Consider the following 57,671-nt stretch of genomic DNA (forward strand, 5'->3'; position numbering starts at 1 on the left):
GCCCGAGGCCCACGAGGCCCTGGCCACCGCGATGAACCGCCTCGGTGGACGCTCCAACTCCGGCGAGGGCGGCGAGGCCGTCTCCCGCTACGGTACCGAGCGCATGTCCAAGATCAAGCAGGTGGCCTCCGGCCGCTTCGGCGTGACCCCGCACTATCTGGTCAACGCCGAAGTCCTGCAGATCAAGGTCGCCCAGGGCGCCAAGCCCGGCGAGGGTGGCCAGCTGCCGGGGCACAAGGTCAACAAGATGATCGCGGAGCTGCGCTTCTCGAATGCCGGCGTGGCCCTGATCTCGCCGCCGCCGCACCACGACATCTACTCCATCGAGGACCTGGCGCAGCTGATCTTCGACCTCAAGCAGGTCAACCCGGATGCGCTGGTCTCGGTGAAGCTGGTCTCCGAGGCCGGGGTCGGTACCATCGCCGCCGGCGTGGCCAAGGCCTACGCCGACTTGATCACCATCTCCGGTTACGACGGCGGCACTGGCGCCAGCCCGCTGACCTCGGTGAAGTACGCCGGCACCCCGTGGGAGCTGGGCCTGTCCGAGACCCACGCGACCCTGCGCGGCAACGACCTGCGCGACAAGGTGCGCCTGCAGACCGACGGCGGGCTGAAGACCGGCCTGGACGTAATCAAGGCCGCGATCCTGGGCGCCGAGAGTTTCGGCTTCGGCACCGGACCGATGGTGGCGCTGGGCTGCAAGTACCTGCGCATCTGCCATCTGAACAACTGCGCAACGGGTGTGGCCACGCAGGACAAGGTGCTGCGCATGAACCACTTCATCGGGCTGCCCGAGATGGTCATGCACTACTTCCAGTTCGTCGCCCGCGAGACCCGCGAATGGATGGCGAAGCTGGGTGTGCGCAGCCTGACCGACCTGATCGGCCGCACCGACCTGCTGGAGATCCTGCCGGGCGAGACGCCCAAGCAGCAGCACCTGGACCTGAACGGCCTGCTGGCCAGCGGCGACCTGGCCGACAAGCCGCGTTTCTGCAAGGCGCCGAAGAACGAACCGTTCGACAAGGGTGAGCTCGCCGAGAAGATGGTCGCGGAGATGCTCGAGGCCATCGAGAGCAAGGCCGGTGGCGAATACCACTTCGACGTGGCCAACACCGATCGCTCGATCGGCGCGCGGCTGTCCGGAGAGATTGCCAAGCGTCACGGCAATCAGGGCATGGCGGACGCCGCGATCACCGTGCGCATGAAGGGCACGGCCGGGCAGAGCTTCGGCGTGTGGAATGCCGGCGGTCTGCACCTGTACCTGGAAGGCGATGCCAATGACTACGTCGGCAAGGGCATGACCGGCGGCAAGCTGGTGATCCGGCCGCCGGAGGGCTCCAGCTTCGCCAGCCAGGACACCACCATCATGGGCAACACCTGCCTGTATGGGGCGACCGGCGGCAAGCTGTTCGCGGCCGGCCAGTGTGGTGAGCGCTTCGGCGTGCGCAACTCCGGCGCGATCGCCGTGGTGGAAGGCATCGGCGACCACGGCTGCGAGTACATGACCGGCGGCGTGATGGTGGTACTGGGCAATACCGGCATCAACTTCGGCGCGGGCATGACCGGCGGCTTCGCGTTCGTGCTGGACCGGGAGAACGACTTCCCGGACCGCATCAACAACGAGCTGATCGACCTGCACCGCCTCGACACCGAGGAGATGGAGGCGCACCGGAACTACCTGGAGGAACTCGTCACGGAATTCGTGCACGAGACCGACAGCGCCTGGGGCCGCGAAATCCTGGAGCGCTTCGACGACTACCAGGGCTCGTTCTGGCTGGTGAAGCCCAAGGCCTCGGAACTCCGGGGCCTGCTGGCCAACCTGCGCCAGGCCGCCTGACCCGCCATCCGGCAGCACTACGATTCGGGCCCCTCACGGGGCCCGTTTTGTTTGGGCGATCGCAAAGGCGGGATGAGGGGGCTCGCACTGACGTGAACGGATCGATGCCCTGACGACCACCGGGCCCTCCGGGCTATCATGCGAACCCAACCACCGGCACGACTCCGAGGAACACGCAGCGACCCCATGGCAGGCCTCATCCCCCAGGCGTTCATCGACGATCTGCTAGAACGCAGTGACATCGTCGAGATCATTCAGCGCCGCGTCAGCCTGAAGAAGGCCGGGCGCGAGTTCGCGGCCTGCTGCCCGTTCCACGGCGAGAAGACGCCGTCGTTCTACGTCTCCCCGCAAAAGCAGTTCTATCACTGCTTCGGCTGCGGGGCGCATGGCACGGCCATCAGCTTCCTGATGGAGTACGAGAACCTTAGCTTTCCCGAGGCGATCGAGCAGCTGGCCGAACAGGCCGGGCTCGAGGTTCCGCGCGAGGCCGGGGATGACGACCGCCGCGAGGCCCATGCCCCGCTGTATGACGCGCTGGACGCGGCCGCCGAATGGTACGTACAGCAACTGCGCCAGACCCCTAGGGCAGTCGAGTACCTGAAAAACCGTGGCATCGACGGCGCCACCGCACGCAACTACCAGATCGGCTGGGCCCCGCCCGCGGGGCTGATCGAGGCGCTCAAGCCACGTTTCACTCCGCAGCAACTGGTCGATGCCGGCCTGGCCGCGCGCCGCGACGACGGCGGCATCCGCGAGCGCTTCCGCGCGCGCATCATGTTCCCGATCCGCGACCGGCGCGGGCGCATCACCGGCTTCGGCGGGCGCCTGATCGAGGACGGCGAACCGAAATACCTGAACAGTCCGGAGAGCGAGGTTTTCCACAAGGGCCAGGTGATCTATGGCCTGTTCGAGGCGCGCAAGGCCGGCACCCGGCTGGACGACATCGTGGTGGTCGAGGGCTACATGGACGTGGTCGGCCTGGCCCGCGCCGGGTTCCACCGCGCAGTGGCCTGCATGGGTACCGCGCTCACCCGTGCCCACCTGGACAGCCTGTTCCGTCAGGTCTCGCGCATCACCCTGTGCTTCGATGGCGATGCCGCCGGCCGCCGCGCCGCCTGGCGCTCGCTGGGCGAGGCGCTGCCCGCGATCCAGGGCCTGCGCGAGGTGCGCGTGCTGTTCCTGCCGGAGGGCGACGACCCGGACAGCCTGGTCCTGCGCGACGGCCTGGCCGGCTGGGAGGAGCGCCTCGCCGGCGCCCTGCCCTTGTCCGAGACCCTGATGCGCCTGCAGCGCGAGGAGCACCCCACCGACACCGCCGAAGGCCGCACCCGCTTCGCCCACGCGGCGATGAAGCTGGTCGCCACCGCCCGCGATCCGCTGTTTCGTGACCAGCTGGTCGAACGCATCGGACAGGAGACGGGGCTCAGCCAGGAGCGACTGGAACAGGTCCTGTCGGAACAGCCACCCCAGCCTGCCCGCAACCCTGAACCGGGCCCGGGTCACGAGCTCCCCGCCACCCCCGGCGGCCGTGCGCCCGCGCGCGGCGAGAGCGCCCCGGCCTTGTGGGGTGCCCTGCTCGCCCGCGTCCTGCAACACCCGGAACTGGACTGGTCACAGCCCGAGTTCCGCCAGGTCGTCGAGCTGCCCGGAGCGGCCGCCGAGACCCTGCGTAATGTCCTCGCGGCCCTGGACGAGAGCCCTGGACGCCACACGGCCGGCCTGCTGGAGCGCTTTCGCGACCAGCGCCACTTTCAGCGACTCATGGCCCTGGCCCACCAGGAGCTCAACGACGGCGAGCCAGCAGTCACCCGCCAGACGGCGCTGGACTGCGCCCGCCAGCTCCTGCGTCAGCACTATCGATTGCGAATTCGTGAACTGACTCGCCCCGGTTCCGAACTCGGAACGGAACAACGCGCCGAGCTCGCCCGTCTTACCCAGCAGTTGCAGCGGTTCGACCTGCCCAAATAGCGCGCCGGGGCTTGAAGCGCCCGGATTCGCCCTCAACATAGCGGTCAAGGAGGTCGCCCCAGAGCCGGGTCGCGACCCAGCCTTGACCCGAGAATCCATCAGGCCACCGGCAATATAAGAATCTTCTGCTACAATGTAGGATTGATTTTTCTGCGTCCCACTTTCCTTGAGCCGTCTTGCCACGGCTCAAACAAGCACCTCGGAGTACGACCGCAATGAATCGTGAAGAGCAGCAATCCCAGCTCAAGGAACTGATTGCCAAGGGCAAGGAGCAGGGATACCTCACGTATACCGAGGTAAACGACCACCTGCCCGACTCGATCATCGACTCCGACCAGGTCGAGGACATCATTGCGATGATCAACGACATGGGCATCGCGGTGCATGAGCAGGCCCCGGACGCCGACAGCCTTCTGCTGTCCGACGGTTCGGTCTCTGCCGACGACGACGCCGAGGACGCCGTGGCGGCGCTCGCCTCCGCCGACAGCGACTTCGGCCGCACCACCGACCCCGTGCGCATGTACATGCGCGAGATGGGCACGGTCGAGCTGTTGACCCGCGAAGGCGAGATCCGCATCGCCAAGCGCATCGAAGAGGGCCTGATGCAGGTCCTGTTCGCGCTCGCCCACCATCCGGGCGCGATCGAACGGCTGATCCGCGAATACGACCGGATCGTCGAGAACAATGGCCGCCTGACCGACCTGGTGGTTTCCTTCATCGACCCGAATGATCACGCCAACGGTGAGGCCGTGGCCCGTGGCCTGGTGACACCGGAGCAGGCCCAGAAGGCCCAGGACGAGCAGAAGGCGGCTGCGGCGGCCGCCGCCGAGCAGCAGGCCAGCGCCGAACTGGATGCCATCGTCGACGAGGTGGAAGACGCCGAAGAAGACGAAGAAGCCGCCGAGCCGGTGGACACCGGCCCGGATCCGGAAGAGGCGCGCGAGCGCTTCGAAAAGCTGCGCAAGCTGCACGCCAAGGCGCACAAGGCCTTCGAGAAGGGCAACCGCGAGGCCTACGCTGTAGCACGCGAGGCCACCGCCAAGTACTTCATGGAGTTCAAGCTGATCCCGCGCATGGTCGACCAGCTGACCACCCAGCTGCATGGCAGCATCGACCACGTCCGCCGCCACGAGCGCCGCATCATGGCGCTGGCCGTCGAGCAGGCCCAGATGCCGCGCAAGGCCTTCATCGACAGCTTCCCCAAGAACGAGACCAATCTCGACTGGATCAAGGAAGCCTGCAAGGCCAAGGGCAAGTACACCAACGCCCTGGCCCAGCACGAAGAAGAGATCGTGCGCCTGCAGAAGAAGCTGGCCGAGATCGAGCGCGAGGCCAGCCTGAACATCGCCGAGATCAAGGAGATCAACCGCCGCATGTCCATCGGCGAGGCCAAGGCCCGCCGCGCGAAGAAAGAGATGGTCGAGGCCAACCTGCGCCTGGTGATCTCCATCGCCAAGAAGTACACCAACCGCGGCCTGCAGTTCCTCGACCTCATCCAGGAAGGCAACATCGGCCTGATGAAGGCCGTGGACAAGTTCGAATACCGCCGCGGCTACAAGTTCTCGACCTACGCCACCTGGTGGATTCGCCAGGCGATCACCCGCTCCATCGCGGACCAGGCGCGCACCATTCGCATCCCGGTGCATATGATCGAGACGATCAACAAGCTCAACCGCGTCTCCCGCCAGATGCTGCAGGAGATGGGCCGCGAGGCCACCCCGGAAGAGCTGGCCGAGCGCATGGAGATGCCCGAGGACAAGATCCGCAAGGTGCTGAAGATTTCCAAGGAGCCGATCTCCATGGAGACCCCGATCGGCGACGACGAAGACTCGCATCTGGGCGACTTCATCGAGGACGAGAAGGTCGCCTCGCCGTCCGACTCCGCCGCACAGGAGAGCCTCACCGAGGCCACCCGCGAGATCCTGTCCACGCTGACCCCGCGCGAGGCCAAGGTCCTGCGCATGCGCTTCGGTATCGACATGAACACCGACCACACCCTCGAGGAGGTCGGCAAGCAGTTCGACGTCACCCGCGAGCGCATCCGCCAGATCGAGGCCAAGGCCCTGCGCAAGCTGCGCCACCCGACCCGCGCCGAACTGCTGCGCACCTACACCGACGCCGAGTAACCGGCGTCCCGGCCCGGCGGCCGGAACCCGACCTAGCGATGCGGCGCCATCTTCCCCTTGCGGGTAGAATGGCGCCGCAGTCGTTTGTACGCCCCCCGAATACGGGCCTGTAGCTCAGTTGGTTAGAGCAGGGGACTCATAATCCCTTGGTCGTCGGTTCGAGTCCGACCGGGCCCACCATTCGCTTGCGCTCGCGCTGGGCGGGTCGGACTATCCCGGCGCACGCCGTTCCGGCCTCGCGAAGCCAGGCTTCGCGCCGCTACGCAGCCGGCCTCCACCCAACCGGGCCCACGACTCCCATCCGAGATTTACGGCACAAGCCCGTCCCTGTAACGAGCCGGCATGCAGCCATACCCATCTGCACGGGCAATACGCCCCCTGCGGCAGCGGCCCCGCGCGGGACCTTGCGCTCAGGGCGCCTCGGCGGTGATGAGGCCGCGCTGGAGGTCGACGGTGATCCGCTGTCCCTCGATGACCGTGGCGCTGGCCAGCAGGAAGATCTCCACGAACTCGTTTCGCTCCTCCTCCGGCATCTCCGAGGAGGCACTGGAGGCATTAAAGGTGCCGAACATGGTGTCGTGGGCGCCGGCCGAGTACAGGATCAGTCGCTGCATGGCGGTCTGGTCGTCCGGCGATGGTGCAGCAGTATCCAGGACCGGTTCGCCCAGCTTCTGCTTGATGGTGGAATAGAGATGAAACAGGTATTCCGCCGCGCTTTCGCGCCCGCGCCGATCCTGCAGGGTGAAATTGGCGGAGACCGCCTGGCCACTGCGGGCACGTAGCACGATGTGCTTCGACTCGGGCTGCTCGTCGGCGTACGGGTTCAGGATGTTGGCCACGATGTCTCCAGAGCGGAATGGACGAGCCGGGGAGACTACGAGACCCCCTTTGAGATTTCCACGGCGGCCCTGTCGGCCGAGGGGTTATCCATGCTGGTGGATACGCGATGAGGGCCACCGGCACCGACGAGTCAGGGGCCGGTGGCCTCGGTTTGTTCGGGCGGACCACGGGGAGGCTGCGCGCCCTTTCCTGTCGCCGAAGGAACTAGCACTTGGAATAGCCGCAGTCGCGGCAGGTGGGGCAGCCGTCGATGATCTCGAGGTGGCCGCCGCACTGGGGGCAGGGGGCTGCGCCGATGGTTGTTTGAGCCGGTGCCTCCAGGGTCACGGCTGCGGCGGAATCAGGGGTTAGGTCCTGGTCGCGAAAGGTGGCAGCAAGCTCGCGCAGCGGGCGCGGCTGGCCGTCCGGATCGAGGAAGCCGCGGCGCTGGAGGATTTGTTGCAGGGCGTGGGCAATGGCCGCGACCTCGGAGGGATGGTAGAGGGGCTTGCCGTATTCGTTGGTGCCGCAGCGGACCGGGCCGCGATCCCAGGTGACCTTGCGCAGGTCGCGCAGGGCGTGGGTGGCGTAGCCCCCGCGGGCCGCCAGCGACAGGCTGCGCATGGTGGCGGAGATCCACTGGTAGGACTCGGAGTGCTGCCCGGTGGGCAGGAAGAATTCGATCGGGCGCTCGATGGTCACACGCTCGCCGCCCACCGTGCCGGAAACGGCCACGAAGCTGACCACGAGGTAGACCGTCTGCGGCCCCTCCTGGGTCCAGTAGCGGACCTTTTCGGTGACCGACTCAAGCTCGCCCTCGGGGCGCGACGGGATACGCTTGCCCAGCGGGTTATCGTCGCCCGGCGGTGGACTCTCTCCTGCCGCAACATCCGAGCGGCGAACGGCGATGATGGGCTGGTCGATCCGGTGCATCGTGTCCTCCCCGATGACGTCAGACATCGTCGTAGTAGCCCTCGTCCAGCGCCGCGAAGAGATTGGCGGCGGTGTGCACCTGGCCCTCGTACTCCACATCTTCGTCGCCGCGCAGGGTCACCTCCTGGCCATCCGCCAGGGTAAAGGTGTACCAGGTGCTGCGCAGGCGCTCCGGGTCCATCAGCACGCCCATCTGCGCCTGCGGGTTCGGCCGGTAGGTGGTGCAACCCTTGAGCCCCGCGCGCCAGGCCTGCAGGTAGACCTGCTGAAAGTCTTCGAACGGGAACTCGCTCGGGACATTGAGCGTCTTGGAGATGGCCGAGTCCACCCACGGCTGGGCGGCGGCCTGCATGCGGATGTGGGCGTCCACGCTGACCTGGTCCGCGGTGATCGCGTTGGCGGGCAGATCCCCCGGCCCCGCCTCGGCATCGACCAGAGCGCGGTAGGCCAGCAGTTCGAAGGAATAGCAGTCCACCGCCTCGCGGGTACGCCGCCCGGGCTGGCGGATGTTGCGCGTGGTGTGGTGGAGAAAGGTCGGCTCGATGCCGTTGCTGGCGTTGTTGGCGACCGAGAAGCTGATGGTGCCGGTGGGCGCGATGGAGGTGGCGTGGGTAAAGCGCGCGCCCTCCTCCGCCAGCGCCGCGACCAGGGCCGGGTCCTCCCCGGCGATGCGCTGCATGTAGGCGCTGAAGCGCGCGTGCAGCTCGCGCCCCTTCAGCACGTTGCCGACCCGATAGCCGGCCTCGGCCAGCGCCGGCTGACGACGCAGCATGTCCGCGGTCAGCGTGAAGTCCTCGTCCATGATCGGCGCCGGGCCCTTCTCCCGCGCGAGATCCAGCCCGACCCGCCAGCTCTCCAGCGCGAGACGTCGACAAACCTCCCCGGTGAAGGCTGCGGCCGACTCGGATCCGTAGACCTCCCCCAGCATCGCCAGCGCCGAACCGAGCCCGAGGATACCCATGCCGTGGCGGCGCTTGCGCAGCATCTCGGCGCGCTGCTCCGGCAGCGGCAGCCCCGAGATATCCGCGACGTTGTCCAGCATGCGCGTGAATACGCGCACCACGCGCTCGAAACGGGCCCAGTCGAATGTCGCGTCTTCGGTGAACGGATCGGAGACGAAGCCCGTCAGGTTCACCGACCCCAGCAGGCAGGCCCCGTCCGGCGGCAGCGGCTCTTCGCCGCAGGGGTTGGTCGTTCGGATCACCTCGTCGAACCAGGCGTTGTTCTGGCGATTGACCTGATCGATCAGGATAACGCCGGGTTCCCCGACGTCATAGGTGCTGCGCATCAGGGCCTCCCACAGCTCGCGGGCACGGACGCGGCGGTAGATGCGGCAGGCGACGCGGCCCTGTTCATCGACGCGGTAGTCGTCCTCGATCACCGGCCAGTCGCGGTAGACGATGTCGGATGCGGCCACCTGGTCCCGCTCTACAGGCAACAGCGGGAAGGCCAGCGCCCACTCCGCGTCGCGCTCCACCGCCTCCAGGAAGGCGTCGCGCACCAGCACCGAGAGATTGAACTGGGTCAGCCGCCCCTTGCGGCGCTTGGCGAGGATGAAGCGCTGGATGTCGGGGTGGCCGACATCCAGCGTCGCCATCTGCGCCCCGCGGCGCCCGCCAGCCGCGCCGATGGTCCGGCAGGTCTGGTCGAAGATCTGCATGAACGCGACCGGACCGTTGGTCGGGGCCCCGGCGCCCGCGACCAGCGCACCTTTCGGGCGCAGCGTGCTGAAGTCATAGCCGATGCCGGCCCCGGCCTTCAGCGTCAGGCCGGCAGCGGTATTGGCATCGAGGATGGCCTGCAGGGAATCGCGGATCGTCCGCGAGACGGTGCAGTTGATCAGCGTGGTGTGCGGCTTGTACGCCTCGGCCGCGGCATTGGCCAGGATGCGCCCGGCCGGGATGGCGCCATTGTCCAGCGCCCAGCGGAAGTCCCGCTCGACCTGCGCGCGCTTGCCCGGCACCTCGACCGCAGCGAGCGCCCGCGCCACACGGTCGAACATCGACTCCACCGAACTGTCCACGGGCTCGCCCTGCGCATCGCGAAGCTGATAGCGCTCGGCCCAGATCGCATAGGACGAGGGCTGCAACGGCACGTCGAGCGACGTGTCCCGAGGGGGTAGCGCGTTGTCATGCGATTGCCAGCTGTCGCCCATGATGGCCCGCCGCTCCGCGTTCGATCCGGGGCTTCAGGAAGCCCGTTCTCCGATCATGGGCGCCGGCGGCGGACGCTGCAAGGCAGCGCGGCCGGCATCCATCAGAAGCGGTCGAGGCTGGCGAGCGGGTTCGGCAGGTCGCGGATGCGCATCCAGGAGGCGATGCTGGCGCGCCAGCGGCGAGTGGACAACACGGCATGAGGAACAGCACCAGCGTCCCCGCCCGCGGCCGGATGCGGCGGATCTCGCACCCTTCGCGCTCGTAGATCGCGAACTGCCCACCGTCGCGTTCGCGTCAGTGGCGGTTCAGGTAGGACATCAGCGACAGGCGGCGGCAGTTACCGGCCTGGAAGGCGCCCACGTCCCAGGCGTAGTGGGTGCCCGGGCGGATACAGGGCGAAGTGCGATTCCGTCTCGAACAGGCCCGGGATCAGCGACCGCCTCACCTGCAGCCGGATCTCGTCCAGGCGCGCCATGAACGCCTGCCGGGCGGGGCTCGAACCATCCAGCCAGTGAATCCAGTCGCCACGTGTAGACCGGTCGCGATGGCGCTCCCCCGCACGCCCGATCCGCGCCTGCTCCAGCCGCGCCGCATCCCGCAGCGCATACACCTCGTCGCGCAGGGCGTCGACCGTCGACGCGGGCAGGAAATCAGGCCAGACGAACAACTGATCGCTCGCTAGGGCATCTAGCCAGTCATCCGGCTCGCGGGTTCCGGGGAATGCAACATCAGACGGCCTCGGCAGGCAGGCCGGAACGATCTCGGTGGGGGATGGCCACTCGGGCCGCGGGAGAGGCAGATTCACGCGCAGGGGTCGTCCATTCGGGCCGCCGTGGTGGCACACAGGCAAGTGCTTGCCGAAGCAGTATACCGGGCAAATATCCGCTTAATCGGGGTAGCACCCCGCTTCACGGGACCCCGGCGCGATAACGAGGGGGTAACGGCGTGCCTTCCTCGGCGTTCATTCATCATTATTCTTAGGCAGAAGGGAGCCCTCCGGACGACAGGGGTTCTGGCGCGGCCGGGTCGCCTATGTTCGGCACCGCACGGACCCAGTTCTCGTTCTTCCACTAGATTTTCTCCGTAATCAGGTTCCCGGCGGACAACCCGACGCGCCGCCTGACCGTTCCCGGCACCCGCAACCCTTGCAGGGCACCGATCCGGTCACCCCGCCCATCGATGGAGAAACAAAGCCATGACGCTTGAATATGGAAAGTCCCGACTCCTGGTACCAGCCCTGCTGGCAGCGTCCCTTGGCCTGAGTGGCTGCGGTGGCGGGGGCGGCGGTGATGGCGGCGGTGGCAACACGGCTTCCGGGATCACGGTGGTGCCGAAGAGTTTCGATTTCGGGATTATTACGGAAGGCAACGAGGATCACGTGCTCCCTCGGCAGTTCATCATCCGCAACGAGGGAACAACAACCCACAACATCTCGAGCATGAGTCTGTTTGGGGATCACCCAAACCAGTTTGAGCTGGACGAGTCGGGTGGCAACGCCCCCTGCGGAGCGCCCCCGTTTGACCTCCCGGCCGGCGGCAGCTGTACCGTTGTGGCTGAATTCAAGCCTGTGCGTCTCGGCGAGTTCAATGCCCTGTTGGTTGCGCAAAGCGATGACCCCAACACCCCCACGTTCGGGGGCGTTCTGAGGGGCACTTACGAACCAATCAAGTCGATCCACGTCAACGTCAACCAGGTCAACGCGTGCGCCTTTCCCCCCAAGGCATTTGTGTCCGTCACCGACCAGGCCGACTTCCCCATTCCGAACTTGGTCGCTGGCGATTTCACTCTTGCAGGGTTCGCCCCCGGTAGTTATGGCGTGCAACCGATCAGCCGAAACTACACCGACCTCTCTCTCAGCATCACGATGGACTATAGCGGCAGTATCACCGACTTCCCCGACGCTGTAGACAACATGGAGGCGGGCGCGACATCGCTGGTAGACGCGATGCAGGACAACGATGAGGCGGACATCATCAAGTACGCCGACGATGTCAAGCCCATGACCGAGTATTTCAAATCCGACAAGGACATACTGAAGGCCGCGATCAACAATCCGCCCGACCTCGGCAGAGACACCGCGTTCTACGGCGCAACCGAGGAAGCCATCGCACGGTTCGATAATCCCGGCAGCAACAACGACAGGAAGGCCGTCATCGCTTTGACCGACGGCGAAGATACTGTTGTTGAGGACACGGAGGCCGCGCTGCACGACACTATCGGTGAGGCGGTAGGAGCGGATATCCCTGTTTTCACCATCGGGTTCGGCGAATTCCTTCAGGAAGCTCAGAAAGATGAACTACAAAGGCTCGCGGACGGCACGGGCGGCTTGTTCTACCAGCCAGCAAGTGACGCCAACCTCCAACAGGCCTTTCTGCAAGTGGCCCTGCTACTCTTTGAGTATCAATATGTGATCGAGTTCGACGACCTCTCAGATAAAGAAGGAACCTCACTTGAGGTCACCGTAGCGTACGAGGGTGTCAAGGACGCGACAGGGACCAAGACCATCCAGGCTTGTTCGGGACCGTAATTCCGGCATTCGCCCGAAAGCCATTTTCGGTGCGGGGACGGCGCTCGTTGCGGAAGCCGACGATATCGGCGGTGATGTCCGTCAACCAGGCCGCGTTCGGACACGATGGATGGAGCCGCCGGTCCAGGTGGCTCCATCCACCGGCCGGCGCGGCCTCATCCCATGGTCGTCACGACGAACGCCCGCTTCCAGACCGGGCGCAGCCCCTGTTCCCGAATCCGATGGCAGCCCCGGCAGCGGCCGGCATCCAAACGTGGACTTCACCAGGAGAAATCGACTTGGGAGCCGCAAGACACGACACCTTCGCGCCTCCGGGGCGTTCGCCTCCGCGCACGGGCGCGAGGCGTCTCCGGAAAACCGGAAGCCGCATGGGCCGGGACTCGACCCCACTTGGCGAAAGCGGCATGCTGAACAATGCAGGATCGGGGAATCAGGGGCATCCACGCGAACGGGTACATTAAATCGTGTTCCCCCAGGCCCTATTTCAAGACGCGATCCGACTCGACCTAGCGAGAACCGCCGGGGCCAGCCAACCGAATAAACCGCGAACGCCGTTGACGATGCCACCTTCGCCCCGACTTGTGCCCTTACTCCCGCTCTGGATCCTCAGTGCCGGGCTGCTGGCGGTCACGGCATGGCTGATCGCGGGTCTCGTCTGGTCGATCGCCGTTCCGGGGTACACCTACCCGTCGGGCACCACGGTCCACGCGGAACGGGCAACCGCCAGTCGCCCCGCCCCGTCTCCTGGAGCCGATGCCCCTACTCGGTCCGGGTTTTCCCGAAGCGCCGAATTCACTCCCTTCGGCAGCCCCCGGCAAGCGGGCCAACAGGCCATCGAGAACGCGCCGGAGACCCGCCTGAGTCTTGAGCTCCTCGGGGTCCTGGCGACCGGACAGGGCAACGGTAGCGCGATCATTTCCGCAGGGCGGGCCAATGTCGAGCTCTACCACGTGGGCGACACCATCGGGAACCAGCTGGCGACACTGCATCAGGTACACGCGGACCGGGTCATCCTGGAGCGCGAAGGCCGACTGGAGACACTGCGGCTCCCGCGGGGCGACGAACTGCGAGTCGATGGCGGCCGCTCCGATACCGATCAGCGCTCGCCACAAACCACCGGTTCCCCAGCGCCGATCACGGCCAACATCAGCCGATCCCGCTGGCTCGAGGACCCGCAGCGCGCCATGAATTCGCTGCGTGCCCAGCCCGTAATGCGGGATGGCGCGCTGCTGGGCATTCGGGTCACCCCGACGCGCAACCAGCGCGAATTCGAACGCGCCGGTCTTCAGGAAGGCGACATCATCACATCGATCCAGGGGCAGCAGGTCCGCGACATCGAAGACCCCGAACAGATCCTCGCTGGACTCGGCAACACCGACCGGGTGAACATCACCATAGAACGTGACGGGCAGACCCTGCCGCTGACCATCGAGTTAACCGAATGAGCCTTCGACTCCGCCTTGGCGCCCTTGCACTGTCCCTGATCTGCGCAACGGGGTCCGTCGCAGCGGACGAGCTGACGCTTAATCTTCGCGACACCAACATCAGCAACCTGATCGATCTTGTGTCCGAGGAAACCGGGACCAATTTCATCGTGGACCCACGGGTGCGCGGCAACATCACGGTCGTTTCCAGCCGCCCCGTGCCTCGGGACGAACTGATGGATCTGTTCCACGACATCCTCAAGATCCACGGATTCGCAGCCATTCCGGGCGAATCGTCCACCCGCATCGTGCCCGACGCGCAGGCCAAGCAGGATACGCCCACAATCCTCGATATCGAGGCAGAACCGGACGCCGACGTACGGGGCGGGAGCATTGTCACCCACGTGATCGCATTGCGGCATGTCGCCGCCGCCCAGCTCGTTCCGGTCCTTCGCCCGCTGATCCCGCAAGGGGGGCATCTTGCGGCGGCCACCGAGCCCAACACGCTGCTGATTTCGGATACGCGCAGCAACGTGCATCGCATCCGTGCCCTCGTCGAACGCATGGACCTGCCATTCGCTGACGATTTCGAGGTCATTGAACTCCGGCACGCCCGCGCCGGGGAACTCGCCGAGCAGCTGCAGGTTCTGGCCCGGGAGGGCACGGGAGAGCTCGCCACACCCCAGGTCCTCGCGGATCGTCGCAGCAACGCCATCATCCTCTCCGGGCGCGAGGAGTCTCGCCTGCGCCTGCGCGGGCTCATTGCCCAGCTTGACCGCGAGATGGAAGAAGGGAACGCACGCGTGCACTACCTGAAGTATGCGCGGGCCGAGGAGGTTGCCGAACTGCTGCGCAACATCGCCGAAAAGAGCCCGGATATCGGCCCCGACGAACAGGGCGGAAACAGGATCCACATCGAGGCACACGAGTCCACAAACGCCGTGGTGACCTACGGCCCCTCCGACTTCATCCGCGACTTCGACATCATCGTGGAGCAGCTCGATATCCGCCGGGCGCAAGTCCTGGTCGAAGCCGTCATCGCGGAGGTCTCGTCGGATCGCGTGCAGGACCTCGGCGTGCAGTGGGGCGCCATCGGAAACAGCGGTGCCGGGGTCCTCAACTTTTCCGGCCCCGGGTCACGCGGGATCCTCGAACTCGCCGCGGGCGTGGAGGGGTTCCTTGACGGGAGCGTGTCCTCCCCCCCGGATATCGGGGACGGCCTGACCGCCGGGGGCGTGGGGTCGACCGGAAGCACGCGGATCGCGGCCCTAGTCAACATGCTGCAACGCGACACCTCCAGCAACATCCTGTCCACCCCCAGCCTTCTGACACTGGACAACGAGGAAGCCGAGATCGTGGTCGGCCAGAACGTGCCGTTCATCGTCGGACGCTCGATCGAGGATTCGGGCCAGGCCTTCGACACGATTCGTCGCGAGGATGTCGGGGTGAAGCTTCGTGTGCGGCCTCAGATCAACCAGGGCAATGCCGTGCGCCTGGAGATCGAACAGGAGGTCTCGCAGTTGGCGCCGGGTACTTCCGGCGCGGCCGATCTCATTACCAATACCCGGACACTGAAGACCCACGTCCTGATCGATGACGGCGACATGCTGGTGCTCGGCGGGCTGATTGAAGAACAGCAAACGGACAGCGAGGCGCGCGTCCCCGGGCTGGGCAGCATCCCCGGGCTTGGGCGACTCTTCCGGGCGGACCGCAACCAGACCGAGAAACGAAACCTGATGGTGTTCCTGCACCCGCGCATCGTCCGGGACAGCGCCCGTGGCGCCGAGCTGACCAGCGAGAAGTACAGCTTTATCCGCGGCGAGCAACTGCGCGAGCAGGCGCGCACCCAGCAGCGCAGAAGCCCGGTCCTGCCGGAATGGGAGCGCCTGACCCAGCTCCCGCCCAGCTTCGAAGATGTCCATGGCCATCGCGACTGAATGGCCGAGGGTACCCCGGCCATGAGCGCGGGGGCGACCCGGGAACTCGTGCCGGACGCCCCGAACGCGCCCGGGACGCCGGTGACCGGTACGTTCGCCGTGAGCTACACCTTCGCGCGCCGGGTCGGCGCCGTGCCCGGCGATCTGGTCGCGGGCAAGCGCCAGATCTTCCTGCGCCACGACGCCGATCCGCAGGGGCTCCTGGAACTGCGCCGACGCAGCCCCGAGCCGCTGAACCTGCAAACCGTCGACGACAAGACCTTCGAGCAGCGGCTGCGCGAGCGCTACGAATCCTCCAGCTCGCGGGCCATGCAATCGATGGAGGAGCTGGATGGCAACCTCGACCTGTCGAGCGTGGCGGAATCCCTCGCCGAGCCGCAGGATCTCCTGGAGGCCGAAGACGATGCCCCGATTATCCGGCTCATTAATGCGCTGCTGACGGAGGCGGTACGGGAAAACGCGTCGGACATCCACATCGAGCCCTTCGAGAGCCGCCTGGCCGTCCGGCTGCGCGTGGATGGCGTCCTGCGCGAAATTCTGACCCCGCCCGCGGGGCTTGCATCGCTTATCGTCTCGCGCATCAAGGTGATGGCACGGCTGGACATCGCGGAGAAGCGTCTGCCGCAGGACGGACGCATCTCCCTCAGGGTCGCCGGTCGCGCGGTGGACGTGCGCGTCTCCACCCTGCCCTCGGGCCACGGAGAACGCGTGGTGATGCGACTGCTGGACAAGCAGGCCGGTCGCCTTGACCTTACCCACCTGGGCATGGATCCGGATACCCGTGACACCCTCGAACGGATTGTCACGCGGCCGCACGGGATCGTGCTGGTCACCGGCCCGACCGGGTCGGGCAAGACGACCACGCTGTACGCGGCGCTGACCCGGCTCAATGACCGCAGCCGCAATATCCTGACCGTCGAGGACCCGATCGAGTACTACCTCGACGGGATCGGACAGACCCAGATCAACAGCCGTATCGACATGACCTTCGCCCGCGGCCTGCGAGCCATCCTGCGCCAGGACCCGGATGTCGTGATGGTCGGCGAGATCCGCGATGTCGATACCGTCCAGATCGCGGTGCAGGCGAGCCTGACCGGTCACCTGGTCTTTTCGACCCTGCATACCAACTCCGCGATCGGGGCCATCACGCGCCTGCGCGACATGGGCGTGGAACCGTTCCTGCTCTCCTCGACCCTGAACGGGATTCTCGCCCAGCGGCTGGTACGGGTCCTTTGCAAGGACTGCCGCGAACCGCACCCGGCATCGCCACGGGAATGCGAACTGCTGGGCGTAGCCTCCACGGAACCTCCCACGCTCTACCGTGCGCACGGCTGCCCGAGCTGCAACGAACTCGGCTATCGCGGCCGGACCGGCATCTATGAGCTGGTGGAAGTGAACGAACGCCTGCGCACACTCATTCATGACAATGCGAGTGAACAGGCCATGGTCCAGGCCGCGCGCGAGAACAGCGTGAGCCTCCGCGCCGATGCCTGCCGGCGGGTTCTCGACGGCACGACCAGCCTCGAGGAAATGCTGCGCGTCACCGAGGCGGGCTAGGGCCATGCCCGCCTTCGAATACCAGGCGCTGGACGCAGCCGGCCGAACGCACAAGGGCGTGACCGAGGGGGATACCGCCCGCAGCGTCCGGTCCCAGTTGCGCAGCGAAGGCCTGACCCCACTGGATCTGCTCGAAATCGGCGAATCCTCGGCCGCCACGCGGGGTACCCGGACCCACTCGGGACGCGGCGGGGCCGGCGGCATCGGCGCCCTCGACCTCGCGCTTGCGACACGCCAGATGGCCACGCTTGCGCGCGCCGGCCTGCCGGTGGAGGAATGGCTGGCGACCGTCGCACGCCAGTCCGAAAAGCAGAAGGTACGCAACATCCTCAGTGCCGTGCGCACCCGGGTCATGGAGGGGCATTCGCTGGCCCAGGCGCTGGGCGCATTTCCGCGCGCGTTTCCCGAGATCTACCGCAGCACCGTCTCGGCCGGCGAGGCCTCGGGGCACTTGCACCTGGTACTGGAGCGTCTGGCCGAATACCTCGAGAATCGCCACGCGTTGCGGCAAAAGGTCATGCTCGCCCTGATCTATCCGGTCATCCTGACCCTGGTGGCCCTTGGCGTGACCGTGGGCCTGGTTGTCTATGTCGTACCCGAAGTGGTCCAGGTCTTCGAGGGCCTGGACCAGCAGCTGCCCACACTGACCCGCATGCTGATCAGCACCAGTGATCTGTTGCGAACCTATGGCCTGTACGCACTGATCGCCCTGGGCGTGCTCGTGGCATTGCTGGCCCACTGGCTGCGCAAACCCGGGCCGCGCATGCGCTTCGACCGGCTGGTATTGCGCCTCCCGCTCGTGGGGCGCTTGGTCCGGGGGCTCAACACGGCCCGGTTTGCACGCACCCTCAGCATCCTGTCCGCCAGCGGGGTGTCACTCCTGGATGCGCTGCGAACCGGCGCCGAGGTCATCGACAGCCGCCCCATGCGCGCCGCGGTGGAGGATGCCTCGCTGCGAATCCGCGAGGGCCGCAGCATCGGTCAGGCCCTGGAAGAGACGGGATACTTCCCGCCGATCACCGTACACTTGATCCGTAGCGGCGAGTCCAGCGGGCGGCTCACCGAGATGCTGGAACGGGCCGCCGAGACCCAGGAGCAGGAGGTCGAATCCCGCATCAGTATCAGCATGGGCCTGTTCGAACCCTTGCTGATCCTGACCATGGGCGGCATCGTCCTGGTCATCGTCCTCGCCATCCTGCTCCCGATCTTCGAACTCAACCAGCTGGTGAATTGAACATGCAAGAACCCCGCTCTGCCTGCCTTGCGCGTACCGGATTCCGCGGTGCCCGAGGTTTCACCCTGATCGAGATCATGGTGGTGGTGGTCATCCTCGGCATCCTTGCGGCCATCGTGGTCCCTCGCGTGATGGATCGCCCGGACGACGCCCGGATCACCAAGGTCAAGCAGGATATCCGCACCATTGAAACTGCTCTGAATCTCTACCGTCTGGATACTGCCCGATATCCCACCACCGACCAGGGACTGGATGCCCTGGTGGAACGCCCGCGCAGCGGGCCGGAAGCCCCCCAGTACCGCCAGGGCGGCTACATGGACCGCCTGCCGAGCGACCCCTGGGGCAACCCATACCAGTACCTGAACCCCGGGCGACATGGCGACTTTGACGTCTTCAGCTATGGCGCCAACGGACGCCGCGGTGGCGAGGGCATCGAGGGCGAAATCGGCAACTGGAACATGGACGAATTCTGAGCACGCCCATGGCGACCCGCCGCGCATGCCCCTCCGGCTTCACCCTGATCGAACTGCTGGTCGTGATGTTCGTGATCGGCGTGGTGGCCAGCATCGGCGTGCTGTCCATGAGCCAGCTGGGCAGCCGGAGCCTCGAACAGACCGCTCGCCAGCTGGCGGGCCAGATCGAACTCGCCCGGGAACACACCCTGTTGACCGGCCAGGCGCTGTCCATCGGAATTGGCACGCAGGGGCTGGTCATTCTGGAGCGCCAGTGGCTCGACGACGCCCGGGTCACCTGGACACCGATCGAGCGGGGGCCGCTGGGTCCGCGGGACTTTCGGCAACACGGGCTGCAACCACGGCTTTATGTAGACGGGCGGCGCAGCAGCCTCCGCGAAGGGCCGGAGCATAATCGCATCGCCATCAGCAGTAGCGGCGACATCGAACCCTTTGAATTGGTGCTGGAAAACCCCGACGGGCAAAGCGGTTTCGTGCTCCGGGTCGAACGGGGTCAACCCATCCAGGCCTTCGAGCACCCGCCACCGGTAGGCGGCGAGCCCCGCCACCTGTTGATGGCCCGTCCGGCACAGCCCAACTAGCCATGGCGGCACGCGGCACACGGCGCGGATTCACGCTACTCGAGGTCCTGATTGCCCTGGTGGTGCTCGGCGTCGCCCTCGGGGCCCTCATCAAGGCGGGCAGCGAACACGCGCGCAATACCGCCTATCTGCAGGAACGTACACTGGCCGGATGGGTGGCCAGCAACCTGCTCGCCGACTACGAGGCCGGGTTGCGGCGCGTCGATGTCGGTACCGAGCGCATTCAGTCCACCCTCGCGGACCGCGAATGGGAGGCCAGCATCGAGATCACCGATACGGTCATCGACGCCCCGCTGGAGCTGCCGGCGGTGCGCCGTATCGAGGTCCGGGTGTGGCCGCTCGATGGCGACCCCGACCATCCTCTCGTGCAGACGACCGGCTATGCATTGCCCTGAAATGCCGGCACATCGGCCATGTTCATTGGGCGCCTCGCGCGGCTTTACCCTGCTGGAGCTGCTCGTGGCCGTGGCCGTGTTCGCCACCGTTGGCGTGCTGGCCATCGGCGGACTGCGTGCAGTGCTGATGGCGGACCATGCCACGCAAGCCCAGAGCCAGCGCCTGGCGGAGCTACAGGTCACGCTGGCGGTGCTGGAACGCGATCTGCGCCACAGCATCGAGCTGCAGCCCCGCGACGGCTACGGCGACCGCCTCCCGGCCCTGCGTTACAGCCCGGTCACGGACCCGCGACAACTGGAGCTGGTACGGGCGGGAAGCGGGGAACACGGCCGTCTGGCGCGGGTCGCCTGGAGAGTCAGTGAACGCGGGCTGGAACGGGTTACCTGGCCGGTGCTGGACGGTGCCCTGCCGGAATCCGAGCAGGTGCGCCTGTTTCTCGGTCGGGACGCACATGCCGGGGAAAGCGCCACGGCGGATCGCGAAATGACGTGGGACACGGGCGATGAACTGGAGATCCGCTTCGACTTTGTCGATGGCGACACCCAGGAGGTCACGGACAGCTGGCCACCGCTGGATAGCGGCGACCGCCGACCGACGCAGGTGATCGTCCGCCTGGTCGTTCCGGGACTCGGACCCGTCGAGCGCCGCATTGCCCTGCCGGGGGCCCAGTGAAGAACAGACATTCGGGTGCCGCGCTGATCACGGCCCTGCTGGTGGTCGCGATCGCCAGCGTGACGGCGGTCACCATGACCATGCGCGACAATCAGCAAGTGTTCCGCGCGGCCACCATCCAGGACCAGGATCGGGCGCGGCACCTGACCCAGGGGGCCGAAACCGTCGCCCTGCACATGCTGGAAAGGCTGCCAGATTACGACGACCTGCCGTGGGAGGGCTGCGCGTCTCCCACATTGCCACTGGAGGTCGAGGGTGTCGGCGTGCGCGCCCGCCTGGAGAATCTTCACTGCCGCTTCAACCTCAACAGTCTCGGACGCGCCGATGACCCGCCCCTTGAGGCCTTCGCCGGCCTGATCGAACAGGCCCTCGCGGCAACCGAGGGTCAGTCGGGTAACGCCCAACGCCTGGCGGTCGCCGTACATGACTGGATGAACCCGGAAACGGACGACCCGGTATATCGCGGCCTGGAGCCGCCCCGGCTCAGCGGCAACCGCCCGATGCGCCTCGCGTCGGAATTGCTTCAGGTACACGGGTTCGACCCGGACCTCTGGCAGGCGCTGGCACCCTGGGTCGTGGCCCGGCCGGGCACCGACAACGCCATCGACATGGAACGCGCCCCGGACTCCGTCACCACCGCGGCGCTGGGTCAGGCGACCGAACAGAGCCGCGACGTTCGCTATTTCCGTCTGCAACTGGTTGTCCGCATCGCCGGACGGGATTATTTTCACTGCGCGATCCTCGATGGCCCCAACGGGCGTACCATTATTCGCGAACACGCTCCCTGCGAACCCTGAACAAGAAGACTGGATGCCTGCAGACGCCTTTCACTCACTGGACTCGGCATGAACTGGTTCCTCTTCCAGCTGCCAGAACCCGAGATGCTGGGCGCGGATACGCCGCTTCGGCTGCGCTGGCTGCGGCTGCGCAGGAACGGCGCGCTGGCGGATCAGGGCAAGGCGGCACCGGACGAGCTGCGCGCCCTGATCGCCGCGGACGACCATGCGGTTGCACTGCTCCCCGGGGAACGCGCCCCTCTCCATCGGGTGTTCGTGCCCGGGAAGTCGGGCCGCGTGCGTCGCCGCGCGCTTCCGTTCGCCCTGGAAGACCGCCTCAGCGAGGATCTGGAACAGCTCCGGATCGTTGCCGGCCCTCGCCACGGTACCGAGACCCTGGCCGGCGTGGTCGCGCATCGGGACCTGGACTGCTGGCAAGACTGGCTTCGCGAGCTCGGCATCCGCGTGTCGCACATGATCCCGGATCTTGCGCTACTGCGAACCCTGGACCCGGGCGATCAGGTCTTCCTGCTCTCGGGAACGCAACGCAGCATCGTGCTTTCGCCCGAGGCCGAACCCCTCGCGATGCCCCGGGAAGTCGCCAGCTGGTGGTTGCAACAACGCTCCGCCGCCACCACGGCCTCCGATGACACCAGCGCCAACGAAACGCGGCCTCCCCAGACCGCCGTTCATGTGGTGGGTCCGGCCGCCGAACCCGACCCGCACACCCCCCTCCAGCCGCCGTCCGAATGGTCCGGCGACGTCCTCGAGCTCCTGCTGGCCGGGGTGCAATCGGGAGGCCTCCCGCCGCCCGAACTACAGCGCGCCGTACGGGCTGCCCTTGCCTTCGACTTCGCATCGCCCGCCGAAAGCCGGACCTCGCTCGGCGCCCTTCCCGCACCATGGCGCGCACCGGCGGCACTGGCGCTCGTGCTGGCCGCCGTCTGGCTTGGGTCCGTGTGGCTGGAGGCCTGGCAACTCGAGCGGGAATACCGGGCGACCGAACGGGACATCGCGGCCCTGTTCGAGGAAACCCTGCCGCAGGCCCGCATGGTCGCCCCCGTGGCCCAGTTCGAGGGCCTGCTGGGACAGGCCGAATCGGACACGACGACTGCGACCATACACAGCCCGCTCGGCGAAGCCCTTGCCAGCATCATGGAGGGCCTCGCCCCGCGCGACCTGACCCTGCAGCGTCTGCGGGGCGACCCGGATCGCCTCGAACTCGAGCTGGAGGGCAGCGGAATCGCGGAACTGGAACAGTTGCGCGAGGCCCTGCGCGAAGCCATGTCCGCGCGTGTGCGGATCGTCTCGGCCGAAACCGGCGAGCAAGGCGTCCGGGCACGCATGACCATCGAGCAAGAACCATGAAGGCCTACTGGGACGCCCTGCAGACACGCGAGCAACGGATCCTGCTGGCAGGTGGCTTGGTCCTGCTCATCGCAGTGGGGTTCCTGGGCGTCGTCGAGCCTCTGCTGGAAAGCCGCGAACAGTCCCGCGACCGACTCACCGAGGCGCGCGCGGAACTGGCCTGGATGCAGGCCACCGCCCCCGAGGTCGCGGCCGCCCGCAGCCGCGAACCGACACAGGACAATCAGCGCCCGCACCTTGAAGGCCGCTCGCTGATCGCCCACGTGGATGCCTCCGCGCGAGCCTTCGGTCTCGGCGAATACCTGGCACGCGCGCGCCCTGGCGATACCGGCGTGACCCTGCACCTCGAGGGGGCGCCCTACAGCGACCTGATGCGCTGGCTCGGCGAACTGGAACAAGAAGACGGCGTCGTGCCCGGACGCATCTTGCTGGAACGCGTCGTCGAACCGGGGCGCATCAATGCCGAACTCTTTCTGACCCGCGAGTCGTAGTGTGACCGTCGCCGCCAACAACCGCGTCGATGAACGCCACCGGGATCGCCCCGCATGGTTCTCGCTGGGGGCGCTTTTTGTTCTCGTCCTGCTGCTTGCGCTGGTCGTACGCGCGCCCGCTTCCGTCGCGCTGGCGGGTGCCGAGCGGTGGGCCGGTTTGCCGGAGACGATCACCTGGGAACAGGTGCACGGGTCGCTCTGGCAGGGTAGCGTCGAGGGGGTTCAATCACCGGCGGGGCCGCTGGGCCAGCTGCACTGGGATGTGCGACCCGGCGAGCTTCTGCGCGGGGGGCTGGGCGCCGACATCCACTGGGCCCCGCCCGGCGGCGGCGAACTCCGGGGAGCGCTCCGGCTCGGCCTCGACAGCGTGCAGCTCTCCGGGCTCGAAGGGACCCTGCCAGCGGCCGCCCTGCATCAGTGGGACACGGGCATCCCCCTGGTTCTGGACGGCCGGTTGCAGACCAGCGGACTGCACCTCCGGGTCCATCGGGACGGAACGGTGGAACACGCCTCGGGGCGGGTCAACTGGCAGGAAGCGGCCGCGGGCCTCCCCCGCCCCTTGCCCCTGGGCGAGCAACGCGCGACCCTGCGCGAAGAGGACCAGCGCTTGGAGATCGACCTGGATGCCTCGCCAGATGCCGAACTGGGCATCACCGGCACGATTCGCCTGGACCTGCGTACGGATCCCCCGGGCATGGATGCGCGGGTTTTGCTGGACCCGCGCGCCCACGCCGATGCCGCCATTCAGCGTTTGCTCGAAAACAATCTTCGCCGTGACGACCAGGGACGGTATCTATGGACCGCAGGATCAGCCCCGTGACACCCGAACGAAACCCGATAACGCCCCGCCGGTTCCGGCCTGCCTCCCCGACTGCCGCGCTGACCGCCAGCGCACTGTTCGGCCTGATGCTGGCGGGTTGTGCCACCACCCCGCCAAACGGGTCCCAGCCCCCGCCAGAGGATATCCGCTATGCCCTGGAACGCGGGGACTGCCGTGCGGCTTACAGTGCGCTGGATACGGCCGACGCACCCGCCTCGGTCGACGTCCGCCTGTCGGTCGCCCGGGTATGCCTGCAGCGCGGGGAATTCGCGCGCACCCGCAACCTCACCGATACCATCCGCCAGGAGAACCCGGATCATCCGGATATCGACTACGCCGCGTATCTCGGTGCCCTGGCGCATCTGGGAACGTGGAACCGGGCCTCGTCCGCGCCACCCAAACAACGCAGCGAACAGGGCCGCCAGGTCTTCCTCCAGCTGGCCGCCTTCCTCAACGACTACCCCATGTCGGAGTACGCGGAGTCCATTGCCCCGCGCCTGGCCCGCCTGCGCGAGAACCTGGCCGACATCGAACTGGAGATCGCCGACCGATCCGCCGCGGCAGGACACGCAGACGAGGCCCGCGCCCGAATCGAGTACGTGCGCGACTATTACCCGGGTACCACGGCCGCCCAAACCGCCGCCGAAAGACTGAAAGCACGTGAAGTCGACGAAGACGATTCCAGGAACTGACCGACCAAGCGACACACCCCGACAGCCGGCAGGGCCGCCTGTCGCATTCCCGCCCCTCACTAAGCAGGGCAAGTCGCCCCCCCTCGGGAAGTCGACAGGTCCACCAGGACGAAAGAGAAGTCCGTACGGGATGTAGCCGTGACCGATAGCTGGTCTCTGGCGCACCCCTTTCCATCCGAGGCAACAAAAAGGGCCCGGATCCATCTGGATTCGGGCCCTTGTGGAAAGGCTGCCAAAGCGGTTCATCTGAACACGCAAGCCAACCCCCAGGGTTGACCAATATCAGAGCACTGGCTGCAAGGGCCGGAAGACAATGGCATTCGGGTTGGAGACTACGATCTGCAGAATTTCGCCCATGCCCGGCTCGTTCAGCAAGGCCGCAAAGCCAGTGTAGTCTCCGTTCAGATTGTCACATCCCTCAACCGTCATATCGACCGAGTAGAGATTCTTGTCCGGATTCAGGGACCGCGCCCCTCCGGAATAGAAACACCCCTCACTGTCCTGGGCAAAGAAGTCGCCCGCAGCATCGATAGGGACTACAACATGGTATCCAGGTTCATAGTAGCCCCAACTACCTTCGATCATGTCCGTATCCGAAGGCTGGTCGTACTGGGTGTCGTATTCAAGGGAAACCGTACCCTCGGTGTCCAGTGAGGTTTCGAATACCAGACTCATGGATTCTGACGTCGTCACCGTGCCTTCCAGCACAGCATCCGCGAAGTACCAGCCGTTGATTCCGTAAGCACGGACATCGGCATTCACCCGCTCACCCGTTACCGAGTATTCGCCAGCGTAAATGACCCCCTCGTCCTCGCTGATCGCAAACACCCGGCCGTCGTAGAAAAGTCCTTGGGCATCGAACGTCCCAACGCCTTCTTCGGTGAAGGTGCCACGCCAGATGCCTTCTGCAGACGCTTGTTCCTGTTCATCGCCTTCATCGCTCCCGCTTGAAGAACCGCCACCACCGGACGACCCTCCGCAGCCTGCCACCAGGGCGATTGTCACGGCCGCAAGGCCGAGCTTCCATGCAGATCCCTCTGCCGATTTCAGATTCCACATACTTCCCTTCTCCCTTTTATTTTTTCCATAAAGCCTGTGAGGGCTTGGCCGAGTCTAAAGAACCGGGGATTCAATCACCAGCCGCGCAAACAGCCAGAACCCATATGGAAAGCCACTCCTGACCGATACTAAAAGACCGAACTGGGCAGGGTTTGACAGTCCCAGCCGCCCGGACCTGCGATTCTTGTTCGACCGCGGCGAGTTCCTTCTCGCGTCGGCGGCCGAGCGAGCTTGAAGGACAGCGCGCTGGGCGCACCCGTCGAAATCGCCGATGCCCCAGACATGCTGGTGACCCGGAGGAGCTTTGGAGTGAAGCAGTCATTCGGCCCATCAAATGGCGACGTGCATCGCCATGAACCAGCGCGATCGATGCGGCAGGTCTTCGCATGGATTTCACTGGCGTTGTCTTCGGCGCTTCTGGCGGTCGGGTGCGGGGGTGGGGGCGGCGGATCATCCAGTGGGGGTTTCGTCGTGTCCGGGAGCATCGAGGTGCAGGCCTTGCATCATGTCGATTCCGATACGAACGACCCGGAAAGCCGGATCTCCAGCAACAACGACCTGGCCAATGCGCAAGCGGTGCGCATGCCCGCCATCATCGGCGGATTTGTGGCCAGCCCCCTGACCGACAGCCGCTTCGGCTCGGCCGGAGACCCGGATGACATATTCGTGGCCGAGTTCGAGGCCGGCGACCAGGCCTTGCTGGAGTTCCCGGATCCCGCACGGGCCGATCTCGACCTGAACCTGATTGATGAAGACGGGATGCTGGTGGATGCCTCCATCGGGATCGACGGTTTCGAACGCGTCGTCGCACCCGAGGCCGGGCTTTACTATGTCCGGGTATCGGCCTATTCGGGCCAGTCCGCGTACCATTTGCGACTCGACTCGTCGCAGCTGCTGGACCCCGCGCATGCGGCAAGCCTGCGTGTGGCGGATGACTTTGTGCCGGGCGAGATCATCGTGCGCAGCGCGGACGAGATCCGCCCATTTGCACAAGGGAAAACCCCGGCCGACATGCTCCTGCAGAGGATTTCCGGGGCGCCGGGACGCGAGCAGCTCTGGCGCATCCCCGAGGGTCATGCGGAGGCAGTCATCAGTACGCTGGGCCTGCATACGCCCTCGATCTCGCCCGCAGTGGCCTGGCGCACCCCGGAACACGCCGCTCGCCATGACACCCTGCGCGTCATCAAGGCGCTGCGGGGACAACCGGATATCGTCTCGGCATCGCCCAACTACCGAATGACTCCCCTGCGGACGACGCCCAACGACCCACACTGGGGAGATCAATGGTTCCACGAAGCCATCAACCTGCCGCAAGCCTGGGACATCACCACCGGCCAGGAAGCAGACGAAGAGGTTGTCGTGGCCGTCATCGATACCGGCGTCTACCGCGAGCACGAAGACCTGGACGAGAACCGACTCTTCCCGACAAAGCGGTTTGTCTGCGATCCGGCAGACAGCACCTGTGATGAAGAGCGTTCCTGGCATGGTACGCACGTCACCGGAATTATCGGGGCGGCCACCGACAACAGTCTGGGCGTCGCCGGCATCTCCTGGGGGGTGGACATCCTCCCCGTCTGGACGCTGAACGGGACCGGGACCCTGAACGACACGCTACAGGGGATTCGCTATGCCGCGGGTCTGCCGAACGACTCCGGCACCGTACCCGACAAGCCGGCCGACATCATCAACCTCAGTCTCGGGGGCGGTGGCTACAGCGCAGAGGCCGATGCACTCTTGCAGGAGGTACGCGAGCTCGGAATCCTGGTGGTCGCGTCCTCGGGCAACGACGGAGTCGGCACGGTCGGCTATCCCGCGGCCTACGAATCGGTACTGGCAGCGGGCGCCACGGACCGCAACGCCGAACGCGCCTGGTACAGCAACTACGGCCCCCGCCTGGACCTGGTGGCGCCCGGGGGCGTCATGATTCACCCCGAAGACGGCATCCTGAGCACCTGGGTCAATGACACGGGCGAAACCCTTGCATCGGACTACGCATTCCTTCAGGGCACTTCAATGTCCACAGCGGTCGTTTCCGGCGTCCTTGCGCTGGGCCACGCGGTGAATCCGGAGCTCTCCCCGGGATTGCTGCTGGAGCTGCTCGAATCGGGCCAGCTCACCCAGGACCTGGGACCCACGGGTTGGGACCCGGAAACCGGGTGGGGCGAGATCGACGCGCATCAGGCGGTCCAGGAGATCGCGGCCCGGGCCGGCTCGGGAGAGCTGGCACCCCGGATCTCGGCATCCCCACAAAGCCTGAACTTCGGCTTCACCGGAACGGGCCTGGATCTGCGCCTGCGCAACGGGGGCGATGGCACCCTGCTGATTGAAGACATCGCCTCGCCCGCGACCTGGCTCACCGTGGAACAACACGCGGTCACCGACGACGGTCTGGGGCTTTATCACGCCTACGGGCAGCGCGATGCCCTGAGCCCGGGCGACTACGAGTCTCGCTTGCGCATCACCGCCGACAACGGCGACCCGCGCGACATTCCGGTCGGCATCCGGGTCGCCGAGCGCGACCCGCAAAGCGATACCGTGGGACGGGTCTACGTACTCCTGCTCGACCGCGACGATCGCGTCGTGGCGCAAACGGCCCTGGAACCCGAGTTCGGGACCTACCGCTATCGCTTCGAAGGGGTGCCCGCCGGGGATTATCGCGTGGTCGCCGGCACCAACATCGCGGGCGATGACCAGATTTGTGCCGGCGCCGAGGCCTGCGGAGCCTGGCCTCAATATGGAGCCCGCGAGACCTTCCGGGTGGATCGCGACCGTACCGGACTCGACTTCGGAATCGCCTGGCGGCCGTTCACAGACGGTGGTTTTGCCCTGTAGCCCCGCTGCCCAGCGCTTGGGGTGAACTGGATCACCGGGCCTCGCACCGGGACGCGGGAAACGATTTACACCTAGAAACAGAAAGGGGTGCCGGGTCAGAACCCGGCACCCCTATGGCTTTCCCCTACTGCAGGGCAGCGGCCCATAAGCCGTAACCCACTCGGACGATCGATACTAGCTATCCGGGAAATTCACTTCCGTCGTCTCACCCGCCTCGACTTCGGCGTTGGCCTGATCGACGAACTCGATGGCAGTGGCCTCCTCCGGATCGTCCTCGCCCGCCTCGAAGGTCAGGGCCACCGTGTAATCGCCCGCCTCCAGGAATCCTGCGGTGTAGCGGTACTCCCAGTCACCGGTCGCCTCGACATGGCGGTAGTGCACGTTGGCCGTGGTCACCGCATCGTCATCGTCGTCGCGGAGATCACGCGGCTCACGGTCAGGGCCCTCGAAGACATAAACCGCCGCGCCCGGGCAGGCGTACAGCCCCGGTTCGCGCTCTTCGCAGGTGAAATCCGCGGGGAGCAGCCCGGGATCCACTGTCCCCGTAATGGCGCCCGCTTCACGGTTATCCACCAAACGCAGCGAACGCCGCATGCGATGGTAGCCCTCAAAGCGAGTGTCTTCGCGGATCGCTTTGCGCAGATCAAAGTCCACGGTGAACGAGGCCTCTTCGTCCTCCGCAATGCTGAAGCCGCTGGATAGCTGCAAGCCCGCCTGCAACCCACCCGGGATGATCAGGTTCTCGCTGTAGCCATCCACGAACTCGATGAACGAGCTGGTCGCGAAATTGGAGAGCGGCGGCGCACTGACACCCTCTTCGCGCTCCAGATGAAAACGGATCCAGTCGTAATCGCCTGCCGGGACTTCTGCGTCCTCGAACAGGAATTCAGAGTCTTCGCCTTGCAACGCGAGCAAATCGATCTCGCGAACGGATTCGTCCTCACCCAGATCGATGCGAATGCGTTCGCCGTCGGAAGGCTGTAGCTCGATATGGGTAAAGCGGACCACGACCCGGCTGGCCGAATCGACAGGGGCATCCGTCACGGCAAGGCTCATCTGTCCGGTCCCGCCACCGCTGCTCCCGCCGCCGCCACAGGCGACGAGCCCCGCCGTCGCGATCCCCAACCCCACCAAACGAGTCAAATTGCCAATCTTGTGCATCACGGTCTCCCTCTAGCCAGAAACGTCCTTTGCAAGCCTAGGCAGTTTGCCAGGCCCGATGACGCACAAAGCCGCATGGACCGCGGAAAGGCTGGAAAACCAGAAGCGCATCACACGAAACGAACCGCACGGAGCCGCTGTCGGGGCGAGTCCCGCGTCGCGAATGGGCGGGGTCGACTTGCGATTTCGGCGAGAACTCGGCAGGCGTCGGCCCGCCGCAGCGTTGGTCGACACCGCCGAGGCAACCAGAAGCGTCAGAAGCGGTCGAGGCTGGCGAGGCTGGCGAGGGGGCCCGAGAGATCGCGGATGCGCATCCAGGAGGCGATGCTGGCGCGCCAGCGGCGGGTAGGCAGGACGGCATGGGGTACGGTCTGACTGAGAAACATCACCAGCGTCCCCGCGCGTGGCTGGATGCGGCGGATCTCGCGCCCTTCGCTGTCGTAGATTGCGAGCTGGCCGCCGTCGCGTTCACGCCAGTGACGGTTCAGGTAGAACACCAGGGACAGGCGGCGGCAGTTGCCGGCCTGAAAGGCGTCCACGTGCCGGGCGTAGTGCGTGCCAGGCGGATACAGGGCGAAGTGGGATTCGGTCTCGAACAGGCCCGGAATCAACGCCCGGCTCGCCTGCAAACGAATCTCGTCGAGGCGCGCCATGAACGCCTGCTGCGCGGGACTCGCGCCATCCAGCCAGTGAATCCAATCGCCGCGGGTCGCCCGGTCCCGATGGCGTTCGCCGGCACGGCCGATCCGCGCCTGCGCCAGTTGCGCCGCATCACGCAGCGCATAGACCTCCTCTCGCAGGGCGTCGACGATCTCCTGCGGCAGGAAATCGGGCCAGACGAGCCGATGCTCGTGCGCCAGCGCATCCAGCCAGCCGTCGGGCTCGCAGAATTCAGAGGAGGAGTCGGCCACGACCGGCGCAAGGGTTGGCGCGGTCTCGGCGGCTTCCAGCCATTCGGGGCCAAGGGCAGGCAGGTTCACGTACTCGGGTCTTCCATTCGGGCCGCGATCGCGGCGCGCAGGCGGGCGCCTGTCAGGCAGACGCCCAGATCAGCGTCTTCCCCACAGGATATATACCGGGAACGCCAGGGTGCGCAAGGGCTTTATAGCACCGTTGCCCTGCCAAGAGGCTGCAGACTAGTACGCCAGAAAACCGCCGGCGATCAGGTGCTGGCGCAAGGCGGCCTGGGCCTCGGTGACGCGGGCGCGGGCGCCACGCAGGCCCAGCTCGACCTGCGGCGCCTGGCGGTCCATGCGCGGGAGACAGGAGATGCGCAGGTCGGGGAACGCGGCCTCCATGGCCTCGAGCACCGGGACCAGGCGGCTCTCGGTGACATTCTCCAGGCGCAGGACCTCTTCCACGGCACCCGCTGCCGCATCGCGGTCGGGGAAGCGCTGCTCCAGGACCCGGCGGGCCATGGGCTCGGCCATGGCCGGGAAACCGGGTACGCAGTGATGCTGCGCACAGCTAAAGCCGGGGATGCCGTTGACCGGGTTCGGGATCAGGCTGGCCCCCTCGGGGAGCTCGGCCATGCGTACGCGGTGGGGCCAGGCGTCGGCACCGAAGCGCTCCTCGAGGATGGCCATGAATTCGGGATGAGGCGCCAGCGGCCGGCCCAGTGCCTCGGCCAGGCAGGCGCGGGTGCGATCATCCGGGGTCGCGCCGATGCCGCCGAAGCTGAACACCTCGGCGCCGCTGGCCAGGGTCTCGCGGAAGGTCTGCGTCAGCAGGCGGGCGTTATCACCGACGATACGGATCCACGCAAGTTCCAGCCCCCTTTCCGCCAGCGCCGCGGTCAGGTGCGCCTGATGCCGATCGCGGCGCTTCCCGCTCAGGAGCTCGTCGCCGATGATCACGGCGCCGATCTCGATCGTGTGCGATCCCCGGCCGTCCATCGTGGGTCGATCCATCGCCGATCTACTGCTTGGCACCCATGGCCAGCGCGCGCTCGCGCGCAGCCGCACGCGCCTCGGGGGCGTTGTCCGGATCGTCGAGCCACGGCGCCAGGTGCTGCTGCAGCAGCCCGGCCAGGAAGTCGAGATGATCGGCGCGGTCGTTCAGCGCCGGGATGTAGTGGAAGCGCTCGCCGCCGGCCTCGGTGAAGATCTCGCGGTTTTCGTCGCCGATCTCCTCGATGGTCTCCAGGCAATCCGCCGAGAAACCGGGGCAGATCACGTCCACCGAGCGCACGCCCTGTCCCGGCAAGGCCTCCAGGGTCTTGTCGGTGTAGGGCTGCAGCCATTCCTCGCGACCGAAGCGCGACTGGAAGGTGACCTGCCACTGGTCGTCGTTCAGCCCCAGCGCCTGCGCCAGCTTGTGCCCGGTGGCGTGGCACAGGCAGTGGTAGGGGTCGCCCTGCAGCAGGTAGCGTTTGGGGATGCCGTGGAAGGACATCATCAGGCGATCGGCCTGACCATGCGCCTGCCAGTGCTCGCGCACGCTGTTGGCCAGGGCCTCGATGTAGCCGGGCTGGGCGTCATAGGCGGCGATGAACTGCAGATCGGGCACCCAGCGCCAGCCCTTGAGCACGTCGGCCACGGCATCGAAGGTGGAGCCATTGGTGCTGGCCGAGTACTGCGGGTACAGCGGCAACACGACCACACGACGCACGCCCTGGCGGCGCAATTCGTCCAGGCCGGATTCAATGGACGGGTTGCCATAGCGCATGCCCAGGGCGACCGGGACATCCTCGCCGACCTGCGCGGCCAGGCGCTCGCGCACACCGGCGGCCTGGCGTTTCGAGATCGCCAGCAGCGGCGAGCCCTCGTCGGTCCAGACGGTTGCGTATTTCGCCGCCGAGCGCTTCGGCCGGATATTCAGGATCACGCCGTTCAGGATCAGCCACCAGATGGGTCGCGGGACCTCGACCACGCGCGGGTCCCAGAGGAACTCCTTCAGGTAGCGCCGCAAGGCGGGCGCGGTGGGTTCGTCCGGCGTCCCCAGGTTGGTCAGCAAAACGCCGACGCCGCGCGCCTGGCCATGGCGATAATCCGCTTCTCCGAAATACTTCATGGGGCTCCTTGCAGGCATGGGGGACGGTGACTCCCTGTCGGAGTCACGGAGCGTCGCTTTGGTTCACACGCCAAGGATACCCGCGGGCACGAGTGGGCGCGCGCCCGGGACGGATCAGACGCTACGACCCCGCAACGGGCTGGTACGCGGGAAGTGCGCCTGCAGGAACTCCATCTGGTCGGCCAGCACGCGCTTGCCCTTGAGGAAGATGTATTCCGCGTGGGTGGGCGTAAACGGGATGGCGAGCAACTGCATCCCGGCCTCTTCCGGCGTGAACCCGGCCTTGTGGTTATTGCAGCGCTTGCAGGCGGTGACCACGTTGGTCCAGGTGTCTTCGCCGTCCTGGCTGATCGGGGTCACGTGGTCGCGGGACAGATCGTGTTCGGGGAACGCGTGACCGCAGTAGAGGCAAAGGTGGGCATCGCGGCGGAACAGGGTGGTGTTATTGAGCGGGGGGATGTAGTCGTTGAAGCGGGACTTGCGGGTGCCGTGAGTGGCGATGATCGAGTTGACCTCGACCCGTGACTGCAACCCGGTGCGCGCGTTGATGCCGCCGCGCATGCGATATAGCGGGCTGCCACAGGTGTAGGCCACCTGCTCGGTGTAATAGAGGCGCACGGCCTGCTCCAGGCCGATCCACTCCAGCGGCATGCCCGCGGCATCCGTGCGCAGGACCTGATGCTCATTCGGCAACATGACCCCGTCCCGTCTCAAGGAAACACGGATTTGCTCACGCGGCGTACGGGTGAACAAATCCATGCCGCCTTCGATACCCGAAAAACAATAAACAGCCTTCAGGAACAAAGCAATTACAACGCCATGACCCGCGGTATCGTAAGCTCGCCCAACCTGACGGGCCCTGCAACGAGAGTGGACACGGTTTAAGCACGAGGCCGGATCCGCTACACTCGCGGGTCGTTTTTTGTGCGGCACGCCCGAATCACGCGTGCCGCATCCGATTTCACCACCCGCGAGCGCGGCTGAACGTCCCATAGGGAATACGGGAACGCTTGGCCCGGGGAGAGAGCGCATGGCAATCAAATTATCCGTTCCCAAGGAGTCCGCCAGCGGCGAGCGCCGCGTGGCCCTGGATCCGTCGGTAGCGGCCAAGTTCAGCGATATGGGCATCACGGTGCAGCTGGAAAAGGGTGCCGGTTCCGAGGCCCATTTTCCGGATGCGGCCTACGATAAGGCCTCCGTGGTCGACACCGAGACCGCCTACGGCCAGTCGGACCTGATGGTCCGCGTGGCACCGCCGACAGTCGAGGAGATCAACCAGCTGCCGGAAGGCTCGACCGTGGTCAGCCTGTTCCACGCCCACCGCAACCCGGATGTGGTCAAGGCGATGCAGGAGCGCAAGATCCTGAGCTTCGCGATGGAGCTGATCCCGCGCATCTCGCGCGCCCAGAGCATGGACGTGCTGTCCTCGCAGGCGGCCGTGGTCGGCTACAAGGGCGCGATCATGGGCTCCGACCTGTCCTGCCGCTTCTTCCCGATGCTGACCACCGCGGCCGGCACCATCCGTCCGGCCAAGGTCATCGTGATCGGCGCCGGCGTGGCCGGACTGCAGGCGATTGCCACGGCCAAGCGCCTGGGCGCGATGGTCGAGGCCTATGACGTGCGCTCCGCCACCAAGGAGCAGGTCGAGTCGCTCGGCGCGAAGTTCCTCGATCTCGGCGTCTCCGCCGAGGGCGAGGGCGGCTACGCCCGCGAACTGACCGCGGAAGAGAAAAAGCAGCAGCAGGATGCCCTGGGCGAGTACATCGCCAAGGCCGACGTGCTGATCACCACCGCCGCGATCCCGGGACGCGATGCACCCAAGCTGATCCCCAAGATCATGGTCGAGGGCATGAAGCCGGGTGCGGTCATCATCGACCTGGCGGCCGAAGGTGGCGGCAACTGCGAGCTGAGCAAGCCCGGCGAGACCCACGACCACAAGGGCGTGATCATCCATGCCCCGTTGAACGTGCCCTCGCAGGTCCCGCTGCATGCCTCCGAGATGTATGCCAAGAACCTGCTGAATTTCCTCACGCCGATGATCGCCGAAGGCGGCGAATTCCAGCCCGACTGGGATGACGAGGTCATCGCCAAGAGCGTGCTGACCCGCGATGGCGAGATCGTGCACGAGGCCACCCGCGAGGCCCTGAAGGGAGCTCAATCATGATCATCGAAGGCTTTATCGCGCTGTACATCTTCATGCTCGCGGCCTTCACCGGCTACGAGATCATCTCCAAGGTCCCGGTCATCCTGCATACCCCGCTGATGTCCGGTTCCAACTTCGTCCACGGCATCGTGCTGGTCGGGACCATGGTCGCGCTCGGCCACGCCACGACCCCGCTGGAACAGGCCATCGGCTTTGTCGCCGTGATCCTGGCCGCGGGCAACGCCGTGGGTGGCTATGTCGTCACCGAACGCATGCTGGAGATGTTCAAGACCAGCAAGAAGGACGACAAGAAGGGAGATAACGCATGAGTCTGATTATCAACCTCGCCTATTTTGCGGCGGCGGTCCTGTTCATCGTCGGCCTCAAGCAAATGTCTTCGCCGACCACCGCGCGGCCGGGCATCATGTGGGCCGGCGTGGGGATGGTGCTCGCCACGCTCGTGACCTTCGTGCATCCGGAGGTCTCCGGGGGCGTGAACTACACCCTGATCGTCCTGGGTATCGTCATCGGTGGCGGTCTCGCCTGGTGGAGCGGCAAGAAGGTCGCCATGACCGACATGCCGCAGATGATCGCGCTGTACAACGGCATGGGCGGCGGCGCCGCGGCCGGCATCGGCGCGATCTACCTGCTGCAGGCCACCCCGGAAAGCGTCAGCAACACCGGCCTGGCGATCGCCACCACCGGCTCGCTGATCGGTTCGGTCGCCTTCTCCGGTTCGCTGGTGGCCTACGCCAAGCTGCAGGGCCTGATGAAGAAGACCTTCCACTTCCCGGGCCAGCAGGTGGTGAACATCGCCATCTTTGCTATCACCGTGATCCTCGGCTTCATGCTGGCGACCGGCGGCGGCGAGATCGGCTCGGCCACACTGCTGCTGTTCTTCGTCCTATCGCTCGCCTTCGGCATCCTGATGACCCTGCCGATCGGCGGCGCCGACATGCCGGTGGTCATCTCGCTGTACAACGCCCTCACCGGCCTCGCGGTCGGCCTCAAGGGCATCGTGCTCGACAACCCGGCCCTGATGATCGCCGGTATCGTCGTTGGCGCGGCCGGCACGCTGTTGACCCAGCTGATGGCCAAGGCAATGAACCGCCCGATCAAGAACATCCTGTTCAGCCAGTTCGGTGGCAGCAGCGGGGGTGCCGAGGAAGCGATCGAGGGCACCATGAAGGAGATCCAGGCCAACGACGCCGGGATCATGATGGCCTTTGCCGAGAAGGTGATCATCGTGCCGGGCTACGGCATGGCCGTGGCGCAGGCACAGCACAAGATCTGGGAATTCACCCAGCTGCTGCAGAAGCGCGGCGTGGACGTGAAGTTCGCGATCCACCCGGTCGCGGGCCGCATGCCCGGGCACATGAACGTGCTGCTGGCCGAGGCCGGCGTGCCCTACGACATCATCTTCGACCTCGACGAGATCAACGAGGAGTTCAAGACCGCGGATGTCGCCATGGTCATCGGCGCGAACGACGTCGTGAACCCGGTGGCCCGGACCAATCCGGACTCGCCGATCTACGGCATGCCGATCCTCAACGCGGACCAGGCGCACAACGTCATCTGCGTGAAGCGCGGCAAGGGCTCCGGTTTCTCGGGCATCGAGAACCACCTGTTCTATGCCGACAACAACCAGATGTTGTACGGCGACGGCCAGAAGGTGGCCGCCGAACTGGTGGCATCGGTCAAGGCCCTCGGCTAGTCGGCCCGCCCCACTCGCGGGGCCCGGACACCGGGCCCCGCAACCGAAACCCGGCCACCGTTTTGCGGTGCCGGGTTTTTTTGTTGCTCACCCACCGGGCCAGGATTGAAACCCGAAATCTGTACGATTCCTGTACAAACTACCCACAAGGGCCGGGGTCAAACCCCGGTTAGCACACACAGCGCGCACTCGGTTTCACATAACGATCATAACTCGCTGTTTTCCCTATATTAAATGGATCTGGTCGATTTTTGCCCAATCCAAGTAGCCCTTAGCAGTAACAAGCATTTAGGGATGTTCATACCGATTCACCCACAGAGTTATCCACAGCTTTTGTGGATAACCCCCTCCCGCAGTGCGGCGGCCACTCCCCCTCCCCGGCGTCCGACACAGTAGACTGTGCGCATGCCTGCCGCGCCCCGAATCGCCTGCATCGCGCTGGATCGCCCTCTGGACCGGCTGTTCGACTACCGCATCCCCGAGGACCTGACGCTTGCACCCGGCCAGCGGGTGCGCGTGCCCTTCGGGCGCGGGTCGACCATCGGGGTCGTGGTCGAGCTGGCATCCACCAGCGAGGTTGCACCCGGCCGCCTGCGTGCGATCCAGGAAGCACCCGAGGCAAAACCGATCCTGGGGCCCCGCCTGCTGGAGTTGCTGCAGTTCGGGGCGCGCTACTACCACCACCCCCTGGGCGAAGCCCTGCTGGGGGCACTTCCCCCGGCCCTGCGCCATGGCGACCCGCTCCCCGCCCTGACCCCGGAGACCCTGTGGCGGATGACACCCGCGGGCCGCCAGGCGCTGGCCGACGGTGACGCCCGCGGGCGACGCCAGCAGGCCGTCCTCCGCGCGCTGGCCCACCCGGATTCCACACCACATGCCTCACCAGCCCTGGATCGCGCCACCCTGGCCGCCGCCACCGGGCTGCAACTCGCCCCGCGCGAACTGCGCGCGTTTGCGGAACGCGGCTGGCTGGAGGCGATCACGCCCGACCCGAAACAGCCACCGCCCCCGAACATCAGCGACCACACCCTGACCGCCGAACAACGCGCCGCCGTCGACGCCCTGACCCCGGATACCGGCGTACCCCTCCTGCTGGAGGGTGTTACCGGCAGCGGCAAGACCGAGGTCTACCTGCAAATGGCCGAACGCGTCCTGGCACGCGGGCGCCAGGTCCTGTTCCTGATCCCCGAGATCGCCCTGACGCCACAGCTGAGCGCGCGCATCCAGCAGCGCTTCCCCGGGCAGGTCGCCCTCCTCCACTCCGGGCTGTCCGAGGGCGAGCGCCTGCGCGCCTGGGAGTCGGCCCGTCAGGGGCAGCGCCGCATCGTCGTCGGCACCCGTTCGGCGCTGTTCACGCCCCTGCCCGATCTCGGCCTGATCATCGTTGACGAGGAGCACGACAGCGCCTTCAAGCAGCAGGACGGCTTTCGCTACAACGCCCGCGACCTGGCCATCAAGCGCGGCCAGCTGGAACAGGCCGCGGTGGTCCTGGGCTCGGCCACGCCGACCCTGGAGACCCTGCATGCGGCCACCACTGGCCGCTACGCCCACGCCCGACTGGCGACGCGCCCGGACGGCTCGCAACCCCCCGCCGTCGAGGCCATCGACACGCGTGTGCACACCCCGGACGAGGGCCTCACCGCCCCGCTTCTGGATGCCATGCAACAAACCCTCGCCGCCGGCCACCAGTGCTTCCTGCTACTGAACCGGCGCGGCTTCGCCCGCGTGCTGGCCTGCGACGCCTGCGGCTGGGTCGCCGAATGCCCGGACTGCGATGCGCGCCTGACCATCCACGCGCACAACCCGCGTGCCGTCTGCCACCTCTGCGGTCACCAGGAACCGCGCCCCCAGCGCTGCCCGCAATGCGGCGAGGCCCTGGCCCAGCGCGGTCTCGGCACCCAGCGCCTGGAACAGGCCCTGGCCCGCCACTACCCGACCACTCCGCTGATCCGCCTGGACCGCGACAGCATCCGCCACAAGGGGGCACTCGAGGAGGCACTGGACCGCATTCGCCAGCTGGATGCCGCCATCGTCGTCGGGACCCAGATGCTGGCCAAGGGCCACGACTTCCCGCAGGTCGGACTGGTCGGCGTGATTGACGTCGACCAGGGCCTGTTCAGCGTTGACCTGCGCGCGACCGAAAACACCCTGCAGCTGATCGTGCAGGCCGCCGGGCGCGCCGGACGCGGTTCCGGCGGCGGCCGCGTCCTGCTGCAGACCGGTCATCCGGACCACCCCCTGATCCGCGGCCTGAACGCCGCGGACTACCCGGCGATGGTCGCGCCCCTGCTGGAGGAGCGCGCCGCCGCCGAGATGCCACCCCACGGCCACCTGGCCCTGGTCCGCGTCGAGGCGGGCGATGCCGAGACCACCCGCCGCCACGCCGAGCGCGTCGCCACGCACCTGCGCAACGCGGCTGCCGAAGGCCTGCGCGTACTCGGCCCGGCCCCCGCACCGCGCCACCGCATCAATCGCCGCTTCCGCGAACAGATCCTGCTGCAGTCCACCCAGCGCGGCCCACTCCATCGGGCCCTGACCCACGCCCGCCACGCCTGGCAGACCGACGACCTCCCGCGCGGCACCCGCATCGCCATCGACATCGACCCGGTCTCGCTGGCGTAAACCGCCGCCCGGTTCCCTTCGAGCGCCCCGTACCGGGGCGGCACGACCAGCGCTTCCGGGTTAGAATGCGGCCCTTTTTACCCGACGGATCGAGCTTCCCTTGAAAGACACCCTGACCGAGGCCCTGGCGGCCGCACTGGAGACCCTGGTGGCCGAAGGCCGCGTACCCGCCGACCACGGTGTCGAGGTGCAGGTCACGCGTGCGCGCGACCGCGAACACGGCGACTTCGCCGCCAACCTCGCGATGCAGCTCGCGCGCCCGGCGAAATCCAAGCCACGCGATCTGGCCGAGGCCCTGTGTGCGGCCATGCCCGAGGTGCCCGGCCTCGCCGGCACCGAGATCGCCGGCCCCGGTTTCATCAACTTCCGCCTGGCCGCGGATGCCCGCACGCTGGTGCTGGGCCGCGTCGCGACCCAAGGTGCCGACTTCGGCCGCTCCAGCGTAGGCGGCGGACGCCCGGTGCAGGTGGAATTCGTCTCCGCCAATCCCACCGGGCCGCTGCATGTCGGCCATGGCCGCGGCGCGGCCTTCGGCGCCACGGTGGCCGACCTGCTGGATTTCTGCGGGTTCGATGTCACCCGCGAGTACTACGTGAACGACGCCGGGCGGCAGATGAACATCCTCGCTGCCAGTGTGTGGCTACGCTACCTGGAGCAGCACGGTGTCCCGGTGCCGTTCCCGGCCAACGGCTACAAGGGCGACTACATCTACCCGGTCGCCGAGACGCTGACCGCGCAGATCGGCGAACAGGGCGTGCACCCGGCCGAGGCCGTCACCCGCGGTCTTCCGGCGGACGAGCCGGACGGCGGCGACAAGGAAACCTTCATCGACGCGGTGATCGGCCGCGCCCGCGAGCTCCTGGGCGAGACGCTCTACCGCAAGGTGTTCGACTGCGGCCTGAACGCGATCCTCGATGACATCCGCGACGACCTGCGCGAGTTCGGCGTGGAGTACCAGTGCTGGTTCTCCGAACGCAGCCTGGCCGACTCCGGCGCGATCGACGCCGCGGTGGAGGACCTGCAGGGGCGCGGCGCGCTGTACGAGCAGGACGGGGCCCTGTGGTTCCGCTCTACCGACTACGGCGACGACAAGGACCGCGTGGTGCGCCGCGAGAACGGCGACTACACCTACTTCGCCTCCGACATCGCCTACCACCGCGAGAAGTTCCAGCGCGGTTTCGAGCGCGTCATCAACATCTGGGGCGCCGACCACCACGGCTACGTCCCGCGCGTGCGCGCCGCGCTGCAGGCCCTGGGCCTGGACCCCGGCCGCCTCGACGTGCTGCTGGTGCAGTTCGCGATCCTCTACCGCGGTGGCGAGCGCCTGCCGATGTCCACCCGTGCCGGGCAGTTCGTCACCCTGCGCGAGCTGCGCGACGAGGTCGGCTCGGATGCCGCGCGCTTCTTCTACGTACAGCGCCGCTGCGACCAGCACCTGGACTTCGACTTGGATCTCGCCAAGTCGCAGTCCAACGACAACCCAATGTACTACATCCAGTACGCCCACGCGCGCATTGCCAGCGTGCTGCGCACCGCCGCCGAGCGCGGACATGCCCCGGCCGCCGCCGACGCCGCAGGCCTCAGCACGCGCCTGACCGAACCGCAGGAGGATGACCTGCTGGATCGCCTGGACCGTTTCCCGGAGGTGATCGCGGCGGCCGCCGAGGCCTGCGAACCGCACCAGATCGCCCAGTACCTGCGCGAGCTGGCCGCCGGCTTCCACGCCTACTACAACGCGGTACCCTTCCTCAACGCGGACGACCCCGACGTGATCGGCGCGCGCCTCGCGCTGCTGACCGGCGCCAAGCAGGTGCTGCAAAACGGCCTGCGCCTGCTGGGCGTGACCGCCCCGGAACGGATGTAGACCATGGCCCAGGCGCGCAAGACCCGTCGCAAGTCCGCCCCGCGGAAGGCCTCGCGGCCGATCCCCGGCTGGGTATGGATGTTGCTCGGCCTGCTGATCGGCCTGGGGCTTGCCGCCGTGCTGTACCTGCAGGGTGCCGACCGCTCGCCGGATCTGGGCGCGCTGTTCGGTGACCCGGATCCCGCGACCGAGACGGCCGCCCCGACCCCGGCACCGGTGGAGCGGGACACCGTTCCCTCGGACGACGAGCCCCGCTTCCGCTACTACGAGCTGCTGCCCGAGGACGAGATCCGGGTGCCGGAGTCCGAGCGCGACGCGCCCGCCCCGGCTGTGCCACCGGCCGCATCGCCCAGTGAAGGCGATCCGGTCGTCCTGCAGACCGGCTCGTTCCGCCGCTTTGCCCAGGCCGACGAGATGAAGGCACGACTGACCCTGCTCGGTCTGGACCCGAAAGTGCACGAGGTCGAGATCCAGGGCGAGACCTGGTACCGCGTCTACCTCGGCCCGTTCAGTGACGAGGACCGCGTGCGCCAGGCGCTGGAGCGCCTGCGCACGGAGAATATCGAGGCCCTGCGTCTGCGCTACCAGGGCTGAGCGTGAAACCGGCCCCCGCACCGGATCTCGACGCCCTCGCGGCCCGCATCGAGGCGTTGCCCTCCGGCGGCGAACGCAAGGACCTCGCGGACCTGCTGCGCCGGGCCCGCCAACGCCAGCGGCGCGGGCAGCCGTGCGACCGCATGGCCCGCACCCTCGCCGAACGCCTGGCCACCACCGAGGGGGCCGGCCCCCAGGTAGGCAGCGACGAGCGCGCCCGCCTGCGCCCGCAACCCGTCTACGCCGGCGACCTGCCGATCCACGCCGAACGCGAACGCATCGTCGCCGCCATCCGCGAGCACCCGGTGCTCGTGCTGTGCGGCGAGACCGGCTCCGGCAAGACCACCCAGCTGCCCAAGCTGTGCCTGGAGGCCGGGCGCGGCGAGGCCGGGCTGATCGGTCACACCCAGCCGCGCCGGATCGCCGCGCGCTCGGTGGCCAGCCGCATCGCCGAGGAACTGGGCACCACCCTGGGCGGCAACCGGGACTCCACGGTCGGCTTCAAGGTACGTTTCTCCGACCAGACCGGGGCAAACAACTGGATCAAGCTGATGACCGACGGCATCCTGCTGGCGGAAATGGCGCATGACCCGGAGCTACGCGCCTACGACACCATCATCGTCGACGAGGCGCACGAACGCAGCCTGAACATCGACTTCCTGATGGGCGTGCTCAAACGCCTGTCGCACAAGCGCCCCGAGCTGCGCATCATCATCACCTCGGCCACCCTCGACCCCGAACGGCTGTCGGCGTTCTTCGACGACGCCCCGATCCTGACGGTGGCCGGACGCACCTATCCGGTAGAGGTCCGCTACCGGCCGATCGAGCCGGAGGATACTGGGGACGAAGGCGACGAACAGGGGCGTGGTGAACGCGACCTGTTCGACGGCATCCGCGACGCGGTGGCCGAGTGCGAGCGCGCCGGGCCCGGCGACGTACTGGTGTTCCTGCCCGGCGAGCGCGAGATCCGCGACGCCCACCAGGCCCTGCGCGGCCAGGTCCGCGCCGACACCGAGATCCTGGCGCTCTACGCACGCCTGTCCGCGCGCGAGCAGTCGCGGGTATTCCAGTCACACAGCGGCCGCCGCATCGTGCTCGCGACCAACGTCGCCGAGACCGCGCTGACCGTGCCCGGCATCCACTTCGTAATCGACTCGGGGCTCGCGCGCATCTCGCGCTACTCCTGGCGCTCGCGGGTGCAACGCCTGAGCCTGGAGGCCATCTCGCAGGCCGCCTGCGACCAGCGCGCCGGGCGCTGCGGCCGGCTGGGCCCCGGCATCTGCATCCGGCTGTTCGCGGAAGACGACTTCAACCTGCGCCCGCCCTTCACCGACCCGGAGATCCAGCGCTCCAACCTCGCCTCGGTGATCCTGCAGATGGCCGCGCTGAAGCTCGGCCAGCCGCGCCAGTTCCCGTTCCTCGACCCGCCCGACCCGCGCCTGGTCAAGGATGGCTACCACCTGCTCGACGAATTGGGCGCGGTAGACGAGCGTGGCCGGATCACCCGGCGCGGGCGGCAGCTCGCGCGCATGCCCATCGACCCGCGCCACGCGGCGATGCTGCTGGCCGGCACCGAGCACGACTGTGTCACCGAGACCGCCACCATCGCCGCGTCCCTGTCGCTGCAGGACCCGCGCGAGCGCCCGGCCGAGGCCACCCAGGCGGCGGACCAGGCCCACCGCGAGTTCCAGGTCGAGGGGTCCGACTTCATGGGCATGCTGCGGCTGTGGGACGCCTGGCACATCGCCCGCGAGGACCTCGGGTCCAGTGCCCTGAAGCGCTGGTGCCGCGAGCACTTCCTGAACTTTCTGCGCATGCGCGAATGGCAGGAGCTGCGCGTACAGCTGCTGCGCCTGGCGCGCGAGATGGACCTGCACCCGAACCAGCAACCGGCGGACGCCGAGGCGGTGCATCGGGCGCTGCTGACCGGGCTGGTCAGTCAGGTCGGGCAGAAGACCGAGCGCGGCGACTACCTGGGCGCGCGCAACCGCCGCTTCCAGATCCACCCCGGCTCGGTGCTGGCGAAGAAGAAGCCGGCCTGGGTGATGAGCGCGGAGATCGCCGAGACCACGCGTGTCTACGCCCGCGACAACGCGCGCATCGAGCCCGACTGGATCCTGACCGCCGCCCCGCATCTGCTTAAGCACCACATCTTCGAGCCGCACTTCCAGGGCCGCAGCGGACGCGTCGGGGCCTTCGACCGCATCACCCTGTACGGGCTGGTCGTGGCACCGAAAAAGCCTGTGGACTTCGCCAAGCACGACCCGGCCGAGGCGCGGCGCATCCTGATCCGCGAGGGCCTGGTCGGTGGCGAGCTACGCTCGCGCTCCAACGGCGTGCGCGCCAACCGCGAGGCGGTGGCCGAGATCGCCGAACAGGAGGCGCGCGGGCGCCGCCGCGACCTGCTGGTGGAAGAGGAGCGCCTATTCGACTTCTACGACGCCCGTCTGCCGGCCGCGATCACCGACGGCACGAGCTTCGAGACCTGGGCGCGCAAGACCGAAAAACACGATCCGGAGGCGCTGAAGATCGACCGCGCCGAGCTCATGAACGAGCCAGAGGCCACGCTCCCGGAAGGCGCCTATCCCGACCATCTGGAGCTCGAGGGCCTGCGCCTGCCACTGGCCTACCGCTTCGAACCCGGCCAGCCGGACGACGGCGTGACCGTCACCATCCCCATCGCCGCGCTGAACGCGGTGCCCGACTGGCTGGGCGACTGGCTGGTGCCGGGGCTGCTGGAGGATCGCGTGACCGCCCTGCTGCGGAGCCTGCCGAAGGCCCTGCGCCGCCAGTTCGTACCCGCCCCGGACTTCGCCCAGGCCGCCCTGGCCCGCATCGAACACCGCCAGGGCCCATTGATTCCCGCACTGGCCGCGGCCCTGCGCGCCATGACCGGCACCGACATCCCGCTGGATGCCTGGCGCCCGGAGACCCTGGAGCCGCACCTGGTGATGCGCTTTCGCATCCTCGACCCGGAGGGAAAAGAGCAAGCCAGCGGCCGTGACCTGCCCGCGCTGAAGCGCCAGCTGGGCGACAGCGCCGAGGCCCACTTCGACGCCAGCCGCCCGGACGAGATCACCCGCGAGGGCATCACCGAGTGGGATTTCGGTGCGCTGCCGGAGAGCGTCGAATTCGACCACCAGGGGGCACAGCTGCGGGCCTTCCCGATCCTGGTCGACCGTAACGATTCGGTCTCGCTGGAGCTGGAACCCGACCCGACCAAGGCCGAACGCGCCCACCGCGCGGGCCTGCGCCGGCTGTTCCTGCTCGGCGCCCGCAAGACCGCGCGCGATCTGCGCCGCCAGCTCCCGGAGATCGAACGCGCCTGCCTGAACTACTCGACGCTGGGCAGCTGCGAGACCCTGCGCGACCAGATCCTGGAGGCCGCTGCGGACCGCGTGTTCCTGACCGAGCCCTGGCCACGCGCCGCCGAGGCGTTCGCCCAACGACTCAACGAGTCGCTGCCGGCGTTCTCGCCCACCGTAATGGAGCTCTCGCGCCTGACCGCCGAGATCCTGCGCCGCTGGCACGACCTGCGCACCCGGCTGCAGGGCGACCTGCCGCTGTCCTGGATCGAGGCCGCGCGCGACATCCGCGGGCAGCTGGAAGCGCTGGTCCCGGCGGATTTCCTGCTGCGCATCCCGCATGATGTCCTGCCGGAACTGCCGCGCTACCTCGAGGCGATCGACAAGCGCCTGGAACGCCTGAGCCAGGCCCCGGACAAGGACCGCGCCCGCCGCGTCGCCGTGGAGCCGCTGTGGCAGCAGGCGCAGGAACTGATCGCCCGCGCCCCGGACCACCCGGACGTCCTCGCCTTTCGCTATCGCATCGAGGAATTCCGCGTCTCGCAGTTCGCCCAGGAACTGGGCACCCGCGAGAAGGTTTCGCCCAAACGCCTGGAACGCGAATACGCGACACTGATCCAACGACTGGCCAGTGGCACATGAGCCACGACAACGGAAGGACCAACGGATGCGCGTAGCGGTCATCGGCGCCGGGGTGATCGGTGTCACCACAGCCTGGTACCTGCAGGAGGCCGGAGCCGAGGTCGTGCTGCTGGACGCCGCTGCGGCGCCGGCCAGCGGATCCAGTTTCGCCAATGGCGGCATGCTGCATGCCAGCCATGCCGAACCCTGGAACGCCCCGGGCGTGGGTCTCGACCTGCTGCGCTATCTCGGGCGCCGCGATTCGCCACTACTGGTGCGCCCGCACGCCATACCGGGGCTGATCGGCTGGGGCCTGCGCTTTCTCGGCAACAGCCGCCGCGCGCGCTTCGAGGAACACACCCGGCTCAATGCGCGCCTGGCGGCCTTCTCCCTGCAGGAGATCGACCGCCTGCAGCGCGAGCTGGCACCCGAGGGGCTGGACTTCGACTTCCGCCGCAGCGGCATCCTCAAGCTATTCCAGGACCCGGCCAGCCAGGCCCGCAATCGCACCGCCAGCGAGGACATGGCGGACGCCGGCGTGCGCTTCGAGGACTGGACCGTGGAACGCATCATCGCCGAAGAGCCGGCGCTGGCCCCCGTGCGCGATCAATTGTGCGGCGGGCTCTACTTTCCCGACGATGCCATCGGCGATGCCGCCCGCTTTACCGCGGGCCTGCTGGCCATCGCCCGCCGCCGCGGACTGACCTATTGCCCGGGCGTGGCGGTGCGCCTCCTGCGCACCTTCCGCGGCCGCCTCGATGCGCTGGAGACCTCGGAAGGCCCGATCGCCGCGGATGCCTGTGTCGTTGCCAACGGCTACCACGCGCCCGATCTGCTGCGCCCACTCGGGATCCGGCTGCCCGTGGCACCGGTCAAGGGCTACTCGCTGACCCTGCCGATGGACGCCGGAACCCGGATTCACCTGCCGCTGATCGACGACGCCAACAAGGTCGTGATGACCCCGCTGGGCGATCGCCTGCGCCTGGCCGGCACCGCGGAGTTCGCGGGTCGCGACGGCAGCCTGAACCCGCAGCGGGCCGCCAGCGTACTGGATCATTGCCGGCGCACCCTGGCCAGCCTGCCCGACCGAATGGATGCCGAGACCATGGCCCCGTGGACCGGCCTGCGCCCGATGAGCGCACGCGGCACCCCGATCCTCGGGGCGACCGCGGTACCCGGCCTTTACCTCAATACCGGGTCCGGCCACCTCGGCTGGACCTTCGCCTGCGGCGCGGCCGCGCTGGTGCGCGACAGTGTGCTGGGCGAGCCCCCGGCGTTGCCGATGGACGGCCTCACACTCTGATTTCGAAGGGTTTGGGGCGCGACACGCCCTGGTTGATGCGTTTCGCGGTGCTCAACGCATCCTACGGGGGCGATGTCCAGCCGCGCGGTGTCGTTGCGGAGCTTTGTAGGATGCGTTGAGCACCGCGAAACGCATCATGGAGTAACCCCCGACCCCGCCCGCACCGGTTTCAGGACGCGGAAAACACCATGCGGATGCGCGCGCCGTGGAGCTCCGGGGCCTGCTCGATGAACAGCGTCCCGCCGTGGTCGGTCACCAGGGTGTGGATGATGCTGAGACCGAGCCCCTGACCCTCACCGCGGCCGTCATCCTGGCCGCCGCGGGTATCGGCGCGCTGCCCGCGCTCCAGCACCCGGGCACGATCGGCCGGCGGGATGCCGGGGCCGTCATCGTCGATGATCAGCATCACCTCGCCGGGCTGGCAGCGAGTGGTAATGCGCACCCGCGTGGTCGCATGGCGGATGGCATTGTCCAGGGTATTGCCGAGGAGCTCGAAGATCGCCCCGCTGTCCATGCGCAGGACGCAGCCCGCAGCCAGATCGGTCTCCAGCGCCACCCCTTCCTGGGCCGCGAGCCGTCCCAATGCCTGTCCGGTACGCTCGATGATCGGCCCCAGCGGCTCGGCAGCCTGGAACGGGGCCGGCCCAAGCCGCTGGGCCTGGTTGAGCTGATGCTGGACGATGCCCTGCAGCCGGTCGACCTGGCGCTGCATGTCGTCATTATCCGGTCGCGCGCTCTCGAGGTTCAGGCGCAGGGCGGAGATCGGGGTCTTCAGGCTGTGAGCCAGATCCGCGAGGGCATTTTGCTGGCGCGCCAGGCGGGCGCGTTCGAACTCGACCAGGTCGTTGATGCTGCCGGTCAGGGCGCGGACCTCGGTGGGATAATCGCCGGCCAGATGCGCATGGTCGCCGTGGCGCAGGGCATCGAGGTCACGCCGGACCTGGCGCAGCGGGCGCAAGCCCCAGAACCACAACGCCAGCGAGAGGACCAGGATCATGGAGAGGGTCATGGTCATCAGCCCCTGCCAGAGGCTGGTGCGGTACTGCTCGACCTGTTCGCTGAAGGCCTCGCGGTCCTCCAGCATCTGGAAGGTCAGGCCGACCTGACCGCCGTCCAGCTCCCACTGCACCGGCAGGCTGAAGCTGAAGTAGTCGTCTTCCGTCCAGCCGCGCAGGGAGACGCCGACCGCGGACGGCGAGCGCCACAGGGTCTGACCCTCCTCGCCCAGGATACGCGCGTACAGACCGCTGACTGGCAACTGCAAACGGCTCTCGGGGAGCATCTCGGGGACGCGCACATCGGCCGGGCCAACCACCTCGGCCAGCCCCATCAGCAGCAGGACTTGCGCCTCGAGGCGGGTTTCTACCGCATCCGCCGCATTGTCGCGGAAGGCGGCCTCCAGCACCCAGGCGGTCAGCAACGAGAAGATCAGCACGGTGATCGCCGTGACCCCCGCCAAGCGCAGGACCAGACTCCCACGCAACTTGCGCAGGGCCGCTGTCATGCGGACCCGGCAGCCTCGCGGCAGGTCATCGAGGGCTGTCCGACTCGTTTTCCGGCACGGCGTCGGGTTCGCGGGCGAAGCGGTAGCCGCGTCCGCGCAGGGTCTCGATCAATCCCAGGCTGCCGTCGGCATCCAGCTTGCGCCGCAGGCGCCCGATCAGGACCTCGATCACGTTGCTTTCGCGGTCCTCGTCGTGATCGTAGAGGTAGTCCGCCAGCGCATCCTTGCTAAGCACCCGGCCCGGCTGGCGGACCAATGTCATCAGCAGGCGGTATTCGAATGTGGTCAGGGTGACCGGCTCGCCATTCAGCCAGACCTCGTCACCCGCGGTGTCGATCACCAGCGGCCCGAACGCCAGCCGCTCCTGGCCCGACTGCAGGCTGCGGCGTGCCAGGGCGCGCAGCCGCGCCAGCAATTCCTCGATGTGGAACGGCTTGGCGAGGTAGTCGTCAGCCCCGGCCTCCAGGCCCTCGACCTTGTCCTGCCAGCGGTCGCGCGCGGTCAGGATCAGGATCGGCAGGCGCGGCTTGGACTCGCGCGCCTTGCGGATCACGTCCAGCCCATCCATGCCCGGCAGGCCCAGATCCACCACCGCGATGTCGCAGTGGTACTCGGTCAGCAGGTAAAGCCCGGTCTCGCCGTCCGAGGCGGTATCCACGCGGCAGCCACTGCGGTCCAACTCCTCGCCAATCTGGTTGCGCAGCGCGACGTCGTCTTCAATCAGTACCACGCGCAGGTTCATTCCGGGAGCTCCACTTCGGTGCCTTCCTCGATCCGGAGGGTACGCACTTGTTGATCGTTGGTCAGGATACGGATGATGAACAGACGCGCCCCGAACTGGCTCACATCCTCGCGCGCGTGGAGCACCCGGCCCGGGTAGTGCGCCTCGATCTGGGCAACGGCCTCGTCGAGATCCCAGACGGCGGCCTCGGGGTCATCCGTGTTGAACTGGCCTTGCGCCGGAAGCGCCACGAACAGCAGCGTCGCCAGCACCAGTGCGTGGCCCGCGCGGGGCCGCGTCAGGTCCCGCCCGCGGTATCCGGGCTGGAGATCCGGCGTGGGTCGCATATCGGTGCATTCTCCGGACGCGTGCGTGGGCAGATGTTGAAGATACAAGGGTATCGGCCTAGCCTGAACGATATCTGAAACCGACTGGAACCGTCATGCACGACGCCACTGCCGAACAACCCGAAGTCCCACTGGAAGAACAGGCCGGCCCGCTGCCGTGGAAAGACCTGATGCCGCATTTCGCGCGCGGCGTGGTGATCCGCGTGGCGCCGGAGCTGGATCTGATCGAGGTCGCCCGCGCCATCCGCGACGATGCGACCCACCAGGTCAGCGAATGGCTGGCCAACGACCAGGTCGCGCGGGCCTCGGATGACGATGCCCGCCGCTGGGCCGCGAACGACCCGATCTTCACCGCGATCGTGGCCGCCCCCTGGGTCCTGGCCCAGGAACGGACGCCGGCCCACTAGATGGCCATCTCCCTCGGCATCACCGGCGAGACGATGGAGCGGTTAATCCAGGCCGCACGGGAATTCCATGCCAAAGAGGATGTGGTCTTCCCGGATACCGGAAGCGAGGGTAGCGATAATGACTGGGCGATGCAGATCCTGGCTGATCACGCCAGCGACCTGACCCTGCAGGAACTGGAGGGCACGCTGCGCGACCTGGGTCCGGACCAACAGGCGGAGCTGCAGGCCCTCAGCACCCTGGGGCGCGGGGATTACACGGCAGCAGACTGGGAGAGCGCCCTGCAAGAGGCGCAGGATGACTGGAGCCCGGACACCGTGAACTGGCTGCTGACCAATCCGCTGATCGCCGACGAATGGGCCGCTGGGCTGGAACAGATCGAGCGCGAGGCGTAACGCCGGTTCCCGGTGGCTATTCCAGCTCTTCGGGGTCAAAGCGCACCGCAATACCCCCGTCCATCACCCGCACCACCTGGGCCTTGACCCGCGGCGCCGCGCCGCCATCCCCCAGCATGCCGAATACCTGCAGCATCAGTTCGTCGTCCGAGGCGAGCTTCATCAGGTGCCCCACGCAGGCATTTTCCGGGTCTTCCCACTCGAGGAAGGCCCCCCCGCCGGAGATATCGTTCGTGGTCAGGGTGACCGTATCCCCGCTCTCGCACTCGGCCACGACCTCGACCGTCATCGGGATCCTTGGATGACGACGTCGTTCTCCTGTCATGGCACTCCTCCTGGCGGCATATGCCTTTGCAATGCATCGAAAAGGCGTTTTTTCTGTGCTATACGAGGTTCATGATCGTTGGTTTTCGCGATCAGGCGCAACTACCGGGCTCGAACCCGGTGGCGTAATCACAACCCGGATCTTCACACCGGGCCAAAGGATGAAGACAGTACTTCACAGCTGTCGCTCGCTAAAAGCCACTTCTTACGGAGGAGTCCGTTTCAATGAAGAAATCGCACTTGTACCTGGTGGGGCTTGCCGCCTCGCTGGCGATGGCGGGCACTGCTACCCAGGCCCTTGCCGACGACGAAATCACCCGGGGCCAGCTGATGGCCGCGTCCTGCAAGGCCTGCCACAACGCAGCCGCTGCAGACGACGGCGTACCGGAACTGAACCGCATTCCCGCTGAAGTCATCGAGAGCCAAATGAAGGCATTCCGCGACGGTGACCGCGACGCGACGATCATGGATCGTCACGCCAAGGGCTACACCGACGAGGAAATCGAATCGATGGCCGGCTACTTCAGCCGCTTCTGATCAGGGGGAAACGAATCATGCATGACTTTAATCGACGTAATTTCCTGAAGGTCGCGGGCATCAGCAGCGCCGCGGCCCTCACCGGTATCGGCTGTGCCGCCAATGGCATGCGCGGGGCCGAAAAGGCCCACATCGTGGTCGTCGGCGGCGGCTCCGGCGGCGCGACCACCGCGAAATACATCAAGCAGTTCTCGCCCGACATGCGCGTAACGCTGATCGAGCCCAACGCCACCTACTACACCTGCTACGGCAGTAACTGGGTGATCGGCGGCTTCGCCGGCATGGACGACATCGCCCAGGGCTACGACACCCTGCGCGATGAATACGGCATCGAGATCATCGAGGACCGCGTCACCGCGGTGGACGCCGATGCGCGCAGCGTGCGCCTGAGCGGAGGCGACCGCGTGAGCTACGACAAGCTCGTGATGTCACCGGGCATCGACTTCCGCTACGACGACATGCCGGGCATCTCCGAGTCCGATGCCGAGCGCATCCCGCATGCCTGGAAGGCCGGTTCGCAGACCGAACTGCTGCGCTCCCAGCTGCAGGACATGCCGAACGGCGGCGTATTCGTCATGGTCGCCCCGCCCAACCCGTTCCGCTGCCCGCCGGGGCCGTACGAACGGGTATCGCTGGTCGCGAACTACTTCAAGCAGGAGAAGCCACGTTCCAAGATCATCATCCTCGACCCGAAGGATGGCTTCTCCAAGCAGGGCCTGTTCGAGGAAGGCTGGGCCGAGCATTATGGCGACATGATCGAGTGGCGGGCCGGCTCATCGGGCGGGCGCGCCGAGGAGATCGACGTCTCCAACATGACCGTACTGGCCGACAGCGGCTTCGAACGCGTCCGCGCCGACGTGCTGAACTTCATCCCGGCCCAGCACGCCGGTCAGATCGCCCATGACGTCGGCCTGACCGACGACGCCGGTTGGGTGCCGGTCGACCAGCTGACCTTCAAGTCGGAGATGGACGACAACATCTACGTCCTGGGGGATGCCAGCGTGGCGGGCGCCATGCCGAAGTCCGGCCACTCGGCCAACAACCAGGGCAAGATCGTGGCGGCCGCCATCGTCCGCGAACTGGCGGGGCAGGAGCCCATCAACCCGTCGTCCGCCAACACCTGCTACAGCCTGGTGACCCCCGATTACGCGGTCAGCGTAGCCGCGGTCTACCAGTACCAGGACGGTGCGATGGCCGGGGTATCCGGTGCCGGTGGGGTCAGCCCGTCGGGTGCCAGCACCAGCTTCCGTCGCCGCGAGGCGGAATACACCCGCGCCTGGTACAACGGCATCACCAGCGACATCTGGGGCTAAGCTCCAGCGTTCCACTATGGAACACACTCAAACGGCGCCTCCGGGCGCCGTTTTTTGTTGTTGGTCAACATGAAGCGCACGAAGGCACGAAGAAGGGCCAAAGGCGTTTGAACCACAGAGGACACGGAGGTCACGGAGAAAACCGGGGATGGTGTGCAAAAAGGGTAGGATGCGGATGAGCGCAGCGAATCGCATCGGCTCTGCGGAACGGCCGGCCCCTGATGCGTTTCGCATGGCTCAACGCATCCTACTCGCCTGACAACCGCCTAAAAACCTTGCCCTTCTTCATCCGCTTCGTGGTAAACAAAGGCGCGTCAGGCGTTGAGGTCGGGGATCAGGCGGCTGCGCAGGCGCTGGATAGAGTCCTTCAACTGCAGCTTGCGCTTCTTCAGGCGCTGGATGGCGAAATTGTCCGGTGCGGCCTGCTCGTGCATCACGCCGATCGCGGAATCCAGAGCCCGGTGCTCGGCCTCCAGCTCGGCCAGGCGTGCGCGAATCTGACTCTCGGTTTCCAAGCCGTCCCCCAGTGGTCCCGTGAAGTGGTGGCCGTATACCGGGAGACACCCCGCGTGGCCATTCGGATCATCAAACCCGTATGATCGCAGACCGCCCCCGGTGGGACCACCATAACCAGTGCTTCCCTAACACCCAGCCTGACTAGCAATGTCGTTCAGCCAGCCGCCGGGTCGTAGGATGGGATGAGCGCAGCGAATCCCATCAAGGGACTGGCGCGACGCGGGAAATAGTGCGTTTCGCTGCGCTCAACGGCACCCTGCCGCGGCAGAAGGGAGCCAACCAGTGGGCAAATATTCCCTGCAATCGGCTGAAGCTGGTTGCTAATCAGGACACCCGGAGACCACCCGATGGCGACCCACAACACGCCGCTGACCATTCAGACCCCGCGCGGCGCCCGCCTCGGCGGCGTGATCGTCGCGCCCGAGCCCGATGCCCTCCGCGGCCAGGCCTGCATTGCCCACTGTTTCGCCTGCTCCAAGGACTTTCCTGCCACGGTGCGGCTTGCACGCGCGCTCGCCGCGGAAGGCATCGCCACCCTGCGCTTCGACTTCATGGGGCTGGGCGACTCCGAAGGGGAGTTTCGCGACAGCACGCTTGCGACCTACTGTGAGGATCTGCACTCCGCCATCGAGGCGCTGGAGACCTACACGGGGCGGCATACCAACCTGCTGATCGGCCATAGCTTCGGCGGCGCCATGGCGATCTATGTGGGGGCGCAGCGCGAGTCACTGGACGGCATCGTGACCATCGCCGCCCCCAGCCGCCCCGGCCATGTCGCCCACCTGTTCGGCGATACCGCGGAGGAGATTCGGCGCGAGGGTTCGGCCCGCATCAGCATCGGCGGGCGGCCGGTGGAAATCGGCCATGCCTTTATCGAGTCGATCGAGGAGCCGACCCTGGATGCCGCACTGGAGACCCTGGAGCAGCCACTCCTGCTGCTGCATGCACCGGGCGACACCGTGGTCAGCGTCGACCACGCCCGCAAGATTTTCCAGCAGGCCCATCACCCGAAGAGCTTCGTCGCCCTGCACCAGACCGACCACCTGCTCTCGCGCCCGGAACACACCCGCTATGTCGCCGGCCTGATCCGCGCCTGGTCGGCGAACCTGCTGGACTAGCGCCAGGGCCCGCCCCGGGGGCTTGATACTCGTAGGAGCGTGCTTGCACGCGAAGCCCCTGCCAAAGTCGGAAGTGAGCAGGGGCTTCGCGTGCAAGCACGCTCCTACATATCCGGGGACCTACCAGTAGTTCTCGGTCGTGATCTGCCCCGGCTTGCGTCGGCGGTTCTTCTCCAGCCCGCGCTCGCGCAGGATCGCGGCGGTGTCCTTCACCATGTCCGGGTTGCCGCACAGCATGACCTGGGAGTGCTCCGGCGTGATCTTCAGGCCCGCGTGATGCTCCAGGCGGCCCTCGGCAATCGCGGCCGGTACCCGGCCCTCGAGCCCACCCGGGAACGGCTCGCGGCTGACAAACGGGATGTACTGGAACCGCTTCGCATCACGTTCCTGGAACTGCCGGATCGTGTCCTGATAGGTCAGTTCTTCGGCCTTGCGCGCCGCGTGGATCAGGCGGATGTTCTCGAAGCGTTCCCAGGGGGTATCGGTCTTCAGCATGGACAGGAACGGCCCCAGCGCAGTGCCCGTGGAAAGCAGCCACAGGTCGCGGCTGTCCGGTAGCTCATCCAGGGTGAAAAAGCCGGTCGCGCGCGGCATCAGCTCCACCGTGTCGCCCGGCCCCAGTTGCGCCAGACGATTGGACAGCGGTCCATCCGGAACGGTGATCAGATAGAAGTCCAGCGGCGTTTCGCCCGGCGCATTCACATAGGAATACGGCCGGGCCACCGGCTCGCCGCCGATCTCCAGACGCAGGCGGTTGAACTGCCCGGCCTTGAACAGCTCAACCTCGGCATCCACCCGCAGCGAGAACAGTCGATCCGTCCACTGCTTGCGCTCCTGTACGACACCGGTCACCCAGCCCATATTCCTTACTCCATTGCTAGGGTATTATCTCGAAGAGTGCTGGCGGGGCCGGAAGGTTTCAAGCACCCCCGGCCAACGCCGTATAATTGTCGCAAATCCGAACACTGGAGCAGTCATGGCCCGCACCCCCTCGCAGATGATCGAACTCGGCACCGAGGCACCCCGCTTTTCCCTTCCGGACGTCGTCTCCGGCGAGACCATCAGCCTCGACAGCTTCCCCGACGCGAAAGGCTACATCATCGCCTTTATCTGCAACCACTGCCCGTTCGTGCAGCTCATCCGTCACGAGTTCGCCCGCTACGGCCGCGAATACTCCACCAAGGGCATCGCGGTCATCGCGATCAACTCCAACGACATCCAGGCCGTGCCGGACGACGCGCCGGACAAAATGAAGGACGATGCCCGCCGCTTCGGCTACAACTTCCCCTACTGCCTGGACGAGGACCAGTCCGTCGCCAAGGCCTATCACGCCGCCTGCACGCCGGACTTCTACCTGTTCGACGCCGAACGCAAGCTCTACTATCGCGGCCAGTTCGACGAGACCCGCCCGGGATCCGACGTCCCGGTGACCGGACGTGACCTGCGCGCCGCCAGCGACGCACTCCTGGCCGGCAAGCCGGCACCCGAGCCCCAGCACCCGAGCCTCGGCTGCAACATCAAGTGGCGCCCGGGAAACGAGCCCGACTACTTCGGCTGAACCGGGCACTCCTGTTCAAACAAGGCTTTGCGGGAACCGCCCTGTGGGAGCGAGCCTGCCCGCGAATGCCCCTGCCCGCGGCCGATCCTGGCCGGGGCATTCGCCCGCGGGCCATCCCCAACAAGCCCCTCGCCGCGCCGTATACTGACCCCATCTATTTTCCGGGGAGCGCCGCATGCCGCCCAATAACGTAATCGACGGCCCGCGAGTCTCAACATGGCGCTGCCCCTCCTGCCAGGAGTCGGTCCCGCGCCTGCTTCCGAACGGCAAGACCAACCGCATCCCGGTCGCCCCGGAACGCATGGCGCTGCCAGACGGAACGGTGCGTCAAGCCTGTGCGCGCGTGCAGGGCCTGCGTGCACCGGAAATCTGCTATGCCTGTGACCAGGCCTATCAGGAGCTGTTGGGCACACTGGTGCGCCCCCCCGCCGAGTTGGGCGATGCCCGCAGCGACCCCGGGCTGAACGACACCGGCCTCATCGGCGCCCTGCTGCCCATCGCCGACCAGGGTACGCAGATCCTCATCTTCAACGTGATCAACGAGGAACTGCGCTGCACCGAGATCGAGCGCCTGATCAGCTTCAACCCCGACCGCCTCACCTACCCCGGCTCACGCGGCGCCATCGCCCCGCGCATCTGGGCGCTCTACGAAGACCACCTGGCCCAGCTCCACGCCCGCGCACCCGTCCCCTACCACCCCGAGTAGAAGCACCTCAGCCCCCGGTGGAGCCTCCCCACAACGGATTGATGAGCACGTCATCGCGAGGCGCGCCGCGCCGTGGCGACCTCCGCGGACAGCCCGAACGCCACCCCCTCACCCGCGAGGCAAGCATCGGGGTTTCGGATGGGTATTGCCCCCCCTCGCGGGCTTCGCAATGACGGAGGATATCGTCATCCCGGCCGAAGCGAAGCGTAGAGCCGGGATCTCGCCGGAACGGGCAGGGTCAATGATCCTGGATCACCGCTACGCGGTTCCCGGGATGACGGATCAGGAGACGGATCGACGGCAGGAACTCAAGAATTGTGGCCAGGATTCCGGAGAATTGGGCGCGGCCATCCAGAACGACCTCGCGAAGCGCAAGGGCCCCGCCCGACGCGCACGACGAACTACTCAGGCATCGTCTTCGGCGTCCACGCGCGCGAGCATGCGCATCCCACCGACCATGCAACGCAGCACCTCCAGGGTCTGCAGGTCGAACGCCGCCCCGGTCTCGCCCGGCAGCGTCCAGTACTTCGGGCGGCAGGTGGCCGGGCGTTCGGCGGGCATCGCGCGGGCGGCCGCCGCGTCGACCGCCACGAGCAGGTCGGCCCACGCCAGATCCTCTGCCGTGACCCCGCCCATGATCCGCGCCGGGCGCACCTCGATCCAGTCCTCGAACGCGTCGGCGGCCGCCAGCTCGGCCACGCGTGCAGCACGCCCGTCGGCCCGCTCGGCCGCCACCAGCAGGCGCGCCCGCCGCTTAAACATGTCCGATACCCCGCAAGCCCATTTGTCCAGCCACCGAGGTCAACGCCAAGCTATATTCAGAGACACGAATTACCCACCCCATATGGAGAACGGACACCATGGCCCACCTCGACTGGTCGCATTATCCGGTGAATGAACTGAAGCTCGTCTACAGCACGCTGCACGCGCAACTGACGCTGGAGCCCGAGCTGATGGATTCCGAACTGATGGCCGACCTGCAGACCCACCTGCAGCAGGAAGCAAAGGCTGCCGGCGTGGACGCCTCCACCCACTCGCAGTGGGCCGCGTGGCTTAACGACCGATAGAAACCTATGGAACACATGTCCCACGCAGCTAGCGGCGGACGTCGAAGCCCGACAGGCGGCCAAAAAACCCTAGCCCCTACAACTCCTGGCGCATTTTCTCGAGACCGCTGACCAAATCTGGAAGGTGCTCGTCCACCAAATTC

51 protein-coding genes, 1 tRNA gene and 1 pseudogene (2 of these 53 cut by a window edge) are annotated in these 57,671 nt (G+C 66.9%); 35 read left to right on the top strand and 18 right to left on the bottom strand.

The window, feature by feature from the left end; all coding sequences use genetic code 11:
• The 4 genes from gltB to D575_RS0103645 form a co-directional block, all read left to right on the top strand.
• Positions 1-1,837: the 3' portion of a glutamate synthase large subunit gene (gene gltB / locus D575_RS0103630; RefSeq protein ID WP_018144553.1), read on the top strand. Its footprint begins 2,627 nt before the window's first position; the window shows 1,837 of its 4,464 coding nt (coding positions 2,628-4,464); its start codon lies beyond the left edge, outside the window; the stop codon is at positions 1,835-1,837.
• A 186-nt stretch (positions 1,838-2,023) separates the two neighbouring features.
• Positions 2,024-3,805: a DNA primase gene (dnaG, locus tag D575_RS0103635; protein ID WP_018144554.1), complete on the top strand. Its 1,782-nt coding sequence runs from the start codon at positions 2,024-2,026 to the stop codon at positions 3,803-3,805.
• A 176-nt stretch (positions 3,806-3,981) separates the two neighbouring features.
• On the top strand, positions 3,982-5,931 hold the full coding sequence (rpoD, locus tag D575_RS0103640; protein ID WP_255346797.1) for an RNA polymerase sigma factor RpoD: 1,950 nt from the start codon (positions 3,982-3,984) through the stop codon (positions 5,929-5,931).
• Positions 5,932-6,034: 103 nt separating this feature from the next.
• Positions 6,035-6,111 (top strand) — tRNA-Ile (locus D575_RS0103645).
• A gap of 230 nt (positions 6,112-6,341) precedes the next feature.
• Here the strand turns inward: D575_RS0103645 and D575_RS0103650 are convergent.
• The 4 genes and pseudogenes from D575_RS0103650 to D575_RS13860 form a co-directional block, all read right to left on the bottom strand.
• Entirely contained in the window at positions 6,342-6,770 is a 429-nt protein-coding gene (locus D575_RS0103650; RefSeq protein ID WP_018144556.1) for a hypothetical protein, read from the bottom strand.
• A 205-nt stretch (positions 6,771-6,975) separates the two neighbouring features.
• Positions 6,976-7,683 (bottom strand): hypothetical protein, encoded by a 708-nt coding sequence (locus tag D575_RS0103655; RefSeq protein WP_026182036.1) that lies wholly within the window; start codon positions 7,681-7,683, stop codon positions 6,976-6,978.
• A gap of 19 nt (positions 7,684-7,702) precedes the next feature.
• Positions 7,703-9,838 (bottom strand): adenosylcobalamin-dependent ribonucleoside-diphosphate reductase, encoded by a 2,136-nt coding sequence (locus tag D575_RS0103660; protein WP_018144558.1) that lies wholly within the window; start codon positions 9,836-9,838, stop codon positions 7,703-7,705.
• Positions 9,839-9,939: 101 nt separating this feature from the next.
• Positions 9,940-10,644, bottom strand: a pseudogene (locus tag D575_RS13860) (2OG-Fe(II) oxygenase).
• A 390-nt stretch (positions 10,645-11,034) separates the two neighbouring features.
• Here D575_RS13860 and D575_RS0103670 point away from each other — a divergent pair.
• From D575_RS0103670 to D575_RS0103735, 14 genes are all read left to right on the top strand, one after another.
• The gene (locus D575_RS0103670; RefSeq protein WP_018144560.1) at positions 11,035-12,366 is read left to right on the top strand and encodes a choice-of-anchor D domain-containing protein; all 1,332 of its coding nucleotides are present in this window, start codon (positions 11,035-11,037) and stop codon (positions 12,364-12,366) included.
• Positions 12,367-12,947: 581 nt separating this feature from the next.
• Complete coding sequence (gspC, locus tag D575_RS0103675; protein WP_018144561.1) at positions 12,948-13,811, top strand: type II secretion system protein GspC; 864 nt, start codon at positions 12,948-12,950, stop codon at positions 13,809-13,811.
• The gene (gspD, locus tag D575_RS0103680) at positions 13,808-15,727 is read left to right on the top strand and encodes a type II secretion system secretin GspD (RefSeq protein WP_018144562.1); all 1,920 of its coding nucleotides are present in this window, start codon (positions 13,808-13,810) and stop codon (positions 15,725-15,727) included. The genes gspC and gspD overlap by 4 nt, the downstream gene beginning before the upstream one ends.
• A complete protein-coding gene (gene gspE / locus D575_RS0103685; protein ID WP_018144563.1) occupies positions 15,728-17,284 on the top strand; it encodes a type II secretion system ATPase GspE in 1,557 nt (518 codons plus the stop codon).
• 4 nt (positions 17,285-17,288) lie between these two features.
• Positions 17,289-18,518 (top strand): type II secretion system inner membrane protein GspF, encoded by a 1,230-nt coding sequence (gene gspF, locus D575_RS0103690; RefSeq protein ID WP_018144564.1) that lies wholly within the window; start codon positions 17,289-17,291, stop codon positions 18,516-18,518.
• Between the two features lie 2 nt (positions 18,519-18,520).
• Positions 18,521-18,991, top strand: a complete 471-nt coding sequence (gene gspG, locus D575_RS0103695) for a type II secretion system major pseudopilin GspG (RefSeq protein ID WP_018144565.1) — start codon at positions 18,521-18,523, stop codon at positions 18,989-18,991.
• A gap of 8 nt (positions 18,992-18,999) precedes the next feature.
• The gene (locus tag D575_RS0103700) at positions 19,000-19,572 is read left to right on the top strand and encodes a GspH/FimT family pseudopilin (RefSeq protein ID WP_018144566.1); all 573 of its coding nucleotides are present in this window, start codon (positions 19,000-19,002) and stop codon (positions 19,570-19,572) included.
• A gap of 2 nt (positions 19,573-19,574) precedes the next feature.
• Positions 19,575-19,967, top strand: a complete 393-nt coding sequence (gene gspI / locus D575_RS0103705; protein WP_018144567.1) for a type II secretion system minor pseudopilin GspI — start codon at positions 19,575-19,577, stop codon at positions 19,965-19,967.
• On the top strand, positions 19,954-20,640 hold the full coding sequence (gene gspJ / locus D575_RS0103710; RefSeq protein ID WP_026182037.1) for a type II secretion system minor pseudopilin GspJ: 687 nt from the start codon (positions 19,954-19,956) through the stop codon (positions 20,638-20,640). Before gspI ends, gspJ begins: the two co-directional genes overlap by 14 nt.
• Entirely contained in the window at positions 20,637-21,437 is an 801-nt protein-coding gene (locus D575_RS0103715) for a general secretion pathway protein GspK (protein ID WP_018144569.1), read from the top strand. Before gspJ ends, D575_RS0103715 begins: the two co-directional genes overlap by 4 nt.
• Positions 21,438-21,485: 48 nt before the next feature.
• Positions 21,486-22,784 (top strand): type II secretion system protein GspL, encoded by a 1,299-nt coding sequence (gene gspL / locus D575_RS0103720; protein ID WP_018144570.1) that lies wholly within the window; start codon positions 21,486-21,488, stop codon positions 22,782-22,784.
• Positions 22,781-23,275, top strand: a complete 495-nt coding sequence (gene gspM, locus D575_RS0103725) for a type II secretion system protein GspM (protein WP_018144571.1) — start codon at positions 22,781-22,783, stop codon at positions 23,273-23,275. Before gspL ends, gspM begins: the two co-directional genes overlap by 4 nt.
• 1 nt (position 23,276) lies before the next feature.
• On the top strand, positions 23,277-24,095 hold the full coding sequence (gspN, locus tag D575_RS0103730; RefSeq protein WP_018144572.1) for a type II secretion system protein N: 819 nt from the start codon (positions 23,277-23,279) through the stop codon (positions 24,093-24,095).
• Entirely contained in the window at positions 24,092-24,787 is a 696-nt protein-coding gene (locus tag D575_RS0103735; RefSeq protein ID WP_018144573.1) for an outer membrane protein assembly factor BamD, read from the top strand. The genes gspN and D575_RS0103735 overlap by 4 nt, the downstream gene beginning before the upstream one ends.
• A 282-nt stretch (positions 24,788-25,069) precedes the next feature.
• On the opposite strand, the gene D575_RS0103740 is transcribed toward D575_RS0103735, so the two are convergent.
• Positions 25,070-25,846: a hypothetical protein gene (locus D575_RS0103740; protein WP_018144574.1), complete on the bottom strand. Its 777-nt coding sequence runs from the start codon at positions 25,844-25,846 to the stop codon at positions 25,070-25,072.
• A 489-nt stretch (positions 25,847-26,335) separates the two neighbouring features.
• Between D575_RS0103740 and D575_RS0103745 the strand changes: the two genes are divergently transcribed.
• The gene (locus D575_RS0103745) at positions 26,336-28,678 is read left to right on the top strand and encodes a S8 family serine peptidase (RefSeq protein WP_018144575.1); all 2,343 of its coding nucleotides are present in this window, start codon (positions 26,336-26,338) and stop codon (positions 28,676-28,678) included.
• Between the two features lie 174 nt (positions 28,679-28,852).
• Here D575_RS0103745 and D575_RS0103750 read toward each other — a convergent pair whose 3' ends face one another.
• The 5 genes from D575_RS0103750 to D575_RS0103770 all read right to left on the bottom strand — a co-directional run bounded on the left by D575_RS0103750 (position 28,853) and on the right by D575_RS0103770 (position 33,547).
• Positions 28,853-29,839 (bottom strand): DUF4382 domain-containing protein, encoded by a 987-nt coding sequence (locus D575_RS0103750; protein ID WP_018144576.1) that lies wholly within the window; start codon positions 29,837-29,839, stop codon positions 28,853-28,855.
• Between the two features lie 254 nt (positions 29,840-30,093).
• A complete protein-coding gene (locus D575_RS0103755; RefSeq protein WP_018144577.1) occupies positions 30,094-30,819 on the bottom strand; it encodes a 2OG-Fe(II) oxygenase in 726 nt (241 codons plus the stop codon).
• 156 nt (positions 30,820-30,975) lie between these two features.
• On the bottom strand, positions 30,976-31,734 hold the full coding sequence (locus D575_RS0103760; RefSeq protein ID WP_018144578.1) for a molybdopterin-binding protein: 759 nt from the start codon (positions 31,732-31,734) through the stop codon (positions 30,976-30,978).
• 22 nt (positions 31,735-31,756) lie between these two features.
• Positions 31,757-32,851: a ferrochelatase gene (gene hemH, locus D575_RS0103765; protein WP_018144579.1), complete on the bottom strand. Its 1,095-nt coding sequence runs from the start codon at positions 32,849-32,851 to the stop codon at positions 31,757-31,759.
• 114 nt (positions 32,852-32,965) lie between these two features.
• The gene (locus D575_RS0103770; protein WP_018144580.1) at positions 32,966-33,547 is read right to left on the bottom strand and encodes an HNH endonuclease; all 582 of its coding nucleotides are present in this window, start codon (positions 33,545-33,547) and stop codon (positions 32,966-32,968) included.
• 334 nt (positions 33,548-33,881) lie between these two features.
• Between D575_RS0103770 and D575_RS0103775 the strand changes: the two genes are divergently transcribed.
• From D575_RS0103775 to D575_RS0103810, 8 genes are all read left to right on the top strand, one after another.
• Positions 33,882-35,015 carry an NAD(P) transhydrogenase subunit alpha gene (locus D575_RS0103775; RefSeq protein WP_018144581.1) on the top strand — a complete coding sequence of 378 codons (1,134 nt, stop codon included), beginning with the start codon at positions 33,882-33,884 and terminating at the stop codon, positions 35,013-35,015.
• Positions 35,012-35,323 carry an NAD(P) transhydrogenase subunit alpha gene (locus D575_RS0103780; RefSeq protein WP_017942675.1) on the top strand — a complete coding sequence of 104 codons (312 nt, stop codon included), beginning with the start codon at positions 35,012-35,014 and terminating at the stop codon, positions 35,321-35,323. The genes D575_RS0103775 and D575_RS0103780 overlap by 4 nt, the downstream gene beginning before the upstream one ends.
• Complete coding sequence (locus tag D575_RS0103785) at positions 35,320-36,708, top strand: NAD(P)(+) transhydrogenase (Re/Si-specific) subunit beta (protein WP_018144582.1); 1,389 nt, start codon at positions 35,320-35,322, stop codon at positions 36,706-36,708. Before D575_RS0103780 ends, D575_RS0103785 begins: the two co-directional genes overlap by 4 nt.
• Before the next feature lie 405 nt (positions 36,709-37,113).
• Positions 37,114-39,330 carry a primosomal protein N' gene (locus D575_RS0103790; protein WP_018144583.1) on the top strand — a complete coding sequence of 739 codons (2,217 nt, stop codon included), beginning with the start codon at positions 37,114-37,116 and terminating at the stop codon, positions 39,328-39,330.
• 100 nt (positions 39,331-39,430) lie between these two features.
• Positions 39,431-41,194, top strand: coding sequence for an arginine--tRNA ligase (argS, locus tag D575_RS0103795; protein WP_018144584.1), 1,764 nt, complete (start codon positions 39,431-39,433; stop codon positions 41,192-41,194).
• A 3-nt stretch (positions 41,195-41,197) separates the two neighbouring features.
• Positions 41,198-41,788: an SPOR domain-containing protein gene (locus D575_RS0103800; protein ID WP_018144585.1), complete on the top strand. Its 591-nt coding sequence runs from the start codon at positions 41,198-41,200 to the stop codon at positions 41,786-41,788.
• Positions 41,789-41,790: 2 nt separating this feature from the next.
• A complete protein-coding gene (gene hrpA, locus D575_RS0103805) occupies positions 41,791-45,735 on the top strand; it encodes an ATP-dependent RNA helicase HrpA (RefSeq protein WP_018144586.1) in 3,945 nt (1,314 codons plus the stop codon).
• A complete protein-coding gene (locus tag D575_RS0103810; RefSeq protein WP_369699424.1) occupies positions 45,725-47,017 on the top strand; it encodes an FAD-dependent oxidoreductase in 1,293 nt (430 codons plus the stop codon). Before hrpA ends, D575_RS0103810 begins: the two co-directional genes overlap by 11 nt.
• A 169-nt stretch (positions 47,018-47,186) precedes the next feature.
• Here D575_RS0103810 and D575_RS0103815 read toward each other — a convergent pair whose 3' ends face one another.
• Genes D575_RS0103815 through D575_RS0103825 form a run of 3 tightly spaced genes read right to left on the bottom strand, consistent with a single transcriptional unit; the run spans position 47,187 to position 49,589 of the window.
• Positions 47,187-48,521: an ATP-binding protein gene (locus tag D575_RS0103815; protein WP_018144588.1), complete on the bottom strand. Its 1,335-nt coding sequence runs from the start codon at positions 48,519-48,521 to the stop codon at positions 47,187-47,189.
• 25 nt (positions 48,522-48,546) lie between these two features.
• Positions 48,547-49,263: a response regulator transcription factor gene (locus D575_RS0103820; RefSeq protein WP_018144589.1), complete on the bottom strand. Its 717-nt coding sequence runs from the start codon at positions 49,261-49,263 to the stop codon at positions 48,547-48,549.
• A complete protein-coding gene (locus tag D575_RS0103825) occupies positions 49,260-49,589 on the bottom strand; it encodes a PepSY domain-containing protein (protein WP_018144590.1) in 330 nt (109 codons plus the stop codon). The genes D575_RS0103820 and D575_RS0103825 overlap by 4 nt, the downstream gene beginning before the upstream one ends.
• A 95-nt stretch (positions 49,590-49,684) precedes the next feature.
• Between D575_RS0103825 and D575_RS0103830 the strand changes: the two genes are divergently transcribed.
• Together D575_RS0103830 and D575_RS0103835 are read left to right on the top strand one after the other, a co-directional pair.
• Positions 49,685-49,996 carry a DUF2288 family protein gene (locus D575_RS0103830; protein WP_018144591.1) on the top strand — a complete coding sequence of 104 codons (312 nt, stop codon included), beginning with the start codon at positions 49,685-49,687 and terminating at the stop codon, positions 49,994-49,996.
• On the top strand, positions 49,997-50,389 hold the full coding sequence (locus D575_RS0103835; RefSeq protein WP_018144592.1) for a DUF3775 domain-containing protein: 393 nt from the start codon (positions 49,997-49,999) through the stop codon (positions 50,387-50,389).
• Positions 50,390-50,405: 16 nt separating this feature from the next.
• Here D575_RS0103835 and D575_RS0103840 read toward each other — a convergent pair whose 3' ends face one another.
• Positions 50,406-50,714 (bottom strand): PilZ domain-containing protein, encoded by a 309-nt coding sequence (locus D575_RS0103840; RefSeq protein ID WP_077277014.1) that lies wholly within the window; start codon positions 50,712-50,714, stop codon positions 50,406-50,408.
• A 224-nt stretch (positions 50,715-50,938) separates the two neighbouring features.
• Between D575_RS0103840 and D575_RS0103845 the strand changes: the two genes are divergently transcribed.
• The gene (locus D575_RS0103845) at positions 50,939-51,250 is read left to right on the top strand and encodes a c-type cytochrome (protein WP_018144594.1); all 312 of its coding nucleotides are present in this window, start codon (positions 50,939-50,941) and stop codon (positions 51,248-51,250) included.
• 17 nt (positions 51,251-51,267) lie between these two features.
• Entirely contained in the window at positions 51,268-52,563 is a 1,296-nt protein-coding gene (locus D575_RS0103850; RefSeq protein ID WP_018144595.1) for an FCSD flavin-binding domain-containing protein, read from the top strand.
• A 314-nt stretch (positions 52,564-52,877) separates the two neighbouring features.
• On the opposite strand, the gene D575_RS0103855 is transcribed toward D575_RS0103850, so the two are convergent.
• Positions 52,878-53,078: a YdcH family protein gene (locus D575_RS0103855; RefSeq protein WP_018144596.1), complete on the bottom strand. Its 201-nt coding sequence runs from the start codon at positions 53,076-53,078 to the stop codon at positions 52,878-52,880.
• A 348-nt stretch (positions 53,079-53,426) separates the two neighbouring features.
• Between D575_RS0103855 and D575_RS0103860 the strand changes: the two genes are divergently transcribed.
• The gene (locus D575_RS0103860) at positions 53,427-54,197 is read left to right on the top strand and encodes a S9 family peptidase (RefSeq protein WP_018144597.1); all 771 of its coding nucleotides are present in this window, start codon (positions 53,427-53,429) and stop codon (positions 54,195-54,197) included.
• A gap of 120 nt (positions 54,198-54,317) precedes the next feature.
• On the opposite strand, the gene D575_RS0103865 is transcribed toward D575_RS0103860, so the two are convergent.
• A complete protein-coding gene (locus tag D575_RS0103865; RefSeq protein ID WP_018144598.1) occupies positions 54,318-55,058 on the bottom strand; it encodes a ferredoxin--NADP reductase in 741 nt (246 codons plus the stop codon).
• Between the two features lie 115 nt (positions 55,059-55,173).
• On the opposite strand from D575_RS0103865, the gene D575_RS0103870 reads away from it, so the two are divergent.
• Complete coding sequence (locus tag D575_RS0103870; RefSeq protein ID WP_018144599.1) at positions 55,174-55,755, top strand: thioredoxin family protein; 582 nt, start codon at positions 55,174-55,176, stop codon at positions 55,753-55,755.
• Positions 55,756-55,930: 175 nt separating this feature from the next.
• Positions 55,931-56,461, top strand: a complete 531-nt coding sequence (locus D575_RS0103875) for a hypothetical protein (RefSeq protein WP_018144600.1) — start codon at positions 55,931-55,933, stop codon at positions 56,459-56,461.
• 405 nt (positions 56,462-56,866) lie between these two features.
• On the opposite strand, the gene D575_RS0103880 is transcribed toward D575_RS0103875, so the two are convergent.
• Positions 56,867-57,223 carry a hypothetical protein gene (locus D575_RS0103880; RefSeq protein ID WP_018144601.1) on the bottom strand — a complete coding sequence of 119 codons (357 nt, stop codon included), beginning with the start codon at positions 57,221-57,223 and terminating at the stop codon, positions 56,867-56,869.
• Between the two features lie 98 nt (positions 57,224-57,321).
• Between D575_RS0103880 and D575_RS0103885 the strand changes: the two genes are divergently transcribed.
• Positions 57,322-57,528 (top strand): hypothetical protein, encoded by a 207-nt coding sequence (locus D575_RS0103885; RefSeq protein ID WP_018144602.1) that lies wholly within the window; start codon positions 57,322-57,324, stop codon positions 57,526-57,528.
• A gap of 76 nt (positions 57,529-57,604) precedes the next feature.
• Here D575_RS0103885 and D575_RS0103890 read toward each other — a convergent pair whose 3' ends face one another.
• Positions 57,605-57,671, bottom strand: partial view of a DUF86 domain-containing protein gene (locus tag D575_RS0103890; protein WP_018144603.1) — the final stretch only. It continues 275 nt past the right edge of the window; only the last 67 of its 342 coding nucleotides appear in the window; the start codon falls outside the window, past its right edge — the gene reads right to left on this strand; its stop codon occupies positions 57,605-57,607.

Origin of the sequence: Thioalkalivibrio sp. AKL6 (assembly GCF_000376905.1) — a bacterium.
Lineage (GTDB): Bacteria > Pseudomonadota > Gammaproteobacteria > Ectothiorhodospirales > Ectothiorhodospiraceae > Thioalkalivibrio > Thioalkalivibrio versutus.

Excerpts from the sequence above, each read along its gene's own strand:
- D575_RS0103770 (WP_018144580.1), bottom strand. The coding sequence starts at position 33,547 with ATGTTGCCGAATGAGCATCAGGTCCTGCGCACGGATGCCGCGGGCATG.
- D575_RS0103655 (WP_026182036.1), bottom strand. The coding sequence starts at position 7,683 with ATGCACCGGATCGACCAGCCCATCATCGCCGTTCGCCGCTCGGATGTT.
- gspE (WP_018144563.1), top strand. The coding sequence starts at position 15,728 with ATGGCCGAGGGTACCCCGGCCATGAGCGCGGGGGCGACCCGGGAACTC.
- gspF (WP_018144564.1), top strand. The coding sequence starts at position 17,289 with ATGCCCGCCTTCGAATACCAGGCGCTGGACGCAGCCGGCCGAACGCAC.
- D575_RS0103700 (WP_018144566.1), top strand. The coding sequence starts at position 19,000 with ATGGCGACCCGCCGCGCATGCCCCTCCGGCTTCACCCTGATCGAACTG.
- gspL (WP_018144570.1), top strand. The coding sequence starts at position 21,486 with ATGAACTGGTTCCTCTTCCAGCTGCCAGAACCCGAGATGCTGGGCGCG.
- D575_RS0103815 (WP_018144588.1), bottom strand. The coding sequence starts at position 48,521 with ATGACAGCGGCCCTGCGCAAGTTGCGTGGGAGTCTGGTCCTGCGCTTG.
- D575_RS0103670 (WP_018144560.1), top strand. The coding sequence starts at position 11,035 with ATGACGCTTGAATATGGAAAGTCCCGACTCCTGGTACCAGCCCTGCTG.
- hemH (WP_018144579.1), bottom strand. The coding sequence starts at position 32,851 with ATGAAGTATTTCGGAGAAGCGGATTATCGCCATGGCCAGGCGCGCGGC.
- D575_RS0103840 (WP_077277014.1), bottom strand. The coding sequence starts at position 50,714 with ATGACAGGAGAACGACGTCGTCATCCAAGGATCCCGATGACGGTCGAG.
- D575_RS0103860 (WP_018144597.1), top strand. The coding sequence starts at position 53,427 with ATGGCGACCCACAACACGCCGCTGACCATTCAGACCCCGCGCGGCGCC.
- D575_RS0103845 (WP_018144594.1), top strand. The coding sequence starts at position 50,939 with ATGAAGAAATCGCACTTGTACCTGGTGGGGCTTGCCGCCTCGCTGGCG.
- D575_RS0103790 (WP_018144583.1), top strand. The coding sequence starts at position 37,114 with ATGCCTGCCGCGCCCCGAATCGCCTGCATCGCGCTGGATCGCCCTCTG.
- dnaG (WP_018144554.1), top strand. The coding sequence starts at position 2,024 with ATGGCAGGCCTCATCCCCCAGGCGTTCATCGACGATCTGCTAGAACGC.
- D575_RS0103880 (WP_018144601.1), bottom strand. The coding sequence starts at position 57,223 with ATGTTTAAGCGGCGGGCGCGCCTGCTGGTGGCGGCCGAGCGGGCCGAC.
- D575_RS0103800 (WP_018144585.1), top strand. The coding sequence starts at position 41,198 with ATGGCCCAGGCGCGCAAGACCCGTCGCAAGTCCGCCCCGCGGAAGGCC.
- D575_RS0103775 (WP_018144581.1), top strand. The coding sequence starts at position 33,882 with ATGGCAATCAAATTATCCGTTCCCAAGGAGTCCGCCAGCGGCGAGCGC.
- gspJ (WP_026182037.1), top strand. The coding sequence starts at position 19,954 with ATGCATTGCCCTGAAATGCCGGCACATCGGCCATGTTCATTGGGCGCC.
- gspI (WP_018144567.1), top strand. The coding sequence starts at position 19,575 with ATGGCGGCACGCGGCACACGGCGCGGATTCACGCTACTCGAGGTCCTG.
- D575_RS0103750 (WP_018144576.1), bottom strand. The coding sequence starts at position 29,839 with ATGCACAAGATTGGCAATTTGACTCGTTTGGTGGGGTTGGGGATCGCG.
- D575_RS0103820 (WP_018144589.1), bottom strand. The coding sequence starts at position 49,263 with ATGAACCTGCGCGTGGTACTGATTGAAGACGACGTCGCGCTGCGCAAC.
- gspD (WP_018144562.1), top strand. The coding sequence starts at position 13,808 with ATGAGCCTTCGACTCCGCCTTGGCGCCCTTGCACTGTCCCTGATCTGC.
- D575_RS0103830 (WP_018144591.1), top strand. The coding sequence starts at position 49,685 with ATGCACGACGCCACTGCCGAACAACCCGAAGTCCCACTGGAAGAACAG.
- D575_RS0103850 (WP_018144595.1), top strand. The coding sequence starts at position 51,268 with ATGCATGACTTTAATCGACGTAATTTCCTGAAGGTCGCGGGCATCAGC.
- gspM (WP_018144571.1), top strand. The coding sequence starts at position 22,781 with ATGAAGGCCTACTGGGACGCCCTGCAGACACGCGAGCAACGGATCCTG.
- D575_RS0103885 (WP_018144602.1), top strand. The coding sequence starts at position 57,322 with ATGGCCCACCTCGACTGGTCGCATTATCCGGTGAATGAACTGAAGCTC.
- D575_RS0103835 (WP_018144592.1), top strand. The coding sequence starts at position 49,997 with ATGGCCATCTCCCTCGGCATCACCGGCGAGACGATGGAGCGGTTAATC.
- gspG (WP_018144565.1), top strand. The coding sequence starts at position 18,521 with ATGCAAGAACCCCGCTCTGCCTGCCTTGCGCGTACCGGATTCCGCGGT.
- D575_RS0103825 (WP_018144590.1), bottom strand. The coding sequence starts at position 49,589 with ATGCGACCCACGCCGGATCTCCAGCCCGGATACCGCGGGCGGGACCTG.
- D575_RS0103875 (WP_018144600.1), top strand. The coding sequence starts at position 55,931 with ATGCCGCCCAATAACGTAATCGACGGCCCGCGAGTCTCAACATGGCGC.
- D575_RS0103865 (WP_018144598.1), bottom strand. The coding sequence starts at position 55,058 with ATGGGCTGGGTGACCGGTGTCGTACAGGAGCGCAAGCAGTGGACGGAT.
- D575_RS0103760 (WP_018144578.1), bottom strand. The coding sequence starts at position 31,734 with ATGGACGGCCGGGGATCGCACACGATCGAGATCGGCGCCGTGATCATC.
- D575_RS0103870 (WP_018144599.1), top strand. The coding sequence starts at position 55,174 with ATGGCCCGCACCCCCTCGCAGATGATCGAACTCGGCACCGAGGCACCC.
- D575_RS0103740 (WP_018144574.1), bottom strand. The coding sequence starts at position 25,846 with ATGTGGAATCTGAAATCGGCAGAGGGATCTGCATGGAAGCTCGGCCTT.
- D575_RS0103780 (WP_017942675.1), top strand. The coding sequence starts at position 35,012 with ATGATCATCGAAGGCTTTATCGCGCTGTACATCTTCATGCTCGCGGCC.
- D575_RS0103660 (WP_018144558.1), bottom strand. The coding sequence starts at position 9,838 with ATGGGCGACAGCTGGCAATCGCATGACAACGCGCTACCCCCTCGGGAC.
- D575_RS0103785 (WP_018144582.1), top strand. The coding sequence starts at position 35,320 with ATGAGTCTGATTATCAACCTCGCCTATTTTGCGGCGGCGGTCCTGTTC.